At 40.7% G+C, this 57,671-nt stretch carries 57 protein-coding genes and 1 tRNA gene; 26 read left to right on the forward strand and 32 right to left on the reverse strand.

Annotation, left to right across the window (positions count from 1 at the left end; translation table 11 throughout):
* Positions 1 to 230: 230 nt before the first annotated feature.
* Positions 231 to 1,973 (reverse strand): arginine--tRNA ligase, encoded by a 1,743-nt coding sequence (gene argS, locus QMA00_RS03535; RefSeq protein WP_076920687.1) that lies wholly within the window; start codon positions 1,971 to 1,973, stop codon positions 231 to 233.
* 62 nt (positions 1,974 to 2,035) lie between these two features.
* A complete protein-coding gene (prfC, locus tag QMA00_RS03540) occupies positions 2,036 to 3,625 on the reverse strand; it encodes a peptide chain release factor 3 (RefSeq protein ID WP_076920688.1) in 1,590 nt (529 codons plus the stop codon).
* Between the two features lie 347 nt (positions 3,626 to 3,972).
* Between prfC and QMA00_RS03545 the strand changes: the two genes are divergently transcribed.
* A complete protein-coding gene (locus QMA00_RS03545) occupies positions 3,973 to 6,630 on the forward strand; it encodes an ATP-binding protein (RefSeq protein ID WP_076920689.1) in 2,658 nt (885 codons plus the stop codon).
* 3 nt (positions 6,631 to 6,633) lie between these two features.
* Here the strand turns inward: QMA00_RS03545 and rimI are convergent, their stop codons facing one another.
* The 5 genes from rimI to guaB form a co-directional block, all read right to left on the reverse strand.
* A complete protein-coding gene (gene rimI, locus QMA00_RS03550; RefSeq protein ID WP_033102889.1) occupies positions 6,634 to 7,098 on the reverse strand; it encodes a ribosomal protein S18-alanine N-acetyltransferase in 465 nt (154 codons plus the stop codon).
* Complete coding sequence (locus QMA00_RS03555; protein WP_076920690.1) at positions 7,085 to 7,369, reverse strand: hypothetical protein; 285 nt, start codon at positions 7,367 to 7,369, stop codon at positions 7,085 to 7,087. Before QMA00_RS03555 ends, rimI begins: the two co-directional genes overlap by 14 nt.
* Positions 7,370 to 7,433: 64 nt before the next feature.
* Positions 7,434 to 7,510: transfer RNA gene (locus QMA00_RS03560), tRNA-Trp, on the reverse strand.
* 145 nt (positions 7,511 to 7,655) lie between these two features.
* Positions 7,656 to 9,233, reverse strand: coding sequence for a glutamine-hydrolyzing GMP synthase (guaA, locus tag QMA00_RS03565; protein ID WP_076920691.1), 1,578 nt, complete (start codon positions 9,231 to 9,233; stop codon positions 7,656 to 7,658).
* A 104-nt stretch (positions 9,234 to 9,337) separates the two neighbouring features.
* Positions 9,338 to 10,807 (reverse strand): IMP dehydrogenase, encoded by a 1,470-nt coding sequence (gene guaB / locus QMA00_RS03570; RefSeq protein ID WP_008110278.1) that lies wholly within the window; start codon positions 10,805 to 10,807, stop codon positions 9,338 to 9,340.
* Positions 10,808 to 10,941: 134 nt separating this feature from the next.
* Here guaB and xseA point away from each other — a divergent pair, with 134 nt between their 5' ends.
* A complete protein-coding gene (gene xseA / locus QMA00_RS03575; RefSeq protein WP_076920692.1) occupies positions 10,942 to 12,276 on the forward strand; it encodes an exodeoxyribonuclease VII large subunit in 1,335 nt (444 codons plus the stop codon).
* A 15-nt stretch (positions 12,277 to 12,291) separates the two neighbouring features.
* Here xseA and QMA00_RS03580 read toward each other — a convergent pair whose 3' ends face one another.
* Positions 12,292 to 12,936 carry a hypothetical protein gene (locus QMA00_RS03580; protein ID WP_076920693.1) on the reverse strand — a complete coding sequence of 215 codons (645 nt, stop codon included), beginning with the start codon at positions 12,934 to 12,936 and terminating at the stop codon, positions 12,292 to 12,294.
* A gap of 17 nt (positions 12,937 to 12,953) precedes the next feature.
* Positions 12,954 to 13,772 (reverse strand): serine O-acetyltransferase, encoded by an 819-nt coding sequence (gene cysE / locus QMA00_RS03585; RefSeq protein ID WP_010387694.1) that lies wholly within the window; start codon positions 13,770 to 13,772, stop codon positions 12,954 to 12,956.
* A gap of 316 nt (positions 13,773 to 14,088) precedes the next feature.
* On the opposite strand from cysE, the gene QMA00_RS03590 reads away from it, so the two are divergent.
* Complete coding sequence (locus QMA00_RS03590) at positions 14,089 to 14,496, forward strand: hypothetical protein (RefSeq protein WP_013465705.1); 408 nt, start codon at positions 14,089 to 14,091, stop codon at positions 14,494 to 14,496.
* A gap of 1 nt (position 14,497) precedes the next feature.
* Positions 14,498 to 14,812 (forward strand): helix-turn-helix transcriptional regulator, encoded by a 315-nt coding sequence (locus QMA00_RS03595; RefSeq protein WP_024602110.1) that lies wholly within the window; start codon positions 14,498 to 14,500, stop codon positions 14,810 to 14,812.
* A gap of 64 nt (positions 14,813 to 14,876) precedes the next feature.
* Here QMA00_RS03595 and QMA00_RS03600 read toward each other — a convergent pair whose 3' ends face one another.
* Positions 14,877 to 17,759, reverse strand: coding sequence for a M16 family metallopeptidase (locus tag QMA00_RS03600; protein ID WP_290156058.1), 2,883 nt, complete (start codon positions 17,757 to 17,759; stop codon positions 14,877 to 14,879).
* Positions 17,760 to 18,008: 249 nt separating this feature from the next.
* On the opposite strand from QMA00_RS03600, the gene QMA00_RS03605 reads away from it, so the two are divergent.
* Entirely contained in the window at positions 18,009 to 18,965 is a 957-nt protein-coding gene (locus tag QMA00_RS03605) for a hypothetical protein (RefSeq protein WP_008110265.1), read from the forward strand.
* Between the two features lie 486 nt (positions 18,966 to 19,451).
* Here QMA00_RS03605 and QMA00_RS03610 read toward each other — a convergent pair whose 3' ends face one another.
* The 5 genes from QMA00_RS03610 to QMA00_RS03630 form a co-directional block, all read right to left on the reverse strand.
* Positions 19,452 to 19,721 (reverse strand): Txe/YoeB family addiction module toxin, encoded by a 270-nt coding sequence (locus QMA00_RS03610; protein WP_005464459.1) that lies wholly within the window; start codon positions 19,719 to 19,721, stop codon positions 19,452 to 19,454.
* Positions 19,714 to 19,968, reverse strand: coding sequence for a type II toxin-antitoxin system prevent-host-death family antitoxin (locus tag QMA00_RS03615; protein ID WP_005526636.1), 255 nt, complete (start codon positions 19,966 to 19,968; stop codon positions 19,714 to 19,716). Before QMA00_RS03615 ends, QMA00_RS03610 begins: the two co-directional genes overlap by 8 nt.
* 195 nt (positions 19,969 to 20,163) lie before the next feature.
* Complete coding sequence (locus tag QMA00_RS03620; RefSeq protein WP_076920696.1) at positions 20,164 to 20,733, reverse strand: hypothetical protein; 570 nt, start codon at positions 20,731 to 20,733, stop codon at positions 20,164 to 20,166.
* Positions 20,734 to 20,870: 137 nt separating this feature from the next.
* On the reverse strand, positions 20,871 to 22,118 hold the full coding sequence (locus tag QMA00_RS03625) for a DEAD/DEAH box helicase (RefSeq protein WP_076920699.1): 1,248 nt from the start codon (positions 22,116 to 22,118) through the stop codon (positions 20,871 to 20,873).
* A gap of 91 nt (positions 22,119 to 22,209) precedes the next feature.
* On the reverse strand, positions 22,210 to 22,914 hold the full coding sequence (locus tag QMA00_RS03630) for a DUF3581 domain-containing protein (protein ID WP_016900441.1): 705 nt from the start codon (positions 22,912 to 22,914) through the stop codon (positions 22,210 to 22,212).
* A 156-nt stretch (positions 22,915 to 23,070) separates the two neighbouring features.
* On the opposite strand from QMA00_RS03630, the gene QMA00_RS03635 reads away from it, so the two are divergent.
* Both QMA00_RS03635 and QMA00_RS03640 read left to right on the forward strand, forming a co-directional pair.
* Positions 23,071 to 23,466 (forward strand): hypothetical protein, encoded by a 396-nt coding sequence (locus QMA00_RS03635; RefSeq protein ID WP_010387677.1) that lies wholly within the window; start codon positions 23,071 to 23,073, stop codon positions 23,464 to 23,466.
* A gap of 87 nt (positions 23,467 to 23,553) precedes the next feature.
* On the forward strand, positions 23,554 to 24,405 hold the full coding sequence (locus tag QMA00_RS03640; RefSeq protein ID WP_076920701.1) for a CPBP family intramembrane glutamic endopeptidase: 852 nt from the start codon (positions 23,554 to 23,556) through the stop codon (positions 24,403 to 24,405).
* 57 nt (positions 24,406 to 24,462) lie between these two features.
* On the opposite strand, the gene gltX is transcribed toward QMA00_RS03640, so the two are convergent.
* The 3 genes from gltX to proB form a co-directional block, all read right to left on the reverse strand.
* Entirely contained in the window at positions 24,463 to 25,947 is a 1,485-nt protein-coding gene (gltX, locus tag QMA00_RS03645; protein ID WP_008111109.1) for a glutamate--tRNA ligase, read from the reverse strand.
* A gap of 50 nt (positions 25,948 to 25,997) precedes the next feature.
* Positions 25,998 to 26,357 carry a glutaredoxin gene (locus tag QMA00_RS03650; protein ID WP_076920702.1) on the reverse strand — a complete coding sequence of 120 codons (360 nt, stop codon included), beginning with the start codon at positions 26,355 to 26,357 and terminating at the stop codon, positions 25,998 to 26,000.
* Positions 26,358 to 26,463: 106 nt separating this feature from the next.
* Entirely contained in the window at positions 26,464 to 27,567 is a 1,104-nt protein-coding gene (gene proB / locus QMA00_RS03655; RefSeq protein ID WP_076920703.1) for a glutamate 5-kinase, read from the reverse strand.
* 131 nt (positions 27,568 to 27,698) lie between these two features.
* On the opposite strand from proB, the gene QMA00_RS03660 reads away from it, so the two are divergent.
* Entirely contained in the window at positions 27,699 to 28,658 is a 960-nt protein-coding gene (locus tag QMA00_RS03660) for a DMT family transporter (protein ID WP_033102849.1), read from the forward strand.
* On the opposite strand, the gene QMA00_RS03665 is transcribed toward QMA00_RS03660, so the two are convergent.
* From QMA00_RS03665 to pdsO, 3 genes are read right to left on the reverse strand one after another with little or no spacing between them, the layout of a single operon-like run.
* Entirely contained in the window at positions 28,553 to 29,158 is a 606-nt protein-coding gene (locus QMA00_RS03665) for a class GN sortase (RefSeq protein WP_033102850.1), read from the reverse strand. The genes QMA00_RS03660 and QMA00_RS03665 overlap by 106 nt on opposite strands.
* Positions 29,155 to 31,155 (reverse strand): marine proteobacterial sortase target protein, encoded by a 2,001-nt coding sequence (locus QMA00_RS03670; RefSeq protein WP_076920704.1) that lies wholly within the window; start codon positions 31,153 to 31,155, stop codon positions 29,155 to 29,157. Before QMA00_RS03670 ends, QMA00_RS03665 begins: the two co-directional genes overlap by 4 nt.
* A 25-nt stretch (positions 31,156 to 31,180) precedes the next feature.
* Entirely contained in the window at positions 31,181 to 31,906 is a 726-nt protein-coding gene (gene pdsO / locus QMA00_RS03675; RefSeq protein ID WP_076918360.1) for a sortase-associated OmpA-like protein PdsO, read from the reverse strand.
* Between the two features lie 226 nt (positions 31,907 to 32,132).
* On the opposite strand from pdsO, the gene pdsR reads away from it, so the two are divergent.
* From pdsR to QMA00_RS03690, 3 genes are all read left to right on the forward strand, one after another.
* On the forward strand, positions 32,133 to 32,828 hold the full coding sequence (pdsR, locus tag QMA00_RS03680; RefSeq protein ID WP_008111124.1) for a proteobacterial dedicated sortase system response regulator: 696 nt from the start codon (positions 32,133 to 32,135) through the stop codon (positions 32,826 to 32,828).
* Positions 32,822 to 34,957 (forward strand): proteobacterial dedicated sortase system histidine kinase, encoded by a 2,136-nt coding sequence (gene pdsS, locus QMA00_RS03685; RefSeq protein WP_076920706.1) that lies wholly within the window; start codon positions 32,822 to 32,824, stop codon positions 34,955 to 34,957. Before pdsR ends, pdsS begins: the two co-directional genes overlap by 7 nt.
* A 132-nt stretch (positions 34,958 to 35,089) precedes the next feature.
* Positions 35,090 to 35,245: a hypothetical protein gene (locus QMA00_RS03690; protein ID WP_175610026.1), complete on the forward strand. Its 156-nt coding sequence runs from the start codon at positions 35,090 to 35,092 to the stop codon at positions 35,243 to 35,245.
* A gap of 18 nt (positions 35,246 to 35,263) precedes the next feature.
* On the opposite strand, the gene QMA00_RS03695 is transcribed toward QMA00_RS03690, so the two are convergent.
* Complete coding sequence (locus tag QMA00_RS03695; protein WP_076920707.1) at positions 35,264 to 36,505, reverse strand: multifunctional CCA addition/repair protein; 1,242 nt, start codon at positions 36,503 to 36,505, stop codon at positions 35,264 to 35,266.
* A 135-nt stretch (positions 36,506 to 36,640) separates the two neighbouring features.
* On the opposite strand from QMA00_RS03695, the gene QMA00_RS03700 reads away from it, so the two are divergent.
* Positions 36,641 to 36,859 carry a hypothetical protein gene (locus QMA00_RS03700; RefSeq protein WP_036981490.1) on the forward strand — a complete coding sequence of 73 codons (219 nt, stop codon included), beginning with the start codon at positions 36,641 to 36,643 and terminating at the stop codon, positions 36,857 to 36,859.
* A 5-nt stretch (positions 36,860 to 36,864) separates the two neighbouring features.
* Here the strand turns inward: QMA00_RS03700 and QMA00_RS03705 are convergent, their stop codons facing one another.
* The 5 genes from QMA00_RS03705 to QMA00_RS03725 are packed head-to-tail and all read right to left on the reverse strand — an operon-like array spanning position 36,865 to position 41,914.
* Positions 36,865 to 38,016, reverse strand: a complete 1,152-nt coding sequence (locus QMA00_RS03705) for a murein transglycosylase domain-containing protein (RefSeq protein ID WP_076920708.1) — start codon at positions 38,014 to 38,016, stop codon at positions 36,865 to 36,867.
* A 35-nt stretch (positions 38,017 to 38,051) separates the two neighbouring features.
* Positions 38,052 to 38,552 (reverse strand): DUF1543 domain-containing protein, encoded by a 501-nt coding sequence (locus QMA00_RS03710; protein WP_076920710.1) that lies wholly within the window; start codon positions 38,550 to 38,552, stop codon positions 38,052 to 38,054.
* A gap of 20 nt (positions 38,553 to 38,572) precedes the next feature.
* Complete coding sequence (locus QMA00_RS03715; RefSeq protein WP_076920711.1) at positions 38,573 to 39,922, reverse strand: sigma 54-interacting transcriptional regulator; 1,350 nt, start codon at positions 39,920 to 39,922, stop codon at positions 38,573 to 38,575.
* Between the two features lie 2 nt (positions 39,923 to 39,924).
* Positions 39,925 to 40,458: a hypothetical protein gene (locus QMA00_RS03720; RefSeq protein WP_054201834.1), complete on the reverse strand. Its 534-nt coding sequence runs from the start codon at positions 40,456 to 40,458 to the stop codon at positions 39,925 to 39,927.
* A gap of 1 nt (position 40,459) precedes the next feature.
* On the reverse strand, positions 40,460 to 41,914 hold the full coding sequence (locus QMA00_RS03725) for a HAMP domain-containing sensor histidine kinase (RefSeq protein WP_076920712.1): 1,455 nt from the start codon (positions 41,912 to 41,914) through the stop codon (positions 40,460 to 40,462).
* 304 nt (positions 41,915 to 42,218) lie between these two features.
* Here QMA00_RS03725 and QMA00_RS03730 point away from each other — a divergent pair, with 304 nt between their 5' ends.
* The 5 genes from QMA00_RS03730 (at position 42,219) to QMA00_RS03750 (ending at position 45,226) form a co-directional block, all read left to right on the forward strand.
* The gene (locus QMA00_RS03730) at positions 42,219 to 42,452 is read left to right on the forward strand and encodes an EF-hand domain-containing protein (protein ID WP_076920714.1); all 234 of its coding nucleotides are present in this window, start codon (positions 42,219 to 42,221) and stop codon (positions 42,450 to 42,452) included.
* Positions 42,453 to 42,464: 12 nt separating this feature from the next.
* The gene (locus QMA00_RS03735; protein ID WP_008111149.1) at positions 42,465 to 42,692 is read left to right on the forward strand and encodes a hypothetical protein; all 228 of its coding nucleotides are present in this window, start codon (positions 42,465 to 42,467) and stop codon (positions 42,690 to 42,692) included.
* 155 nt (positions 42,693 to 42,847) lie between these two features.
* Positions 42,848 to 43,084 carry an EF-hand domain-containing protein gene (locus QMA00_RS03740; protein ID WP_076920757.1) on the forward strand — a complete coding sequence of 79 codons (237 nt, stop codon included), beginning with the start codon at positions 42,848 to 42,850 and terminating at the stop codon, positions 43,082 to 43,084.
* An 8-nt stretch (positions 43,085 to 43,092) separates the two neighbouring features.
* A complete protein-coding gene (locus tag QMA00_RS03745; RefSeq protein WP_076920715.1) occupies positions 43,093 to 43,329 on the forward strand; it encodes a calcium-binding protein in 237 nt (78 codons plus the stop codon).
* 208 nt (positions 43,330 to 43,537) lie between these two features.
* Complete coding sequence (locus tag QMA00_RS03750) at positions 43,538 to 45,226, forward strand: amidohydrolase (protein ID WP_076920717.1); 1,689 nt, start codon at positions 43,538 to 43,540, stop codon at positions 45,224 to 45,226.
* 25 nt (positions 45,227 to 45,251) lie between these two features.
* Here the strand turns inward: QMA00_RS03750 and QMA00_RS03755 are convergent, their stop codons facing one another.
* On the reverse strand, positions 45,252 to 45,488 hold the full coding sequence (locus tag QMA00_RS03755) for a YgjV family protein (RefSeq protein ID WP_010387650.1): 237 nt from the start codon (positions 45,486 to 45,488) through the stop codon (positions 45,252 to 45,254).
* Positions 45,489 to 45,766: 278 nt separating this feature from the next.
* On the opposite strand from QMA00_RS03755, the gene QMA00_RS03760 reads away from it, so the two are divergent.
* Positions 45,767 to 46,423 (forward strand): cyclic nucleotide-binding domain-containing protein, encoded by a 657-nt coding sequence (locus tag QMA00_RS03760; protein WP_076920719.1) that lies wholly within the window; start codon positions 45,767 to 45,769, stop codon positions 46,421 to 46,423.
* Positions 46,424 to 46,472: 49 nt separating this feature from the next.
* On the opposite strand, the gene QMA00_RS03765 is transcribed toward QMA00_RS03760, so the two are convergent.
* On the reverse strand, positions 46,473 to 47,039 hold the full coding sequence (locus QMA00_RS03765; protein ID WP_010387648.1) for a phosphoribosyltransferase family protein: 567 nt from the start codon (positions 47,037 to 47,039) through the stop codon (positions 46,473 to 46,475).
* Between the two features lie 175 nt (positions 47,040 to 47,214).
* Positions 47,215 to 48,513, reverse strand: coding sequence for an aminopeptidase PepB (gene pepB / locus QMA00_RS03770; RefSeq protein ID WP_076920720.1), 1,299 nt, complete (start codon positions 48,511 to 48,513; stop codon positions 47,215 to 47,217).
* A gap of 269 nt (positions 48,514 to 48,782) precedes the next feature.
* Between pepB and sfsA the strand changes: the two genes are divergently transcribed.
* From sfsA to QMA00_RS03810, 8 genes are all read left to right on the forward strand, one after another.
* Entirely contained in the window at positions 48,783 to 49,502 is a 720-nt protein-coding gene (sfsA, locus tag QMA00_RS03775) for a DNA/RNA nuclease SfsA (RefSeq protein WP_076920722.1), read from the forward strand.
* Between the two features lie 282 nt (positions 49,503 to 49,784).
* Complete coding sequence (gene dksA / locus QMA00_RS03780) at positions 49,785 to 50,228, forward strand: RNA polymerase-binding protein DksA (RefSeq protein ID WP_013465738.1); 444 nt, start codon at positions 49,785 to 49,787, stop codon at positions 50,226 to 50,228.
* 13 nt (positions 50,229 to 50,241) lie between these two features.
* Entirely contained in the window at positions 50,242 to 51,138 is an 897-nt protein-coding gene (gene gluQRS / locus QMA00_RS03785; RefSeq protein ID WP_013465739.1) for a tRNA glutamyl-Q(34) synthetase GluQRS, read from the forward strand.
* Between the two features lie 305 nt (positions 51,139 to 51,443).
* Entirely contained in the window at positions 51,444 to 52,742 is a 1,299-nt protein-coding gene (gene pcnB / locus QMA00_RS03790) for a polynucleotide adenylyltransferase PcnB (RefSeq protein ID WP_175610030.1), read from the forward strand.
* A 3-nt stretch (positions 52,743 to 52,745) separates the two neighbouring features.
* Positions 52,746 to 53,231: a 2-amino-4-hydroxy-6-hydroxymethyldihydropteridine diphosphokinase gene (gene folK, locus QMA00_RS03795; RefSeq protein ID WP_076920726.1), complete on the forward strand. Its 486-nt coding sequence runs from the start codon at positions 52,746 to 52,748 to the stop codon at positions 53,229 to 53,231.
* A gap of 30 nt (positions 53,232 to 53,261) precedes the next feature.
* Positions 53,262 to 54,056, forward strand: a complete 795-nt coding sequence (panB, locus tag QMA00_RS03800) for a 3-methyl-2-oxobutanoate hydroxymethyltransferase (RefSeq protein ID WP_076920727.1) — start codon at positions 53,262 to 53,264, stop codon at positions 54,054 to 54,056.
* Positions 54,056 to 54,904, forward strand: coding sequence for a pantoate--beta-alanine ligase (panC, locus tag QMA00_RS03805; RefSeq protein ID WP_016900475.1), 849 nt, complete (start codon positions 54,056 to 54,058; stop codon positions 54,902 to 54,904). The genes panB and panC overlap by 1 nt, the downstream gene beginning before the upstream one ends.
* A gap of 30 nt (positions 54,905 to 54,934) precedes the next feature.
* Positions 54,935 to 55,174, forward strand: coding sequence for a hypothetical protein (locus tag QMA00_RS03810; protein ID WP_036981457.1), 240 nt, complete (start codon positions 54,935 to 54,937; stop codon positions 55,172 to 55,174).
* Positions 55,175 to 55,241: 67 nt separating this feature from the next.
* Here QMA00_RS03810 and QMA00_RS03815 read toward each other — a convergent pair whose 3' ends face one another.
* Entirely contained in the window at positions 55,242 to 56,210 is a 969-nt protein-coding gene (locus QMA00_RS03815) for a phosphate ABC transporter substrate-binding protein PstS family protein (RefSeq protein ID WP_013465745.1), read from the reverse strand.
* A gap of 79 nt (positions 56,211 to 56,289) precedes the next feature.
* Positions 56,290 to 57,636: a phosphate regulon sensor histidine kinase PhoR gene (gene phoR / locus QMA00_RS03820; protein WP_076920728.1), complete on the reverse strand. Its 1,347-nt coding sequence runs from the start codon at positions 57,634 to 57,636 to the stop codon at positions 56,290 to 56,292.
* Positions 57,637 to 57,671: the final 35 nt, after the last annotated feature.

Consider the following 57,671-nt stretch of genomic DNA (forward strand, 5'->3'; position numbering starts at 1 on the left):
CAGCTATCAGCTATCAGCTATCAGCTATCAGCTATCAGCTATCAGCTACAAAATTGGTGAACATACCGAACAGTGTCAATATAAATCTAACACCTAAACCTAAAATTATCTGCAAGTCTAGGAGTGCTAGCAAGGCGGTAAAACTATTTATGCATAGGAGCATACGGTTTGTATGTGACTTAGGCTAAATAGTTTTACCAACGCAGTCAAAGCGAACTACACGTAGCAGATTACATTTGCTCCATGACTTCGATACCTAGTAAATCCAATCCTGTGCGCAGCGTATCTGCCACTAAATTACACAACACTAAACGGCTATCACGAACACTTGGCTCTACGCCCTCTTTAAGTACTGGGCAAGCTTCATAGAATGTCATGTATAAACTGGCTAGTTCGTATAAGTAACTACATAATACGTGCGGTGTGGCTTCATTGATCATCAGATCAAGGACTTCTTCTAACTGTAATAATTTAAGCGCGAGGGTTTTCTCTTGCGGCTCAATAATACTTACATTGGCTTTTAAGCTTGCAGCATCAACGCCAGACTTACGGAAAATACTGCGAACACGCGTATAAGCATATTGTAAGTAAGGGGCTGTTGCGCCTTCAAAGCTTAGCATGCTGTCCCAGTTGAAGATGTAATCGCTGGTACGATGCTTAGAAAGGTCAGCATATTTAACTGCGCCAATACCCACTTTACGTGCAATTTCACTACGATCTTCGTCAGATAAATCTGATTCACGCTCAGCGAGTTTAGCTGCTGCACGAGTAATTGACTCTTCAAGCAAATCAGCTAATTTAACCGTGCCGCCTGTACGGGTTTTAAATGGTTTACCATCAGCGCCCATCATGGTGCCAAATGGACAAAACTCGTAACTAGTTTCATCACGTAATAAACCGGCTTTACGTGCAGTTAACTCTACTTGATTAAAGTGAAGACTCTGGCGCGCATCAACAAAAATTAAAATACGCTCAGCGCCTAGTTTGTTTGAACGATAATCACACGCTGCTAAATCTGTGGTTGCATATAAAAAGCCGCCACCTGATTTTTGCACGATAAACGCTGAAGGCTCACCGTCTTTATTTGCCAGCTCATCTAAAAATACCACTTGTGCGCCTTGCGACTCTACTGCAATATTTTTATCTTTTAATAAGCTAATAATATCGTTAAGTTCACTGTTATAAGCACTTTCAGCCATAATGTCGGCAGGTGTCAGTGTTACATTTAAACGCTTGTATACTTCTTCAGAATGCTTCACTGAAGTGGCAATAAATAGTTTCCACAGTTTTTCACAGTGTGCGTCGCCACCTTGTAGTTTAACTACGTAGTTACGCGCTTTATCGGCAAAGCCTTCTTCGTCGTCAAAACGCTTTTTCGCATCGCGGTAAAAGGTTTCTAAATCAGCAAGCGCAACAGTATCTAAATCAACACCTTGGTTAATTTGATCTTCTAAATGCGCAATTAGCATACCAAACTGTGTGCCCCAATCACCCATGTGATTTTGACGAACAACGGTATCGCCTCTAAATTCAAGCGCACGTACTACGGCATCACCAATAATAGTTGAGCGTAAGTGACCTACGTGCATTTCTTTTGCAAGGTTAGGCGATGAGTAATCAACCACTACTTTTTGTGGTTTGGCGTGCTCATTTACGGCAAGTTTTGCGTGGTTATTAGCAGCTTGTACGCTTTGAGCTAAAAACTCCGGCTTTAAGTGAATATTAATAAAACCAGGGCCAGCAATTTCCGTTTTTTCGGCAATGTCGCTTACATCTAACTGATCAATAATTTTTTGCGCCAATTCACGCGGGTTACTTTTCATTTTTTTAGCTGCGCCCATCGCGCCATTAATTTGGTAATCACCAAACTGTGGGCGAGTGCTTTGGGTAACCGCTGGGTTAGTATCTTCTGGTAGGCCTGCGGCGGTCATAGCGGCAATGGCTTTTTCTACTAAAATAGTACGAATATTCATAATATTATTTACCTTTATAAGCCCGCCAAAGCAGACTTTGTGTTAATTCTAGTGGGTCAGTTCTAGTTTTCACGCGTGTGATTAAATGTCACTTCAGGGTAACGCTCTGTCGACAAGTTAAGATTTACACGACTCGGCGCGATGTAAGTTAAATTATCGCCACCATCAAGTGCTAAGTTGCTTTCGCACTTACGTTTAAACTCTTCAAACTTTTTAACATCATCACAGCTAACCCAACGGGCTGTATTTACATTCACGCTTTCGTAAATTGCATCAACGTTATATTCAGCTTTTAAACGCGCTACCACCACGTCAAACTGCAACACACCTACCGCACCTACAATTAAGTCATTATTAATTAATGGTCTGAATACTTGTACTGCGCCCTCTTCTGAAAGCTGTACCAGTCCTTTTAATAGCTGTTTTTGTTTTAATGGATCGCGCAGACGAATACGGCGGAATAATTCAGGAGCGAAGTTTGGAATACCGCTGAACTTAATTTTTTCGCCTTGGGTAAAGGTATCACCAATTTGAATCGTACCGTGGTTATGTAAGCCAATAATATCACCAGCGTAAGCATCAGCTGCACGCTCACGATCGCCTGCCATAAAGGTTACCGCATCAGAAATACTCACTTGTTTACCTATACGCACATGATTCATTTTCATGCCTTGGCTGTATTTACCCGATACAATACGCATAAAGGCAATACGGTCACGGTGTTTTGGATCCATGTTGGCCTGAATTTTAAATACAAACCCAGTGAAGTTATCTTCTGTGGCTACAACTTGGCGGTCTTCTGTCTCACGTGGTAATGGGGTTGGCGCCCACTGAGTTAACCCATCTAAAACATGATCTACACCAAAGTTACCAAGTGCGGTACCAAAATACACAGGCGATAACTCACCCGCTAAGAATAGATCTAAATCAAATTCGTGTGATGCACCAATAACTAGCTCTAGTTCATCGCGTAACTGCGCTGCAAGTTCATCACCAATGGCTTGGTCAAGCTCAGGGTTATCGAGCCCTTTAATGCTGCGTACTTCTTGAATAGTGTGACCTTGACCTGTTTTATATAAAATGGTCTCTTCGTTATGGATATGGTAAACACCTTTAAACTCTTTACCACAGCCAATTGGCCAAGTAACAGGTGCACAGGCAATATTTAGCTCTGTTTCTACTTCGTCAAGTAGTTCCATTGGGTCGCGAATATCACGGTCACATTTATTCATAAAGGTAACAATAGGCGTGGTACGCAGGCGTGTTACTTCCATTAGCTTACGGGTACGTTCTTCTACACCTTTAGCAGCATCAATTACCATTAAACACGAATCTACCGCGGTTAAAGTTCGGTATGTATCTTCAGAGAAGTCTTCGTGTCCTGGGGTATCAAGTAAATTAACTAACGCATTGTTATAAGGAAATTGCATTACAGAGGTAGTCACAGAAATACCACGCTCTTTTTCCATTTCCATCCAATCAGACTTAGCATGCTGATTAGAGCCACGGCCTTTTACTGTTCCAGCTTTTTGAATTGCTTGTCCGAACAACAATACTTTTTCAGTGATAGTGGTTTTACCCGCATCCGGATGCGAGATGATCGCAAAGGTACGGCGTTTATTAATTTCGCTAAGGAGATTTTGGTCTGCCATTAAAAAGGTTCTTTTAGTTGATATACGGATGTATTTGTATTTTAGTATGCTGAGCTTTCAAGGCTAAAAACAAGCTAACCTCTAAAGCTCAACATACCCCAACAAGAACCCAAATTAGCTCTTGTGACGCTATCCGTTAAGTTAATCGTAATTAAAGACTATTTTCGCTGATCTTGGCTTTATAAACAATCAATGGTTGGTTATTAACGGATCTTTTTTAAGTTTGGTGTTTTCAGCGATTATTAACAATAACGCTATAAATTGCCCACTAACTTAACACCAAGCTTGAGTAATAGGGCTGTAAATCATATTATTGGTCGATTACATGGAGGATTTGATGTTGGATAATGAAAACCAGTAAGCTAAGTATTCGATTATTATGGTATATAACTCCACTGGTTATACTGCCATTGTTATTTTTAGGGGGCTTTACGCTCACTAATGTGACCAACTCTACGCAAAAGCAGGCCGACTTGATTATGAGTCGCTTTGTAGAACAACAACAGCAAAAAGTATTCAACTATATCGATTCTTTTCATGCAACGGCTAAGTTACTCTCTGCTTCACCGGTACTAAGTGACTTTTTAGCTAAAGATTTATTTGAAGACGCCAGCTATACCTATCGCCTTGGCGCGTTAATGGACGTATTTGCCAGTTACAGTGAAGCCTACCCTGACATTATTAGTATTAACTTAGTCTCAAAAACCGGTAAAAGTGACGCCTATTACTCCAGTAATTTAACCGTAGCGCCCAAATCCTACCCATTTTTTGATCAAGTAAAACAAAGTAATTTAAGCCAGCAGCAGTTTATGGTGCAAAAAGAAGATGGCACCACCAACTTATACTTTGTACAGCGCATATATAGCGTCGACTATTATTTAAAACGCCCACAACAGCTAGGCTTTATTATTCTTAAAGTCGACCCTTCTATTTTAAACACCAGCATTTTAGAAGCGCCTTATAACAACACCTTAAATTTGTTACTGGCCAACGATGGTAAAATTTTATTTAGCTCCGATTATAAAATGCGTGGCCACTATGTCAGCGAGTATGAACTAAATAAAATTAACGATTTAGCGGATATAGGTAGCTTATCAACCATTGAACTTTCAAGTGTGGATAAAATAGAGCGACTGATTTTTGCAGCCCAAATGAGTGGCGGCTACTATTATGTGTCGACCATTCCAAAAGCAGTATTGTATCAGTCAGGCAAAGCAATTAGTGTGATCACTGGGCTAATTGTAATTATTTCTGTGATCACCCTACCAATCTTAATTTTTATTGTGGTGCGTAATTTACTGCTTAACCCAATAGAATTATTAGGTGAAGCAAGTCATCGCGTTGGTGATGGCGACCTCTCTGTTACACTTCCTGCATATACTACGGATGAAGTAGGAATACTGTTTAACGACTTTAATCACATGATTAACCAAATTAAGCATTATCAACAGCAACTAGAAGAATATAAGCATCACTTAGAAGACAAAGTAGAAAGTCGGACTAAGGCGCTTGAGTCGATGAACAGTAAGCTTGAAACCGCCATCGCCCAAGCAGAACAAGCAAACCAGCTTAAAAGCCGCTTTTTAGCCAATATGAGTCATGAAATTCGCACTCCGCTTACAGCCATTATGGGATTTACAGAGCAACTACTGCATAGCGAAAAACCAACCAATGACAAACATCATTTAGGCACTATTCTACGTAACTCAAAACATTTGTTAGAGCTTATTAATAACATTCTCGATCTTTCAAAAATTGAAGCCGAAAAACTCGCGGTTGAGCAAACGCCGTTAAATGTTGTACAACTTATTCATGATGTTGAATCAATCATTAAACCTCTAGCACAAGAGAAGCAGCTGTCATTTACAATTAATTATGCACTTCCGCTACCGCATACTATTAATAGTGATATTACTCGCTTAAAACAAATACTGATTAATATTGCCAGTAATGCGGTTAAATTCACTGAGCAAGGTCAGGTTACAATAACCGCTAAATACCAAGCACCAAAAACGCTTACCTTTGTTATTGAAGATACCGGCATTGGTATGTCGTCAAACCAAATAAAACGATTATTTACGCCATTTGAGCAAGCCGATGCTACAACGACACGTCGGTTTGGTGGTACGGGATTAGGGCTATGTATTTCAAAAAACTTAGCTCAGTTACTAGGTGGTGATGTAAGTGTAACCAGTGAGGTGGGTGTGGGTAGTTGCTTTACCATCGATATAGATTGCCATTTGCATAATAGCCTTGGCGGCAATTTATTATTAACCGAGCATTCTCAACTAACACCAGAAAAGGATCCGCAGCTATCTTTTGCAAGCAACAGCTTTGATGCGCATATTTTGGTAGCAGAAGATAACCCCGATAATCAGTTACTGATTAAATTGCTATTACAAACATGGGGATTAGAGCCCGATATAGCCAACAATGGTGCACAAGCTGTAGAAATGGCGTTGGTAAACGACTACCAGCTTATAATCATGGATATGCAAATGCCGGTTATGGGTGGGTTAGAAGCAACTAAAATGCTCAGAGATGCGGCCTATGATGGCCCAATTATCGCTCTGACCGCGAATGTGATGAATCATGATATTGATACTTACCTTGAAGCAGGCTGTGATAAAGCGCTGGGTAAACCCATTGACAAAGACGCACTAGAAAATGTATTAGTCAGCTATTTACACCTTGAACGTGATAATCAAAACAAGTGGGATAGCTTATTGAAGAGTGAAAAGTTTCAGCAAATAAATGCTAATTATTTAGCAAGTTTACCTGATTATTTACAACAGATAAAAGCACTATATAACAGCCGTGACTGTGAGACATTACGCGCCCTTGCCCATAGTATTAAAGGCAGCGCTGGTTGTTTTAACTTTGATGATATTTACCATAGCGCATCAGCGCTTGAGCAAAGTTTAAAAGGCAATGATATGACTCAAAGAGAAAAACGCGTTTTAGAACTCAATACAGCAATAGAACAAGCCATCGCTAATAAGTAATCATTAAAAATTTAAACCCAGTGCCATGCCCATTAAAATCGCATCTTCAAAGCCGTTTTTATTTGGCGCATCGCTGGGGTAATAATTTTTACGTACTGACATTTCAATAAAGCCCGCACGCTCATACAAAGCAATCGCCCGCGTATTAGACTCTCTCACTTCTAAAAATAAGTTTTCGGCACTGTGTTGCTCGCCGTACGCTATAAACTGCGTTAATAACTGCTTAGCAAATCCTTGTCCCTGAAAGCTCGGGGCGACACAAATATCCATTAAGGTAAAATCGGGCCCTGCTTTTTCACCAATGTAAAAGCCTATCATTTGCTCATCATCGAACGCAGCTAAATTGAAATAGCGCCCCTGCAAACACGACTGCATTGTTTTTAACGTCCAAGGGTGTGTATGACAGGCATTTTCAATAGCCATCAGCTCATTGATATTCTCATCGGTAACCGACTTAAAGTGTATCAAGGTGTTCTCTCATTAAAGCCCATAACGCACGTTTTTGCGCACAGGTTAGGTTAGAATCAGGCAGGCCTAATTGTTGCTCACTAAACTCAATGGTTGATGATTTAACAATTGAGTTTATTGTTACAGGCGCAAAGGCACGCTCAATATCATCTTTTAATGTATCACAGAGAATTAACGGTGAAGTCGCTGACAACTCAGCTTGAGCTGGGCGAAAGTGTTGATTAAGTTCAAGCTTTTCTATACCAAAAACAGATGCGTAACGTGAATGCATAACAACTCGATGGATTAGTAAGATGAATAATATAGGAAGTAATCAAAACGATGTAAAGAAGAAATGGCAGGGGCGGAGAGATTCGAACTCCCAACCGTCGGTTTTGGAGACCGCTGTTCTACCAATTGGAACTACGCCCCTGCAATGACGATGAATTATAAAGACCTTTTGACAAAGGTAAAGTAAAAATTCAACTTTTCGGTTTGTTTGCTTTTTAAATAAACAAAACGGCGAATTAGCATGCTAATTCGCCGTTAGTTATTACGAAATTACAGTAAAGGGAGGATTATTCCCACTCGATAGTGGCAGGTGGTTTTCCTGAAATATCGTAAACAACACGTGAGATACCGTCGATTTCATTAATGATTCGGTTTGAAACCACACCTAAGAATTCATACGGCAAATGTGACCAACGCGCTGTCATAAAGTCGATGGTTTCTACACAACGAAGTGAAACAACCCAATCGTACTTACGTGCATCACCCATAACCCCTACCGACTTAACCGGTAGGAAAACAGTAAACGCTTGGCTTACTTTATGGTAAAGCTCTGCTTTGTGAAGCTCTTCAATGAAAATAGCATCAGCGCGGCGAAGTAAATCACAGTACTCTTTTTTAATTTCGCCAAGTACACGCACACCTAAACCAGGTCCAGGGAATGGGTGACGGTAAAGCATGTCGTACGGTAAGCCTAACTCTAAACCAATTTTACGTACTTCGTCTTTAAACAATTCACGTAGTGGCTCAACTAAGCCCATCGCCATATCATCTGGTAAGCCACCCACATTATGGTGCGATTTAATTACGTGCGCTTTACCAGTCGCTGAAGCTGCTGATTCGATTACATCAGGGTAAATTGTACCTTGGCCTAACCATTTCGCGTTTTTAAGCTTTTTAGCTTGCTCATCAAATACATTAATAAACGTGTGGCCAATAGCTTTACGTTTTTCTTCTGGATCTGATTTGCCTGCAAGGTCAGCTAAAAATTGCTCCTCAGCGTCTACTTTAACAATGTTTAAGCCAAACTTATTGCCAAACATATCCATAACTTGCTGGCCTTCGTTTAAACGAAGTAGCCCGTTATCAACAAATACACAGGTTAGTCGTTCACCAATAGCACGGTGAATAAGCATAGCTACAACCGATGAATCTACACCGCCTGATAACCCTAAAATAACTTCGTCGTCGCCTACTGTTTCTTTGATACGCTCAATGGCGTCATCAATTATTTTTGCTGGCGTCCATAATTTTTCACAACCACAAATATCAATAGCAAAACGCTCTAGTAAACGTTGACCTTGATGTGTGTGCGTTACTTCTGGGTGAAATTGTACACCGTAAAAACGCTTTTCTTCGTTAGACATTGCCGCATGCGGGCAGGTAGATGTTTTAGCTGTGGTTTTAAACGTATCTGGAATTTCCATTACTTTATCACCGTGGCTCATCCACACATCTAGTACGCCATTGCCGCCATCAGTAATATGATCTTCAATGGCATCAAATAATGCACAGTTACCCACTTTTTCAACTTGTGCGTAACCAAATTCTTTTTTATCGGAGCTATGTACACGGCCGCCAAGCTGCGTTGCCATAGTTTGCATACCGTAACAAATACCAAGTACTGGAACGCCTGCATTAAATACATACTCAGGAGCACGCGGGCTATTTTCAAGCGTGGTTGATTCTGGGCCACCAGAAAGGATAATACCTTGTGGGTTAAACTCGCGAATTTGCTCTTCGGTTACATCCCAAGCCCAAAGCTCACAATAAACACCAATTTCGCGCACGCGACGGGCGATTAACTGCGTGTATTGTGAACCAAAATCTAAAATGAGGATTCGTGAATCGTGAATGTCTTTGCTCATGAAGTATCTCGTAAAGTCAGGTGCTAAACGCCACCAGCTTAAGCTGTGTGACTATATTAGGGCTAACAAAGGTTAGCCCACTTATTTCAAGTTGTTAAGGCTGATTAGCCTAAACGGTAGTTCGGTGCTTCTTTAGTGATTTGCACATCATGAACATGCGACTCACCCATACCAGCAGAAGTTACACGTACAAACTGTGGTTTAGTGTTTAACTCTTCGATTGTGGCACAACCGGTTAAGCCCATTGCACTGCGAAGACCACCCACTTGTTGGTGAATAATTGTCGCAATTGGCCCTTTATAAGCAACACGACCTTCAATGCCTTCAGGTACTAACTTGTCAGCTTGGTTTGATTTTTGGAAGTAGCGATCTGATGACCCTTCTTTTTGATCCATCGCACCTAGGCTACCCATACCACGGTAAGACTTGTAATAGCGACCTTGATAAAGCTCCACTTCACCTGGTGCTTCTTCAGTACCCGCGAGCATAGAGCCAACCATTACACACGATGCACCGGCAACCAATGCTTTTACAATATCACCAGAAAAACGAATACCACCATCGGCAATTACTGGAATATCGCGACCTTTAAGGCCTTCAACCGCATCAGAAATGGCTGTTATTTGTGGTACACCACAACCAGTAACAATACGTGTAGTACAAATAGAACCTGGGCCGATACCTACTTTAACAGCATCAACACCGGCATCTGCAAGAGCAATAGCACCTTCGGCAGTTGCCACGTTACCCGCAACAATTTGTAAATCAGGGTAAGCTTGACGAGTCGCTGCAACACGGTCAATAACACCTTGAGAGTGACCATGAGAAGTATCGATTAGTAGTACATCAACACCGGCTTCAACTAATGCAGCAATACGCTCATCAGTACCTGCGCCAACACCTACCGCAGCACCTACACGTAAACGACCTTGCTCGTCTTTACATGCATCTGGTTTGTCTTGTGCTTTTTGGTAATCTTTTACGGTGATCATGCCTTTAAGTTTAAACGCATCATCAACCACAAGAATCTTCTCAATGCGGTGTTCGTGCATTAAGCTTAAGATATCTTCGCGAGCCGTTCCCTCTTTAACCGTTACTAGGTTTTCTTTTTTCGTCATCACTGTTGAAACCGGCTGTTCAAGCTTAGTTTCAAAGCGCATATCACGACTAGTTACGATACCTACAAGGTTATTTTCGCTATCGGTGACCGGAAAACCTGAGAATCCCTTTTCCTGAGACAGCTCAACGGCATCTGCAATAGTCAGATCGGCGGTTACTGTAACAGGGTATGAAACAATACCTGCTTCATAGGTTTTAACTTTACGAACATTTTTCGCTTGTTCTGCAATGGTCATGTTTTTATGAATAAAACCAAGACCACCTTCCTGCGCGAGTGCAATAGCTAAACGAGCTTCTGTAACAGTATCCATAGATGCTGAAATGAGCGGCAAGTTAAGTTTGATACCACGCGTTAAGCGAGTTGAAATATTTGCCGTGTGTGGCAAAACAGTAGAATGACCAGGTACTAAAAGTACGTCATCAAAGGTAAGAGCTTCTTTAGCGATTCTAAGCATTTTGGCAACTTCTCACATGTGGATCTAAGATAAGGAATTGCGGCCAAATTTTAACAGCGTTGTAGGCACTAGTAAATAATATTTTGTATTTATTTATGATAAGCTAGATTTATAAATGTTTTTTGGTAGTTTTTATGTTTTCTAAGCCCTCGCAAACGGTTTATACCGTATCTCGCCTTAATCGTGAAATACGTGCCCTACTTGAACAAGGTTTTGCGTCTTTAGTACTCACTGGTGAAATTTCTAACTTTATTGCGCCTGCTTCTGGGCATTGGTATTTTTCGTTAAAAGACGATAAAGCGCAAATTAAAGCCGCCATGTGGCGAGGCAATAATCGCAACCAAAGTTACCGACCAATTAACGGCGCACAAGTAACCGTTAAAGCACGTGTATCTTTGTACGAACCCCGTGGTGACTACCAGCTTATTGTTGAACATATGGAGCCTGCCGGCGAAGGGCAACTTAAGCAAGAGTTTGACGCGCTAAAAATGCGTTTGGCTGCAGAGGGCTTATTTAGCTCCGCTTATAAAAAGCCCCTGCCCCAAAACATAAATCGCATAGGGGTGATCACCTCACCTACAGGCGCCGCAATTAAAGATATTTTAACCGTACTAAAACGTCGTGCTCCGCAATTAGAAATCGTTATTTACCCTGCGATGGTGCAAGGCAAAGAAGCGCATGGCCATTTAATAAAGCAAATAGAGCTGGCAAATTTACGTAATGAAGTCGACGTTATCATTCTCGGACGCGGTGGTGGTTCATTAGAAGATTTATGGTGCTTTAACCATGAACAACTTGCTCGTGCTATTTATCAAAGCTCGCTGCCTATTGTGAGCGCTGTTGGCCATGAAATAGATACCACAATTAGCGATTATGTCGCTGATGTTCGCGCCGCAACCCCTTCTGCAGCCGCAGAGCTCGTAAGCCCCAATACACAAGAGCTACATAATAGGGTTAATCAGTTAATTAATCGTTTAGCGAATGCATTTAAACACGACATTGCCGATAAACGCGCACTAGCCATACAATTGCAGCATCGCCTTAATTTATGCCACCCGCGCAATCAGCTAAACCAAAAATCACAACGCTTAGATGAATTGAGTATTGCACTACAACAAGCAATGCGTCAGCGTTTATATCAGCAAGAACGCGTGTTAGCTAATTTAACACCCAGACTAATGCGCCAATCACCAGATAAAAAGCTCGCACAAGCAAGCCATCTGTTAGCCCAGCTACATGCAAGGTTACACCAAGCTATGCAGCAGCAACTACAACACGCAAATAATAATCTTGCCTTACAAGCAAGTCGGCTTGATTCGGTCAGCCCACTTAATGTATTGGCGCGCGGTTACAGCATAACGAAAACGGCGCAAAATAAAGTGGTTAAATCAGTGGAAGATGTAAAAGTGGGTGATGTGTTGATCACTGAGTTAGTAGATGGCCAGGTTACTTCAAAGGTAGAAGCTTAGCCATATTGCTAAGCGCTAGCCTTGCGTACTTACGGTAAACTCAATACGGGCATCGTTAGATTGAGATGCACTGAGTTTAAATTGCTGCCACCAAGGTTCAAGATGAAGCTTATCGTTTAGCTCGCGCCATAATTTAGCTCCATAATTAACGGCATGTTGGTTAATGGTAAGCTCAAACTTACAAATTGTTTGCTTACACTTTAGCGCTGTAAGCTCAGCGCTATCTGCAAACTCATTAATAATTAAAAAGTCAGTTAACGCGACTTCAAGCTCGTAACTCCATTCGAGATTATCAGCCTCTTGTTCAAACTGTATTGCGAGCTCATCATCAAGCTCTACACTTTCTGATTGATTTAACTTTAACTGTTGTTGAGACTGCTTAAGCTGGATTGATTTTTTTTCAAGCCGCTGATTAAGCTCAACCACATGTTGTGCTAGCTGAGTTTGTTGATCAGCCTCTTGGGCTTTATTAACCTGCACTAGGCCTTGCAAAGTAGTTGGCTGATTATTGACTTGAGTGTTAGCCGAAGAGATTACAGCTTGTTTGGGCGCTGAGGAAACACGAGTGGAATCTTTAAAAAACAAAAAGTAACCACTTGCTAACGCCACGCCTGAAGAAAAACAGAGCAACATAGCCACAAAGTTACTTTTATATATCATTTCTAGGTACTCAAAAATTAAAGCATTGCACTGGTGTGCGATTCGTTTTCTGGCTCGGGATATTCTAAAAAGTTTTGGTTCATACTTTCTGCCGGGCACTCACAATCAGGGCGACCAATAATTTTTGCAGGTACGCCAACAGCAGTTGTGTGAGGCGGCACAGGGCTTAGTACCACAGAGCCTGCACCAATACGTGCGCCCTCGCCCACTTCAATATTACCCAACACTTTAGCGCCTGCACCAATAAGTACGCCCGCTCTGATTTTAGGGTGGCGATCGCCTTGTTCGTTACCCGTACCACCTAATGTAACCGATTGTAATATAGATACATTATCTTCAATTACGGCGGTTTCGCCAATTACAATACCGGTGGCATGGTCAAACATGATGCCTTGGCCGACTTTACATGCAGGGTGAATATCAACCCCAAACACCTCTGAGGTACGGCTTTGAATAAAGCGTGCAAGCTCTTTACGGTTTTGTTGCCATAAGCAGTTTGCTAAACGGTGTGCTTGTATCGCGTGAAACCCTTTTAAATTTAAAATCACAGTAAGGTAGGTTTCGGCGGCAGGGTCACGATCTTTTACTGCTTTAATATCATGAGCAACATGTGTCAGCATGCGGTCACACTTTACAAAAGCTTGGTCAAACAACTCACGGATTGTAAAAGCAGAAACCACAGCATCAGCTAGCTTGTTAGCAACAATAAAACTCAATGCCGACCCTAAGCACTCATGATTTAAAATACACGAATACACATGGCTCGCTAAAAGGGGTTCACGAGTTACTACTTCATTTGCTTCACTACGAAGCTGTTGCCAAATTTCATGACGCATAATACTGCCTTAAGTTATTACAAAGAGCCTACCGCCAATTCTAACGGATTTAGGCGCCTAGGTGTTAATCCCTTCGTTATTTGTTCTAGTTATTAGATATAACTAGGGTTTAGATTACTTTTTCAAAGCCATACTATATGACAGCTAGGCAGGTTTAACCATTTGTACAAAAATAAAATAAGTTAATAAAAATCAATAAATAACAATATATGACAGCACGTGTGTCATGTGCCAAAATAGCCACTGGCGTACTGCTGACGGCGTAAAAAATAATAATAAACGCTAAATTAGCATCATCAACTCAACAAGGATAACGATGATGAAAAACGACATATTAAATACAAAAAAATTAGGCTATAAATTTTACTTTCAAGATGGCGATAACCAAATAGCCTGTTTTGGAAGCTACTTTACAGGTAAAGAAGAAGTCTATATTAACGATGACTTAGTTAGCAGCAGGCGCAGTGTTAATATAAAAAGCTCACACACATTTGATTTTGAAAATTCGCAGTACCAAGTGAAATTTGACATGCTCAATATACTCACAGGACGACTTGAGTGCACTCTATATAAAGATCAAGAAGTGCTTGCCAAGCAAGTTCAAAGTAGTCTTCCTAGCGATCCTAAAAAAGCGGCTTTTTTTATTCTAGGCTGTGCATTAGGTGGTGCAGTATTTGGCTATACCACTGCAACAGTCGTAGAGCTAATTGTAGGAAAACTTTAACATGCAATTAAACCCTACAACGGTAAAGTCGCTTAGGCACACATTCGATTGGACACAACAACAGCTTGCCGATGCCTGCGATGTAAGCTTGCGAACCATTCAACGAGTAGAAAAAGAAGGTGCAGCCTCAAAAGAAACCACCATGGCCTTATGTGCGGTATTTGAAGTACGCCAAGGTGAGCTTATTAAGCTTGATGAAAACAACCAAAATGATGCCAATAACAGCCCATCTAAAAGTTTTATTGCAGGTTTGATTATTAGCTCTGTTATTAGTTTTGCTCTTGGTGCAGCCTCAGTACTATTAATTAGTAACTAATAAAATATAAAAATGCCCCAATGCTTACAGCACAGGGGCTTTTTTTAATACTTAAAAACTTAAGTTATTGAAATACTTTATCCACCTTTACTACTTCAATATTTTTCGCTGGTATTGCCAGTTTATAATCAGCAATTACCTTATCTTCAGCCACTAACTCGGCAGGCTTATCGGTGTTATACACCATAGGCGAGGTTTGCATAGTTGCTAAACGTTTTTGCATATCTTCACCATCACCGGTAACAAACACATAGTGAATATTCTCAGTTTGTAGGTTATCTTTAATCACTCGATTTACATCGTCAACAGTCAATGTTTTCAGTTTGCTTGTGACGTAGTTTACAAAACTATCGGTGTTATAAAACTTGCTATCTAGCGCATAACCTAACTGGCGATTTTGACTAGCAACCATTTGTGGCACAAAGTTAATTAAAAAGTTACGTGTGGCTTCAAAATCAGCCTCAGTCATGCCATTTTTAATTAGCTTATCTAGTTCAAATAATGCGGTACGGGTAGCAAAATGCGCATCGTTGTTTGAGCGCAGTGGACGTAGCCACACCTGGAATATTTGCTCCGAGCGCCCTAAGTTTGCATCCGGTTTAGTTTGAAACATACCTCGAGGGAAGTATTCAATGTAGGCGTAATCACCGTAATTCATACCACGCGTTTGACGAATACGTTCGTACAAGTAACTGTTAGAACTGCGATGCTCACCAAAGTACGAGCGCACTAACCACAATGCGGTCCAGTCTTCGCTGCTACGAATGGTATCAATAGGGAACCCGAACGACACAGCCGTTGATTGCGCTGACTTTTCAACAATCGTTGCATGATGACCTTTAAGCTCTGGCGCATCAGGGATTGTTAAGCGGCTTTGTTCGCCTTTTGGAAGTGTCGCCAAGTCAGCTAACATTTGTGCTTTGAGTTTTTCAGGCACTGCACCAATTAAACCCACAGTAAGTTTAGCTTGTGTAAGTTCAGCATTATAAAACGCTTTAACATCATCAAGAGTGAGCGCTTCTAAATCTGATAAGTCACCGTAGTTATAGCTTTCATAAGGGTGACCTTTATAAAGTACGCTGTAGAGCACTTCTTTACCCAACTCTTCATCATTAGAGGCTTTTAAACCCGACTTAATGCCATCGATCATTTCTTTTTTCAGACGTTTAAAGTCATCTTCTCTAAAGCCTGGGCTTAACAGCTGCTCACTCACTAAGGCATACCACTGAGCAGCATTATCTTTATGAATACGCCCTTGGAACGACAGCATTTCTTTATCTATTTGATAACCAAAGCTACCCGCCAGCGGATACATTGCCTTTTTAATATCTTTGTAACTCATTGAGGTTGAGCCACCTTGCGCTAGCATTGCGGCAGTGAGTGCCGCTACGCCTTTTTTACCCTGCGGATCGGCAGCGGCACCGGTATTAAATAATAAGTTAATATCGATTAACGGCGAGCTATTGGTTTTATCAAGCACCTTAAAGATTGGCTTAGTCGGTGCTTGCTGATATTTTGCTACCAAGGCATTTAAATCGCTTTCTTGTTCAAAACCAGGGGCTTTATCAAGTGCCGACATAGTAATTGTGGTGCGGGCATTATCAACAAAATACTTATTGGCAACGGCTCTAATATCTTCGCTAGTGATATTGTCTGCCGATTTATACAGCTGATTAATTACCTCAGGATCGCGCTCAAAATGCATATAGCTGGCAAGTGTAGAGGCAATTGCTTGCGATGAATCTAAACCATTTATAAAGCTGTATTTAAGATTAGACTTTAAATCGCTGAGTTTTTGGCTATCAACCAACTCGGTACGCGCTTTGGCATACGTACGGTTTATAGCATCACGCACTGTGGCTAAATCATCGGCATTTTCAACTTTTACAAATACATGCAGTAACCCTGGATCTTTTGTCTCTGGGTTATAGGTAAACATTTGACTCGCGATTTGCTTTTCTACTACCAGCTCTTGGTAAATATCTGAATTGCTAGAAAAATAAAGCTGCGACAGTAAATCTAATGCGGCTCTGTCTTTTTTCTGAGGCTCCCATGCAGCCCCTTTATACGACACAAGTAACCAATGACCTGGTAACCCTTCGTTTTGTTTATGCACATATTTTGGCGCTTGCTGAGTTGGCTCTTTTGGAATATCAGCAACATAGTCGCCTTTTTGCCAGTTACCCCAGTGTTTTTTAACCATCGCCATGGTCTCTTTTGGAGCAACATCACCAACAATCACAAGCGATACATATTCAGGCTTATAAAACTTATCAAAAAATTCTTTACCGTAGGCCATTTGATCTGGCATGGCTTCAATATCTTCAAAAAAGCCCATAGTAGTGTGTTTATAGGTATGTTTATCGAACGCTTCTTGGCGTACCGCACTTAATAATTTACGAATTGGACTGGCATTATTTTTTAAGTATTCGCCTTTAACGGTAAGCGCTTCGGTTCTAAATTGTTCTTCGGTGTAGCTTAAGTTTTGAAAAATATCAGCTTCAATCTCAAGTACTTTATCAAGATGCTGTTTTGAAAAATTTAAGTGGTAGTTAGTGTAATCGTTAGTTGTGTAGGCGCGGTTATCAACTCCTGAATTTTTTAGAATATCTGAATACACATCTTGCGGAAACTTTTCAGACCCTTTAAACATCATGTGTTCAAAAAAGTGAGCAAAACCAGTTTTACCTGCTTCCACTTCATTACGCGAGCCAACAGATACAGGTATTTGTAGCGATACTACATCTGGGTAATCGGTTTTAACTACCATAACGCGCAAGCCGTTATCTAGCTCTTCTATTAGGTAATCTTGTGAAAAAACACGCTCATCTGCTTTATTAACTTGTTCTTGTTGAGCTGCTGTTTGCGTGTTTTGACTTTGCTGCATAGCACAACCTGTTAAGGCCAGCGATACCGCTAGGCTAGTTGCCAATAATTTAAACTTCATTGTTATCCCTTTTTAAATTGAGCAATTTTTAAAACATTTACCAAACTAAGTATGCCGTAAAGTAATTAAATATAAGAGCCCTAAGCCTATTAATTATGTAAACAACTGTGTCAGTTATTGCTGGTAACTTGGTTTAACTATGAAAATAATTCACGTTAGTTGAGAAACTTTCAATAAATAAATCTATCTAGACGTCTAAATGGCTGCTATATTAAATCCATCATCACAAATTAAGCTGGAATGAGGATTATGGCTTTATCACTTCAAGAAAAAATACAGGACACCAACCAAGGTGTTTACCTAATTGGCACAACACCGCCAAAAATTGGGACTGATAAAGCGCAATTAAAAGTCATTGCCGAAAAGTTATTAGGCCGTTTACACGAAATTGAATATGACGGCGTAATTATTTATGACATTCAAGATGAAAGCAGCCGTACAGAGCAAGCGCGTCCATTTGCATTTAAGCAAACAGTTGATCCGCGCGAGTACAGCCAACTCTTACGAGGCTTATCTGATCTTGATGTAATTACTTATAAAAGTGTAGCTCAGCGCGGTGTGAGTGAGTTTAAAGCGTGGTTAGATGAAACTAAAAATGACTACGATTTAAAAAACGTGGTGCTAGTGGGTAGCCCTTCATCAGCGGGTGATATAAAGCTGAGCTTACCGAATGCCTACAAAACACTGGCAGAGCAGTCTGAAGACTTCTTTTTAGGTGGCGTAACCATTGCTGAGCGCCATGCCAATAAGCGCAACGAGCACCAACGATTAATAGAAAAAACAGCACAAGGGTGCCAGTTTTTTATCTCTCAAGCCGTTTACAATGCACAAGCAACCATAGATTTAATAACCAGTTATGCGCGCACATGCAAAGCACAAGGCCTAACACCTAATCGGATTATATTGACCTTTACGCCTTGTGGTGGTGAAAAAACCTTAGAGTTTATGCAATGGCTAGGTATCTCAGTGCCAGAGGCAACTAAATGGCGCATGCTTGATTCGGAAAATACACTAAGCGAATCGGTACGTATTTGTCGTGAAAATCTCGACTCAATTTTAAAAAGCTGTGCCCACTTAGGTGTACCACTGGGTTTAAATATTGAAAGCTTAACCAATCGTAAAGAAGAAATAGACGCATCAATTAACTTATACCGTTTATTAAAAGCAACGATGGAACTCAACCTTGCGGAGAAGCTAATAGCTTAATTGCGGGGTTCGGGGTTCGGGGTTCGGGCAACAATAATAAGCGACATAGAATAAGCCAATTCAAGTGGTTAGCTTCGTTTATTTTAATAAGTCTGTCAGGTTTAAACTGTAGGACTTTATCAAAGCTGACAGTCGCATTTGTGCCATGAGCGGATAAAAAGTGAATTTGAAAGCCTGTTGGGTGGCGCCTTCGGCTTAACCAACCTACATTTTGACGTAGGTCGGATAAGTGGCGGAGCCTCGCCATCCGACAAAATAATGAATTTACCAGAAACAATCTAATTTACCACGTTAGCGATATATAACTGCTTTATACTATAAGTTAAACCACTCTATACCGACTATCGGCTGAGTGCCATGGGCGGTCATTGGTAACGCCGCATTAAGGTGTGAGCGACGCTTGGCTATACTTGAGCGAAGCGAAAACGCCAAGCGTTGCGAATCACTCTTAAATGCTTTGTTAGATGCCAGATCGCTGAACCTAATTTAGTAGTGGTAACGACACGAGATTATCGTTATTGCTTGATCATCGACTGCGTAAACAAGCCTATTAGTATCATCAATACGACGAGACCAAAAACCAGATAGATTCTCTTTTAGTGGCTCTGGTTTACCGATTCCCTCAAATGGCGAGCGCTTTACATCATTGATAAGTTTATTGATGCGCTTGAGTGTCTTCTTGTCTTGAGTTTGCCAATACAGGTAGTCATCCCAAGCGTCATCTGTCCACGACAATAAACGTTGACTACTACTCATCAATTAACTCTCGTGCTGTTGTTTTACCAGCACGGTATTGTGCTATCGAACGGTTTAAGTGTTCAGCATTTTGAGGAGAGCGTAGTAAGTGAACTGTTTCCATAAGGCTGTTGTAGTAGTCTAAAGACATAACCACAGCATCTTCAGAATCACGGCGTGTAATTACTGTTGTATCAGCATCATTAACTACACCGTCCAAAACAGCTTTCAGACCATTTCTAGCTTCAGTAAAAGATACGATTCTCATAAGAACCTCAACATGTACATTTAATGGAACAAGTATAGTCTTCACTCACATAGTTGTACAGCAAATTGAACATGCGATGTTAATAAGGCAACTAACGCCTTGCTAAGCGGAAAATAATGGTTCGCTATAATGCGCGAGGGACGAGCCGCAGCCAACTGTTATTTTTCCGTTTGAGCAACTTATTATGCTACTATTTTATATACACTTTTTATTTACAATATTTAAGAAATCATTATCCCAAACCAATTCTTGGACAGTTTTTCGTGTTGGCTTTGCCCAAAACTTATCAACTTTTTGCATTTCAAAAATACCAGCATCATAGACACCCCTGATCCTTTTAACATACTCAGCAGAGTCTTGTATTTTTAAAATGTAAGTAAGATCAACCGTCGTATCTCCATTAATGCTATCCCAACCGACAGCATGTATTTGCCCTGTCAATGTGCATTTTTCACTATTTTTACCAGCTGAAATCTCTTTGAAAGCAATTTTCACTTCAGATTGTATAATATTTTTAACCGGTTGCTGATATACAAATGCCTGATGACTTCCATCAGCATTGCACAGTAGGCAGCCAAAGCCAGATGTCATATATTGGCTTATATTTCGATGAGGTTCATATGTAAAATCACTAACAGATATGGTTGGAATATTCTTTTGAACCGTAATTGGTTTTCCTGAGTAGTTCCCAGTTAAATCATATTGAATTGGTTTAACAGAACAACCACTTAGTAATATTACTGCAACAACTAAAGCTTTTTTCATAACAGTTTTGTAAATCCTTTTTATATTGAATACACACCTAGATGTGATTTTTTAGCTAATTAATTAACGACGATATTCAGCCAATCTCAATGACCGATGTTCACTCTTAGCTGCCTATTAAATGAAGTCCTAAGCTTTTATTTGCGTCTTCTATTCGGCGCTCTTTGCCCTGTAATACGTTTTTTATCGCGATCTTTACGCGCTTTGTTAGTGTTTTTGCGGTTATCTTTAGGCGGCTTATTTAAGTCGGGCTCATAGCCTTCAAGCCATTGTGGGGCTAAACGCGTATCAAGCAGTACTTCAATTTCTTCAAGTAGCCATTGCTCATCAAGACTCACTAATGACATAGCAAGGCCTTGTTCGCCAGCTCGTCCTGTACGGCCAATACGATGTACATAATCTTCAGCTATGTATGGCAATTCAAAGTTAATTACGTATTTAAGTGCCGGTATGTCTAAACCGCGCGCAGCTACATCGGTGGCTACTAAAACACGTGTACTGCCTTCTTTGAAGTTATGAAGAGCGCGGTCGCGAGCACCTTGTGATTTATCACCATGAATAGATTCGGTTTTTAAACCATCTTTACACATTTCTTTAGCAAGCTTATCGGCCATTTGTTTTGTGCGGGTGAATATAAGTACTTGGCGCCAGTTTTTCATGCCAATCATGTGCGATACCAGTTCGCGCTTTCTGTCTTCATCTACTGCGTAAATAACTTGTTCAACCTCTACAGCAGCAGAGTTACGCTTATCAACTTCAATAAGCTCAGGGTCTTTGAGCAATTTTTTACTCAGCTCAAATACACTGTCATCAAAGGTGGCGGAAAACAGTAAGGTTTGACGATCGCCTGGGATATGACGCAGTATTCGTCTAATTTCGTCAATAAAACCCATATCAAGCATACGGTCTGCTTCATCAAATACTAAAGAGTCCACGCTTGAAAGCACCACACTGCCCTTCACTATGTGATCAAGTAAGCGCCCTGGCGTTGCCACTATTACTTGCGCTGTTTTAAGTGCTTTGATTTGTGGGCCAATGCTTGCGCCACCATAGGCAAGTGCACCTTTTATATCTGCACCTTGTGCGTATTTTTCAAAGCTTGCAAATACTTGCTGAGCAAGCTCCCTAGTGGGCGTTAAAATAACCACACGGGCAATGCCTGGTTCGTCTTTTTTAGCGGAATTTAAAAGCTTATGTAATAGCGGCAAAACAAACGCGGCAGTTTTACCAGTACCAGTTTGAGCGCTGCCCATAACGTCTTTGCCCGCTAAAATTGGCGGTATCGTTTTGTGCTGAATGGCGGTAGGCGTAGTGTAATTATTTTGCTCTATTGCCGTTAATAGTAACGGGTCTAGGGCTAGTGATGAGAACGATGTGGCAGACATAAGCTTGGCTTTAAAATAACAAAGAACGCTATTATACCTGAGCTTTAGTAATAAAAAAGGCGCTAAATAGCGCCTATATAAAATGAAGTATTTAAGCTGGTTTTAATGTGGCTTTACGTTCATTATAAAATGCAATTAAATCATCTACGGTGCTTTGACAGTATTCACGAATACCCGATACCACCATGTGTTTTTCACCAAAACCCACCTTTTCGCCGTTTTCGAGTAAATTAAAGCGCAAGGTTATTTTGCCGCGTTTACCAGCGTATTCAAAGCTTGGCTCTGCGAACTCAAGGGTCGGTGATTTAATATCAATATTATTAAGATTAATTATCATTGATTCATAAATAATCATAGGGCGCGCAGGATTTATCATTACCTCTTGCTTGCCCATTAAAGGAATAATTACATGCGGGAACGCAGCACCTGAGAACTCAACATAATTTTTTATTAAACTGTTTGTAAGTGTTGGGCATTTACTGGTTTTACCGTCGCGTTTAACCTTTAAAATTACTTTTTCGCCATGGTTTACATCAAACTCTTCTCCTGGTTGTTCTGGAAAATTTAGCTTGGTATTTTCATCAACCATACCGGCAAAGGTAAACTCCATTCGCTCACTAATGCCATAGCGGTCTAACACTAGAGAAAAAAGTAAGTCTCCTGGTGCGCAAAACTTTTTAGCGTCTTTATCATGAAGCGGGTTGTAGTCGTCGGCTACACATTTAGCAAAGCGACAACCTTGCTCACGAGAAATTGAAACATAATCAGCATGCTGCTGATAGTAAGGACTTAACATAGTGTGTTCACTGCTTAAACTGCTTATAACCTAGCTATACTACCAGAAAAAAAATCTTGAGAGGTCGAATCTGTTTAATAAAGGCGAAAAATGATAATTTGCAACTCGCTAATTTACTAAGTAAATTAGGCAAATACGAGTTTAAGGGATTAACTAATGAAGTATTTTTCTTTATTAATATGCGCGGTTTCATTTTTAACTGGCTGTAATAACGTTACTTACACAACCAATATCGACGACGAGGTTTTATCAGAACACGTTTCAAGCCACATCAAAAAACGTGGCCTAGAGCAGTTTTACAGTGTTCAGGACGCTCTCGATAGAGGTGCAAGCCCCCTTGGTGGAATAAAAGGCGAAAGCTGCGATGTATCAGATGATACGCGAACATCCTCAATTAGCTATAACCGTTTGAAATCACAAGCTATAGAATCCCTTAAAAACGATGTGCTTTATTTAGGTGGCAATGCATTTACACTAGAGCAGTGCCAATCAGTATCCCGCTACAATTGTGATTTAGCCGTTATTTGTAGCGGACAAGCCTATAATTATTAATAGCTCAAAATTATCTAATTGAGACTATAACGCTATGTAATTCGTTTTCACTCATTCCCTCTATCAAACAACAAGCTGTATTTGCCAATGACTTTTTACTTTTTAGCTGCCGCTATTTTATGTGTTTTCCCACAGTGTAAACTCACTGTATTTCGCCAACCATTATGGCAATACTTATTGCTGCTAAGTGTTATTACTGCCTATTATCAAGAATATATAAATTTAAACGCGGTTGCTGTTATAGCTGTTTATGTGGGATTGTTTCACTTTACGCTATTAGCAACCTCAGCATTAAAACGTAATGTTCTAACGTCTTTATTTATAACAGCCTCACTCGGGTTAGCCTTACATTGGTTTGCGGGTTTTAATAACCTGCCAATTGTTGTTAATGAACAAGTCACCAGTAACGCAATTGCATTTACCCTGTATGCTAATTTTGATAAAGCATTAGCGGGTTTAATGCTGGCCGCTTATTTTTTTGCAAAAAATAAAACGGCAAAGCCAGTGACTATCGGCTACCCTGCTTTAATCATAATTATCACTATTTTAGCGGCGCTTATAACTGCTTTAACGTTAAACCTTGTTGAATTTGCACCAAAAGTGCCTGAATTTTGGTTGCTATTTATAGCCATCAACCTACTTTTTACCTGCGTTGCAGAAGAGGCATTATTTAGAGGAGTGATACAAACTAAGCTTTCAAAACTAATAACCCCGAGCAGGTTTGCATTACTGGCACCGGTGATCAGTACTTGTGTATTTTCGCTAGCACACTTTTCAGCGGGTACTCATTATATGCTTGTGGCGGCCGTAGCAGGTTTTGGTTATGGCTATATTTACTATAAAACTAGCCGATTAGAATGGGCCATTTTATGTCATTGGCTCGTTAACGTGTTTCATTTTTTCTTATTTACTTACCCTATGCTGGCAACTCCATCTTAGAATTACAGGCACAAAAAAGCCGCTTAAATTAAGCGGCTTTTGAATCTGTATACGCGATTACGCACTTGGGTAATCGCGGTATGCGCGTTCTATTTTTTTAGCCTGCTTTTTAGAAATACCTAAATGGGCAAGCGCAACACGTAAACGTGCACGCGATAGGTCAGACCCTAAAATCTCCATTGCATCTAATACCGAAGTTGATGATGTTTTGCCGGTAATAGCCACAAATATAGGCTCTAAGAAGTCTTTAATTTTAAGCTCGTGGAAGGTGGCTACTTCTTTTGCAATTGCAAAAATAGCTGGCTTTTCAAAGCTACGTAAGCCTTCTAACTGCCATACAAAAAATTGTAATGCTTGGCGAATAACATCTTCGTCAGCTTTACCGGCTGTTAATAGCGCTGGGTCGTAAGTCGGGATACCGCCTACAAAGTGCCCAGCTAAATCAACCATGTCAGAGAGCGTATTTATACGCGTTTTAGCTTCTGGTAATACTTTAGCCAGCATGTCGCCATTAAATTTCCAGTCAACAAAACGCTGCATTAGCTCTGCATCAGTTAAGTTTTCGCGGATCCACATACCGTTTAACCAGCTTAACTTGTCTACGTCGAATACTGGGCCACCAAGCGATACACGCTTCATGTCAAAATGTTCAATCATTTCATTAAGGGTGAACTTTTCACGCTCATCAGGCATTGACCAACCCATACGGCCTAAGTAGTTTAGTACCGCTTCTGGTAAGTAACCCATTTCTTTGTAGTAATTAATAGACGTTGGATTTTTACGCTTAGACAGTTTTGATTTATCTGGATTACGCAATAATGGTAAGTGACCTAGTACGGGTGCTTCCCAACCAAAATCTTCATACAGTTTTAATAGCTTAGGCGCTGAGTTTATCCACTCTTCACCACGGAAAATGTGGCTAATTTGCATATGGTGATCATCCACCACGTTAGCTAAAAAGTACGTTGGAAAGCCATCCGCTTTTAATAGCACTTGCATGTCTACGTTTTCCCACGGGATCTCAATTTCGTCGCGTAGGTAATCGTTAAACTTAAAGGTACCTTCGCTTGGGATTTTCATACGAATAACGTACGGCTTACCAGCAGCTAGGTTTGCTTTAATTTCGTCTTCTGTATGGTTTAAACCACGACCATCGTATTTAGGACGCAGACCTTCGGCCATTTGCTCTTCACGCATTTGGTCCAGTTCTTCGCTGGTTGCGAAACAGTAGAATGCTTTGCCGTCTTCAACTAACTGATGAGCGTATTTTTTATATAAATCACTGCGCTCAGATTGGCGGTATGGACCAAACTCACCACCTACATCAGGACCATGATCCCACTCAAGGCCTAACCAGCGTAAGCTATCCATGATGGCTTGTTCAGATTCAGGTGTGCTGCGAACTTGATCAGTATCTTCAATACGAAGTACAAATTCACCGCCTTGCTGTTTAGCAAAACAGTAGTTAAATAAGGCAATGTAAGCGGTGCCAAGATGCGGGTCACCAGTTGGCGACGGAGCAACACGGGTACGAATTGTCATGGTAATGTCTCTTTTAATAAGTGAGATGGTATGAAATACCAATAAATATTTTAAGCGGCTACTTTGTTTAAGTAAGCAATAATATCGTTTGATTCATAAAGCCATTTAACTTGGCCATCTTGCTCAATACGTAAACAAGGTACTTTAACTTTTCCGCCTTGCTCTAATAGCTCTTGGCGGTATTGCTCATCATTTTTTGCATCGCGTGTTTCAATTTTTAAGCCTTCACGCTTAATTGAACGGCGCACTTTTACACAAAAAGGGCATGCTTTGAATTGATAGAGCTTAAATTGTGCGGTTTGCTGATCAAGCTTAGTTTGCTCTTGCGGATCACGTTTTTTGCTACGCGGCGTAAAAACAAAATTTAAAAATAAGATGATACAACCTAAAACCCAGCGAACTAATTTCATCTTCAATACTCTTTACAACAAATTTAAGGTGCAAGATTTTAACACAAAAAAGCGCAACACTATAAGCGGATTATACGTTGCGCTATATCGTTAAAAAAGTGCTTAATTACAACACCACCATATCATCTCTGTGTAGTACTTCCACGCCGCTGTCGTAATCAAGTAATTGGCTGATTTGATTAGAGTGTGCGCCTTTTATTTTATTGATTTCAAGATGGCTAAAGCGCGTTAACCCGCGTGCAATAATTTGCTGGTTTACATCAATTAAGTTAATTAAATCTCCACGTTCAAATTCACCTATTGCACGCGTAATGCCTTTAGCAAGTAAACTGGCGCCCTTAGATTGCAATGCATGCACCGCACCGGCATCAATTAAAATTTGGCCGCTACTTTTAGGCCCTGCTAATAACCATTTTTTTCGGCCATCTTTAGGGGCGGTAAGTTTTAAAAAACGGGTGCCTGGCAGTTGCTCGCTCATGCATTTTAAAATCACATTTTCATCAGCGCCTTTGGCAATAATCACCTCAACTCCAGCTCTTCTTGCAATATCGGCTGCCTGTAGTTTGGTTGCCATACCCCCTGTGCCTAGGTTTGTACCACTGCCACCCGCAAGTTGGCGTAACTCATCATTAATATGAGTAACTTCGTCAATCAAGGTGGCGTTAATGTCAGTGCGCGGATCGCTGGTAAATAACCCTTGTTGGTCGGTCAGTAGCAGTAATTTATCGGCATTGGCCAAAATAGCAACTAATGCCGATAAGTTATCGTTGTCACCTACTTTTATTTCACTGGTAGCAACCGCGTCGTTTTCATTGATGATCGGCACAACATCATAATTTAATAAGGCATTGAGAGTATCGCGGGCATTTAAATAACGCTCTCTGTCGTCAACATCGGCGCGCGTTAGTAGCATTTGCCCCACGTTAACACCATACAACGCAAATAAGCTTTGCCAAATATGAATGAGCTGCCCCTGTCCAATGGCGGCCAACATTTGTTTGTCTATTAATGTGCGCCCACAGGGTTTTAATAACTGTTCGCGACCTGCGGCAACCGCACCACTAGAAACTAAAATAACCTGGTGACCTTGCTTTTTTAGCTCACAGCATTGGCGAACCAGTTCCACCATGTGTGCTTTGTCTAACTTATCGGTACCGCCAGTGAGTACGCTTGTACCTAGCTTTACAACTACGACCTGATCCCTTTGCATGTTTTTTACTTAGCGCAATAAATGATGAATTTATTTATACCAGTTCGGTATTTTTGAACAAGTAAAAAATATTCAAGCACCCCCTCTGCGTGCTAGGATCGCACTATATTAAACCGATTAAATTACACCTTATGCCTGCCAGTTTATGTTTAATTATTGCCACCTTTTTGTGGGGTAGCTCCTTTATTGCACTTAAATACGCGATTGCGATTTATGATCCGGCCTTGGTGATATTTTTACGTATGCTCACCACTTTACTGATTTCGTTATGTTTATGGCGTTACGTCATTCGTTTTGAATATTTAAAAGGCGATTGGAAGTATTTATTAGGTATGTCGCTGGCAGAACCTTGTTTGTACTTTTTATTTGAAGGCCACGCAATGGAGTACACCTCAGCATCTCAAGCGGGAGTGATTGTTTCTTGTTTACCCATTATTGTGGCATTTTTAGCGTTTTTCATGCTCAAAGAGCATATTAGTAAAGCTATTGTGGTGGGTTTTACGCTGTGTATTGGCGGCAGTATTTTACTGACCTTGCTCTCACCGAGTTCAAGCCAAGCCCCAAACCCATTACTGGGGAATTTTTTAGAATTAATGGCCATGGTGTGCGCGGCATTTTATACCGTGTGTATAAAACATTTAGCTAACCGTTATTCCCCACTCACATTGATTGCTCTGCAAGGTGTGAGTGGTAGTTTGTTTTTTGCTCCGTTTTTATTATTTATTGACCTACCCAGTGAAAACCAACACGATTTAACCGCACTAATGAGCATATTGTACTTAGGCTCTTGTGTTACTTTGGGTGGGTACGGCATGTACAACTATGCGATTAGTAAAGTGTCGGTATTAACCGCCGCGGCTTACTCTAATTTAATCCCTATTTTCACTTTAATTTTGTCAGCCATTATCCTCAACGAAGTACTAACTCTTGGCCAGTGGATCAGCATATTTGTGGTGTTTATAGGCGTAATGATTAGTCAACGCCATCAAGAACTAGTGGTTGATATTCCTAACTCAACTTCGGGTGAGGATATTTCTGCCGACACTAACCACCTTAAATCGGTACCCGAGGCCAGTGAATCAAAAGGGTAACAGGTTAATAAATACAACCCTGATTGCTGCAAAAAATCGGTGTTGTGCTGATGAATTACCTCAACATGAGTCACTGAATAATGCTGCACTTGGCCATTTTTAAGTTGTAGAGAAAATTGCTCCCCCACTTTAGCGTTTTTTAAAAACGCAAAGTGGGTATCGTTGTGGCCAGCAATAAGTGCTCCTTGCGAATTACCAAAATCAGCCCCACCTAACTCCCCTGCTGGTAAAAAGTGGCTCGGCGCAAACGCTAAGTTTCTACCACTTGCACCATCAAGCACGGTTAGTCGTTTATTATGCTTTGGCCATATTATTTGTGCCACCGGGTAGCTATCAGCATAAAACCACGGCTTAATTTTTTTATTGGGCGATTTAAGGGTCGTTTGCCAAGCTTGCTCTATTAACACTTGTGCAAGCCACGCCTTTGCCTGCATGTATACACCATGGCCAAACAAGCTCAGCCCCAAGGCAAGTAAACCTATGCTTAGCCACTTTTTCATTTACAGCGCCTTACTAACAAAAGACCACCTAGAAGTAGTAATGCTCCAAACACAATATGTATTTTGCTTTGCCCATCAGTTTGCGGCAAGCGCATGGTCATTCCTTGTGGCATTAAATTAGCCACTTGTGTAGTTTGTTTAGCAACTTCTTTAATAGTGGTCTCTTCTATGGCAATAAACGCAGTAAATGGGCTAAGTAATTGATGCTCAAGCGCGAGCTGCTGCACTTGCTGTTTTACTTCACTTTGTTGGTTGTATAGCAATAATGACTTTATTTTTTGACGTGCCCAGAGCTTATCAATTCCTGTGGCTTTTGAGCTTGCTTGCGAATTAAGCTTAACCTTAAACTCCCCATGTGTTGTTTGCCCAGTAAAAGTAATTGCATCGGTAGTGTCTAATTTAATAGCTACCATAATAGGCTCAGCAAAATACAGATCCGGTAATGGGGAGGGCCAAAAATCTAAGCTATCTCCATTTGTATTTGTTAACGCTAAATTAGTCATCGCCGGGTGAGCGAGTTTATCAAACAACTGCTGCATTTTTGGCTGCACATCAAAGGTGCTACCAATAAAGGTATAAGACCCCTTACCTATATCAGCAGCGCGGCGCATAAAAAAGCGATTAGGTGCGCTACCAATACCGACGGTAAATAAGCGGCTATCACCTAAGGTATGCGCAATATGTTTAAATAACTGATCTTCGTTACTTACGCTACCATCGGTTAAAAATACCACTTGGCGTACAAACCCTTCAAACTGCGTACCATCAAGTACCGCATCAAGTGCGCCTTTTATTTCAGTTCCGCCATCGGCTTGTAAGTTATAAATAAAACGCTCTGCGCGACGTAAATTGAAGTCACTGGCAATTAATGGGGTCTCACTCATGGCTGCAACCTCATTATTAAAACTGACAATATTGAAGCTATCATCACTATCTAATAATGATAATGCGTAAAACAGCGCTTTTTTAGCTTGTTCAATAGACTGCCCATGCATAGATCCCGAGGTATCAACTACAAACACCATTTCACGCGGTAAACGCTGAGATTGAGTAAAACTATCGCTTGGCGGCATTAACATTGCTAACGCATACTGCTCACCATTTTGTGCTTGCTGAGTAAAAAGTGCAGCTTGCGCTTGCGCTATTTGTAGTGGCTTAAACTCAAGTACAAAGTCTCTATTTATGGCTTGCTGTGGTTTTAGCACAATGCTGTATTGCCCAAATGCAGGGTTTTCAATATTAACTTGATGGTACTTAGCGTTTATATCAACCAATTCTAAGCCTATATCCATGTTAATTGTTAAGCTTAAATCGCTGGCATTTGCCGCCTCATTGGTTTGTTTTGTGTAAACAGGGCTTAACCAACCCTGTGGAGTGAACGAAGGTGCATTAGCGTTTTTTATCGCATGCTTATCTTGATCATCGTTAACATCCCCTGTTATTGCATGATAGCGTGGCGTAATTGTAGTTGGAAAATGAATCGCAAAGATTCCGTGTTGGTAATCAATAATCTCTTGATACTCAAGCGTTATAGCTATTTCTTCTCCGGGCCCTACATTTGCCACATTTGTAATAAACATATTTGCACGTTGCTGTCGCAACAATGAAGCTTGTTTGCCTGCTTTTTTGGCAGCTTGGTACTGTTTTTCAGCTTGGCGTTTTTTTGTTATTTTACCTTTAATAACTCGCTCGCCAATGCGCATGGTCATTGCTTGCACGGCGCTTTCATCGGGTAAAGGAAATACATAACGTGCATTTACGGCAAAAGGGTTTTCATTTATGTAGTGCTGCGTAACTACAACACGATTAATTAGCCCTGTTAGGGTCATTTTTGCATCGCTTTTTAAAATAACCCCAGGGTTAACCGCCACTCCTTGGCTATCAAACAAGGATAGTTTTGGCGACTGTGCATGGCTTTTAAAGCTGGCTAAAAGCACGATGATAATAAAAATAAAAAGGCTTACCTTGGTAAGCACTTTGATGGGTTTACTCAACATAAATCACTCCCTCGAACACACGCTGTTAATTGCTTGCTGTTTGGTCAGTCGTTTGATTTAGCGCACGGGTAGTGAGAGTAACGCGTCTGTCAAAAAAGTTATCTTCAAGGGTGTTACTGTTTGCTATGCTTTGCTGCTCGCCAAACGCTTGTGCGCTTAAACGTGTATGGCTAACCCCCTGTTTAATTAAGTAACTTTGTACGGCGTTTACTCTGGCTTTTGAGAGTAATAAATTTGCTTGCTCTGCACCGCGCTGATCGGCAAAGCCACTTAAATCGAGTGCGAGTTGCGGTTGGCTTTTTAATAACGCTACCAATTGATCAAGCTGCTTGGCAAAATGAGGAGCAATATCGCTAGAGCCTGTTTTAAATTGCACTGTCATCGCCAATAAATTATTAAGTTGTGATTGGGTTAGTTGCTCATTTTGTTGCGCCAGTAGTTCAAGTTGCGCCTCTAGGTGACTGTTATGATTAATTACATGCTGGTAGTCGTTGGTTTTCTCTGCCATTACAGTTAAAGCTTGCTGCTGCTCAGCAATGGTTTGCTCAGCCACCTTGGCATCGCCAATCAAACCACCAGCAAATGCGCCTACAAACGCGCCGATTGGCCCACCAACAACACCACCAATAATGGCACCGGTGCTCAGGCCAACAATTGTTTCTTTTTTTGCTTCTTTTGATGGGGTATCCGCAGCAAATACTGGTGTACAAAAAGTGCTAACAAGTGTGAGTGCGATTAATGTTTTCTTCATGGTCTATTCCTTACTATTAATAATGGTTGGCAAGCTATTGGTTGGCACTTGCTTTGTATTGGTAATTTCAATAGCTGTATTAAAACACCATGAAGTGGCAATAAAGGGGAGTAAAAATGGCAAACTGCTGAGCAATTGTGGCAAAAAAATGGCAATTGTGTTTTTAACCTTACTTAGCGCAAAAACTTCGCTATAGTGCGCCTAAGTCAATATGAGTAATTAAAAAATGAAAAAAATAGCTATCGTTGAAGATGAAACTGCCATTCGCGAAAACTACATAGAAATGCTGAGCGCTCAAGGCTATCAGGTAAGTGGTTATGAAAACCGCCCTCAAGCAGAAGTAGCTTTTAAAGAAGCACTCCCCGATTTAGCCATTGTTGATATTGGCTTAGGCCATGAAATAGATGGCGGCTTTTTACTGTGCCAAACACTGCGTTCACTTTCTAAAACCTTACCAATTATTTTTTTAACCGCTCGCGACAGCGAAATAGACACCGTATGCGGCCTGCGCATGGGAGCCGATGACTACTTAACCAAAGATATTAGCTTAGCGCATTTAGCCGCGCGTATTGGTGCGCTATTTCGCCGCATGGAAGCATTAGAGCAACCCGCCGATGCCAACGCATTAATAATTCGCGGTCAACTAACACTCGACACGCAACGCATGCAGGTGCTTTGGCAGCAACAGTTGGTTGATTTAACCGTAACTGAGTTTTGGATGCTGCATTCACTCGCCCAACGACCTGGCCACGTTAAAAGCCGTAATGAGTTAATGAGCGATGCTAAAATTTATGTAGACGACAGCACCATTACCTCTCATGTAAAACGCATTCGCAAAAAGTTTATAGCACTCGATAGCCAGTTTGACTGCATTGATACCGTGTATGGCATGGGTTACAGGTGGGAGCAACCCACATGCTAAGATTTGGCCTACGCAGTAAATTTATTCTACTTTCATGCTTTTTGTTTTTGTTGCCATGGTTAGGCTACGAATACGTATGGGAAATGGAAAAGTTTTTACGCCAAGGTCAAGAAAAAACGCTCGTAGGTACTACACGCGCACTGGCAACGGCCCTGCACGAACGCCCCGCTTTATTTGACGAACAAACCAACTTTTTAGAGCAAGTTGTAAAAGGCCGCGATCTCTATGCTTATAATTTAAATAGTCCAATTCAACTCGATGGCAAACTCAGCGACTGGGACGCTTACCAATCGCTATTTTGGCTTTATGACAAACGCTACTTACAAACAGCCAATGATAACCATCCACTGAGCAACTTATCATTTAGCCACATGGTAGGTAAGTTTGATAATTACTTATATGCTGTATTTAAAGTCACAGATGACACTGTAATTTACCGTGCTAAAAACAGCCTCAGCATTACCAATAACGATTACATAAAAATTGGCCTAAAAAACCCTGATGGACAATTTAATACTTATATTATTGCTCCGCGCCAAGATGGCTGGGTCAACGCATTTGATGCCAACAGTAAAATGCCTTTTACTAAAATTCAGGGTTTCTTTAAAAAAACTGACACTGGTTACAACCTTGAGCTGCGCTTTCCTTTGAGTATGCTTGGCAATAAACTGGGATTTGCCATTGCCGATGTTGATAGTAAACAACCAAACCAAACCCCTAGTATAATGTCTACATCGAACTTAAATAACCCGAATGATTTAGGTTCGGTACTGGTGCCCTCCCCTGAAATAAACCGTATATTAAAAGGCATGGGACACAGCGGCAGTCGCATATGGGTGGTCGATAATCATCACCGTGTATTAGCGCAATCGGGCAGTATTCAAAATGCCGATGGCGTATGGGCCGATGGGCTAAAAAATCAAGCGCCAAAAACCGCATGGCAGCGCTTTGAACAAGCCTATTTACATCCTTTGTATTATAAAATTTTAACGCGTCCTGAAGATGAATTTATAGATACCTTACACGATGTAGCTTCAATGCAAGGCGCTCATTTAGCCAAAGCACTGAAAGGTCAACCGGCCTCGTCGTGGCGACTCACCCCCGACAATAAAGCGGTGATTTTATCGGCCGCGTATCCTATTTGGATTGAGGATAAGGTTATTGGGGCTGTTATAGCCGAAGAAACCACCAATGGCGTGCGCACACTGCGTAATAAATCGCTGGAAAAACTGTTTAATGTGATTTTGGCGGTTATGCTGATTGGTACTGTGACTTTATTCTTTTTTGCCTCACGTATATCAAGCCGTATTAGGCGACTGCGAGACACAGCAGAGCAAGCCATTGATGCGCAAGGACGAGTAACAGGTCATATAAATTACAGCGATGCCAATGACGAAATTGGCGACCTGTCGCGTAGCTTTTCAAATATAGTGAGCCGACTTGGTGGCTATACCGATTATTTAGAAAATATGTCGTCGCGCTTATCTCACGAGCTGCGCACACCGGTTGCGGTTGTCCGTTCATCTCTTGAAAACTTACAAAGCTTGCAGCAAAGTGAACTGAGTCAAAAATACCTTGAACGTGCCAGCGAAGGGGTTGAGCGTTTAGGGAAAATAATTACCACTATGAGTGAAGCCACCCGCCTTGAGCAAAGCATTCAAAGTAATGAGTCTGAGCCGTTTGATTTACAAAAAGTGATTAGTGGTTGTATGCAGGGCTACCAACTTACTTACCCTAACCAGTTATTTACACTCAACATTTGCCAAAGCACACTGCCAATGCAAGGTGCCCCTGAATTTATCGCGCAACTGCTCGATAAGCTAATTAATAATGCCTTGGAATTTAGTGAAGCCAACACCGCGATTGAAGTCAGTCTGAAGCAAAGCGAAAACAAAGCAACATTAACAGTAAGTAATACAGGTACTTTATTGCCTGAGGGGCTTACTGAACATATTTTTGATTCTATGGTTTCGGTGCGCAGCCAGCAAATGCAGCAACAACCGCATTTAGGTTTAGGACTTTATATTGTCAGGTTGGTGTGTGATTACCATAACGGTACAGTAACAGCACACAATAATGAGCAAGACAATGGTGTGGTGTTTACCGTGAACCTGCCTTTAAATAATTAAACAAAAAGCGGTTTAATTATAAACCGCTTTATTTTAAAGCTTTGCAGTTACAATTTAATTCACACTCAAGTGTAACGATTCACTTTTAATTCATTCGCTCAGTCTTAGTCTACTCACCTAGGAGGAGTCAAAATGAAAGAGTTACTAGAACCCGAAGAAATAGAGTTTATTCTCGATTTATATCGTCCTAATGCAGCCAATAACCATGCTCAACAGGGCGCGACTAAAAAGCACAAGGTAAGTAATAAACAAGCCATGCAAGCTGAGGTTTTAGCTCGTAGTGCTTAACTACACAAACCTTACAAGTTAGCCATTAAGCTGTAAAAACGCTTTAATACAGTCTATTTCTGCCTGCTTGACCGTTTCGCCTATTTCAGGGCCCTTTTTGCCGCTTTTAAGCGCGTCTTGCACTATCTGTTTTTTATCCATTTTTTGTAGTTCGTTGTGAATAGCACGTAATTTAGCGGCTTGTGGATAGGGCTTATCCACTAGCGTTTCGCCTCGTCCTTGTGCATCACACTGGCACGCTTGAGTAAAGGCAATAAAACGCTCTGGGTGCACTAGTGCATTTAAATTAGTGACGATTAATTTATGAATGGTTTGCGGCCTTAATTGTTCAAGCGTGTGACAAAGGGTATGGTTATCGCTGGTGAGCACGCCGATATCGCGAAAGCGATTAGGCACTTTTAGCCGCTCACAAAAGGCCTCAACCACAGCAACCCCTTCACGTTCATGGCCGCGTAAATTCCCCTGTTTTTTGTAACTGAGCGCTTTACCAAAATCATGAGTTAAAGCAGCAAACCGGGTTTCTAGGTTAAAGTTTAAATCGGCTGCTCGTCTAAGGACTAACATAGTATGGACAAAAACATCGCCCTCGGGATGATGATTTGCTGGCTGCGGAGTGTTTTTCATCTGTTCAATTTCAGGAAAAATACCTAAGCCATCTAATGCTTGAAAATAAAGCTCTGGATGCTTTTCACCAAGCGCTTTTTCTGTTTCAAGCCAAACTCGCTCTGGCACTAAATGTTCCAGCTCGCCTTTATTTTTAAGCTCCTGCATTAATGCAGTAGTACTTGGATGAATAGACCATTCACTACCATAACGGGCTAAAAAACGGGCAATACGTAATACCCGAACAGGGTCTTCTACAAATGCCTGGGTGGTATGGCGCAGTATTTTATTTTTTAAATCAGCTTGACCATTAAAAGGGTCAATAATAGTGCCGTTTTCATCTAGTGCCATAGAGTTAATGGTTAAATCTCGGCGTGCTAAATCTTCTTCAAGAGTTACGTTTGGGCTGGCATCCACCACAAAGCCGGTATAACCTTTACCACTTTTACGCTCAGTGCGCCCTAGTGCATATTCTTCTTTGGTTTTTGGGTGCAAGTAAACGGGAAAATCACTGCCAATAGGTAAAAACCCAAGCGCTTCCATAACCTCTGGCGTTTCACCAATAACAACGTAATCGTTATCTTTTGATTGTATGTTTAGCAGTTTATCTCGTACTGCTCCGCCAACTAGGTAAACTTGCTTTAAGCTTTGTTGCACTTTATCCCCAACCACTACTTTTAAGGTTTTCTTTGATGTTAATCATACCTAATCGCAATTTAAAAATCAGCGTTGTTTGCCAAGCTTTAGTAAGCTCATTACAATAGTGCATTATTTTTTAATACCTAACAGCGAATGAAAAACCACTCAGCAAAAAAAGAACTTATGTTACTGCCCATCCTTTTGGTGGTTATTATTATGTGTGTTGCAGGGCATTTCTTGCTGCAGGCTAATTTTCAAGACAGCCATTTGGTTGAGTATTTGTTAGCTGCAATCCCATTTGCTATGTTTGGCTTAGTAATAGTAGCCTTTAAAATGGCAGCCAAAAGTGAACAACAAGAAAATGATGAGTAAATAAGTTACTGATAGTTTTTTTCTGCTTTAATGACTTTGTATAAATAGCGTCTTGATTCTGCACGTGAGTGCTTAGTGGTGAGAATATTATAAAACTGGCTTGCAGTAAGCTGATTTATTTGTGAAAACGCCACACTTCTATTTTTATTAAATATGCGCAGTACATTACCCGCCCCGCCGTTATAAGACGAGATCATGGCAAAGTGCTTACTTTTGTCGGTACTAATTTTGTTTAAGTAGTTATTTTTTAAAATACTTAAATAGGCGCTGCCAATATCAATATTATATTTTGGATTAAACAATACAGCTTTGGTTGGTTGCCCAGGTACTTTTTTTATTTTTTGGTATACATCGCGCCCTGCGGTAGCCGGGATCACTTGCATTAATCCATAGGCATTGGATGAACTCACCGCATGTGGATTAAAGCTACTTTCGGTTTCAATAATGGCATAAATAAGTGCTGCTGATATTTGATATTTTTTTGCAGCCGCCAGCACATAGTCACTGTATTTTTGTTTTCTTAAATGGGCATTTTGCTCGACTAAATCAAAACTAACCGACGAAATAACGTGCCCATATTGACGTTGCTTTTTTAAGTTATTATTTACTAAATAACGCGCAAATCGATTAGCACGCCAGCTATATTTTATGGGTAACTTATCTTGATCGAGCACTTGTTGGTATAAAAACGGCTCGCCTTCTAAAATTGGCGCTTCGCTGGTAAAAATATCTGTTTTATCGGGATCGCTAGAGGTCAGTAAGGTCATAACAATGGCCTGCTGTAACAAGCTTATTGTATTTTTTAACGCGATGGTTTCTACTTTTACAGTGCCTTGCTCAAAATCAATAATGGCACGAGCTTGGTAATCATTACTGTATTTTACGTATTTTTTGGCACTAGGTTGCTGAGTGTTTTGTTTACCCCACTTGCGCCCAACAACGCTTTCTAATGCGGCTAAAAGCTGTTTTACGCTACCAACCTGTGCCTTAATAGAACGGTGTGTTTTTTGTGCTTGCTTGTGAATTGCAACCACGTCAGTAGGATCGTTTTTTACTTGCTTTACCAGTTTATTTAAATCAACAACGGGCGGTAAACCCGACAGTGATTTACAGCCACTTAAGCCAACTAGCAAAAGTATAAACGCATACTTTTTCACACAACGTCCTAATAAACTTAAAAAATCCTCATTTATTATAATACATGATAACCAAACCAGTCAGGTTTAATTGTTTGTGCTTGACCACTTGGGGTTAGTTTAATATTAAGCTGGCTATCGAGTAAATCTATAGCAAAGCAATCATCAACATCATGTAAATCATCTTTATGTAGATGGCTAAGCCCTGCGAGTAAATCATTTTTAGCGCGCTGTTTTGCTTCTTCACTACTGCTGGCAACATACAAAGCAAAGTCGTGTTGCTCTGCTAGTGAGTCGCTTCTGTAAGCACCTAAGTTAACAAAATAAAGCTGCTTATTTTGCTCTACATAACTATCAACTACCTCGACTTTATAACCATCAATGTGATTAACCGCCATGTAGCTATCCATGTGTACGCTATGTTTGTCGCCTACCCACTGACTTTTAAGCTTGCTATAAGTTTGCTCAATGTTTTGACCAACCACAAAACGTACGTCGTGCATTTCTATGTGGCAACCTTGAATACGCCCACCTAAATACACCATAAATAACTGCATGCTCACTTCCTTTTTTAAAATTACATTAAGCTATCTACGTCAATTTCATGCTTTTTAATCAGCTTATAAAAATCAGAACGATTACGCTTGGCAAGCTTGGCACCTTCGGCCACATTACCCCCTGCCATTTTCAGGGTATTGATAACGTAATCTCGCTCAAACTCTTTTTTAGCGTCGTTAAGCGAAAGTGGCTCAACGTTATTTTCATTGCTATTTAACGCGCTAAGCACTAAATGTTCAGATATAACGTCACTTGGTGTTAAGGCAACCACCTGCTCCACTACATTTTGTAATTGACGAATATTACCTGGCCAATCATACCTTACCAATGCATGCATGGCATCGTTTGCAAAACGTTTTTCTTTTTGCTCCATACGTTTTGCAATATTAGCGCTAAAAAAGTTAGCTAATAAGCTAATATCTTCACGGCGTTCTCGCAGCGGAGGTAGTTTGAGATTTACTACGTTTAAACGATAATATAAATCTTCTCTAAACTCTTGATTGTTAATAGCTTCAGGCAAGTTTTTATGGGTCGCTGAAACAATTCGCACATTAATGGGGATTTCTTCTTGAAAACCGACTGGGCGAATGGTTTTTTCTTGCAGCACGCGTAATAACTTAACTTGTAAATTTAGCGGCATATCACCAATTTCATCTAGAAATAAGGTTCCCCCTTGCGCTTGCTGAAACAGACCTTGGTGATCTTTTACCGCCCCTGTAAATGCGCCTTTTTTGTGACCAAATAGCTCTGATTCTAATAGCTCACTAGGCACGGCCCCACAGTTAATAGCCACAAATGGGCCATCACTAACATGGCTGTGCTGATGAATTGCCTGTGCAAGCAGCTCCTTACCCGTACCACTAGCACCAGAGATAAGTACATTTACCTGAGTAGGGCCTAGTAATTTAACTTGCTCTAGCAAATGCAGCATTGCGCCACTGCGAGTAACAATATTGCTTTGCGGAGTAATATCATCATTATTCACCCCATGTATTTCTATGGCTTTAGCTAAGCTATCGAATAGCTCATCTTTATCAACTGGCTTAGTAATAAAGGCAAAAATACCTTGCTTAGTCGCCTCTACCGCATCAGGAATTGAACCATGAGCCGTCATCATAATTACAGGTAGTGCTGGGTAGCGGCTTTGCAATTGTCGGTGCAGTGCCATTCCATCCATTTCATCCATTCTTAAATCGGTGATCACCGCATCAAATACTTGGCTTTTAAGTATTTGTAATGCATTCATGCCACTATCACAGGTTGTTACTTCATAACCTTTTGATTGAATTCGAATTGCCAGTAACTGCAGTAAGCTGGCATCGTCATCAACGAGTAACACTTTAGCGCTTGATGGAAGTGTGACTGACATAGCTACTGCTCCTTCGTTTCTTCACGTAATAAAAGTTGCTGTTCAATTGCAGCTAATGACGATAAGGTTTTTTGCATTTCAGCGTTTAATGCTTGTTGTTGTTTTTTTGCATTTATTTGCATTAATACCTGCTGCTTTTGCAGCCATAAATAGTGTTTTATATCGTCTGGCCAATAGTAAGCTTGATCTAGCTTAAGCAATTGACTCATAACAGTATCAGGGTCGCGACTAAGGTTGACGCATGCGGTATTAAAAAATGCCTTAAGTGCTTGCTCCCCTAAGTAAGTTTTATTGTCAGGCGTTAATTTAAAGCCACCACACTGATGGGCATGCCATGCAATAACTTGCGCTGCGGGCGGATACATAAGATCTAGTTTTGGCCGCGGCTTTGGATTGGGCTGGTTGCTTTTATTATCGGGCTGAGTTTGAGCTATTAGCTCAGGTTTAGCTGGTGTTTGAGTGTTTGTTAATTCACACCCAGATAAAAAAACGAGACTGCTGGTTAGCCATAAAATAGCCATTAAACGCGCAGACATATTATTTAACTCCTTTATTTTTATAGGGGATGACAATGTTAAATCGACAGCCTTGCGGCTCATTATGCTCAATAGTTAACTTACCCTGTAACTGTTCAACCGACTCTTTTACTATGGTAAGGCCTAAACCACTGCCTTGAAGACTAATCTCTTTACTGTGTTTACCTTGATAAAAAGCGCCAAAAACATATTCTTTTTCATGCTCTTTAATACCACAGCCCTCATCAGCGACCTGTATAATTAGGCCGTTATTTTCTAGACTCAAGCTAATAGTAACGACTTGGTTTGGCTGAGAAAACTTTAAGCCATTGGAAATTAACTGAATTAAAATCATTTCAATTAATTCTCTCGGTAAATTAAGTGCAACTGTCGGTAAGCTATTGTGCCAAATAAGCGACTGCTCTCGTGCATTTAACCTATGTTCAAAATGATTACTTACCTTTTTTATTAGCTGGTTAAATTCCACTTCACTAACATTATCTTTACTAGTTCGAATCGCGTTATAACTTAACAAGCTGTCTATCATAGTGCGTAATCTCACCATAGATTGACTGATTAACCCAAGCACTGCTTTTTGCTCATTATTGATGGGGCCAACGATTTCATCGGCTAGTAATTCAGTGCCCTCAACCATAGAGGCCAAAGGGGTTTTTAATTCGTGAGTAACGTGGCGTAAAAATGTATCTTTTTGTTGTTCTAACATATGCAGCTGCGCTTGCACCCACTGCAACTTGTTACCTAACTCTATGAGTTCAGCTGATCCCTGCACTGATATTTTTTGCTGCCAATCTCCTTGGCCTAATTTATCAATAACGGAGGTTAAACCTTTTAAACGGCCACTTATCCGCCATAAAAACCCACCGCCAACAAGTAAGGTTAAAGGCGTAAGTGCCACTAACCAGTTTATAAAGGAGGCTTGTAAATTTGTCAGTTTAATTTGGTTTTGAGTGATTTTGGCTTCATTGGTTTCGCGCAACCACATTGTTAGATCTGCCAGTATTTCACTAATTGGCACAAACAACTCTGCTTGCTCACGAGCTTCAACCACCAGTTTGGTATGCGCTGCTTTTAGCGTATCTGTTAACCGTTGCCATTGTTGAGTACTTTGTTGGCTGCTAGAAAGCTGTTTAAGCTCATTTATATTGTCCAGCGATGACTGCCATTTATCCACGATAAGTTTATCGAGTGAATCGCTTTTTAAAACCCAGTTTTGCCTTGTTGCCCTTTCTAAACTATTGAGCTCTTGTTTAAGTGCATTAAACGACTTGGTTACTTGGTAGTTATTACTGACAATTTGCTGTGTGACCGCTAATTGTTTATTCAATACATTTAAAAATACAATAACCACAATAGACAAAGGCAAGAGTGACAACAGCATGCTCATTACAAACTGGCCAATCAAATTAGGACGCCAGTTTACCAATGCTTTATATTTTTCAGCCATGATTGCAGGCATACACTAATCCTTTACTACTTTTAAGCGCTCTATTATTAAGCGCTCAACTTATACACTCGCTGAACCAAATACATTTTTGAGAGCAAAATCGTTGCAATGTCGCACAATTGCGACAAGTTAAACACTTGATTTAAAAATAGTAAAAAATTCTAACTAAGAAAATGTTGCATAAAACACACAACCGTCGGTAAATATTACTCATTAAAAAACACTCGAAAATTTAAACCATTGATTTTTAATAAAAATTAAAACTGGCACCATAATTGTAACACGCTTATAAATATTAATTTTTAAAGGCCAAGGAATGACTAAAGGTTATTTAAAATCTACTGCCTTAATAGCGTTATGTTTAACGAGTAGCCATTTATTTGCGCTTGATGTTAACACAGCATTTTACAGCCTAGATAAAGACAGCAACGGTACATTAAGCGAAGCAGAGGCCGGCGAAGATGCATTACTGCATGAGAATTTTGCACAAATAGACAAGAATGAAGACGGACAACTATCGTTCGATGAATTTAAACAGTTTGTAAAATAAAGGAGTATATTTATGAAACAATTAATTGGTGCTTTTTCGCTACTATTTTTAGCTATTAGCGCGACGGCATTGGCATCGTCGTTAAATGTACGTTTTATGCATTTAGATAAAAATATGGACGGCCAAATATCGCTCACTGAGGCCAAACAAGATAAGCAGCTACTTAAGCAATTTACTGATTTAGACAAAGACAATAACGAGATGATTTCTAAAAAAGAGTTCGAAAACTTTAAACCTTAAGTTTAGATTCAAGTTAAGTTTTATATTATAGAGTTAAAAGCATTTGCCATAATCCCAGAGGGAGTGTGTAAACGGATTTAATGTTGGGAGTTAAATTATGGCAAGTGCTTTCTTTCAATACTGCAGCAATTAAAATACACCTTGGAACGCCAACTATGAGAATACTGCTTCCCTTTATTGGTGCTTTACTTTTTATCAGCCAAAGTGCATTCGCACTTGATGTAAAGCAACGCTTTGACCACTTGGACAAAAATAATGATGGATATTTAACCCACAGCGAGCTTGCTGCTCAGCCTCAGCTATTAAACTCATTTTCAGATTGGGATGAAAATCAAGACAACAGAATTTCTTTAACTGAGTTTAAAAACTATCTAACCACCAATTTGTACTGAGTATTTAGATGAAACCTATCCGCCATATTATTTTACTAACGCTTACTGTTGTTAGCTGCATGAGCTTTGCGACAAATAGCTATATTGCCTCAGAATTTGAAAAACTTGACCGTAATCAAGATGGCTTTTTAACTCGTTCTGAAGCTGCCAGTGATCCAGCTTTATGGTCACGTTTTGGCAGTTACGACCGTGATAAAGACGCACAATTGTCATTAAGTGAATATAGTTTGTACGCCAGTAAATAAATAGCTCCCTCAAATAAAGCCTAGTTAATTAGGCTTTATTTGAGAAGATTAAACAAATTCTTTCCTGTTAACACGCAACCTATCCTACCCTGAATTTGCTTGCTCTAGCTAAAAGCTGGGCTTATTCGACTATTAATAAATTATGCTATTGGTATTCTAAATTTGAGTTTGCTACTGTGATAGTACAAATAATAACAACATACCTCTTATGCGACTCAATAAATTAATTAAACCGGTATTACTAGCAAGCCTCTGCGCCTTATCTAGTATGGCAATTGCACAAACGAAAGTAATATATAATGCCAATGGCTACTCACCTTTATACAAAGGAAAAATGCGTCATGGCGAAGTAAATACGTTTACGGCCTTGGTCATAAAAGATGGCAAAGTAGTTAAGACAGGTCCAGACAACTTAAAAAATAGCTTTCCTGGTGCAACCCTAATTGACGCGAAAGGCAAAACTCTACTTCCAGGACTCATTGATGCGCATGGACATATCATCGGGCTAGGTAATAATTTGTCGCAACTTGATGTGCGCGGTGCAAAGTCGGTAGATGAAGTAACCGCTAAACTCAAGGAATTTGCCAAAGATAAAAAAGGTTGGATCATTGGTCGAGGCTGGAACCAAGAGCTATGGTCAAATAGTCGCTTTCCTACGGCCGCTGACTTAGACAAAGTCGTTAACGATCGCCCTGTTATTTTATCGCGAGTAGATGGTCACGCCATTTGGGTTAACTCAAAAGCATTAGAACTTGCCAATATTAACGCTGATACATCAGCCCCAGCTGGCGGAGAAATTATAAAAGATGAGTTTGGTAAGCCCACCGGCATTTTTATTGATAAAGCAGAAACCTTGGTTACTCAACATATGCCTGCAACGTCTGCACAATCGGTCAGTAATGCATTAGATGCCGCAGGTAAACACTTACTAAGCCTAGGCATTACCTCAACTCACGATGCAGGTATTGATAAAACCACATGGCAAGTTTACAAACAACGCGCCGAGTTAGGCACATTACCGCTTAGAATTGTAGCAATGTTAAGTGCAGCAAGCCCAGATTTAAACATGATGCTTAAAGCCGGTCGTTATCAAGATTCACAAGACTTTTTATCTATCCGCAGTGTAAAAATTTATGCTGATGGTGCCTTAGGGTCACGCGGTGCTGCGCTTATTGAAGAATACGCTGATAGAGCCAACCATTTTGGCCTTATGCTTGAAACCCAACAAAAGCTAGAGCAATTATTTACCCTGACTTTTAAAAATGGTTTTAGCGCTAACACACATGCAATTGGCGATAGAGCAAATAAAATTGTGCTAGATGCCTATCAAAATGTATTTAAACAAACCGGTGGCATACTACTGCGCAATCGTATGGAGCATGCACAAATAGTCTCGCCAGAGGATATCCCGCGCTTTAAAACCCTGAAAATAATTCCATCAATGCAACCTGTGCATGCCACATCAGACATGCATATGGCTGAGCAGCGTTTAACCAACAAACAACTACAAGGCGCTTATGCTTGGCAAACATTTTTAAACCAAGGTTCAACGATTGCGGCGGGATCTGATTACCCTGTCGAACTAGCGAACCCATTTGATGGTTTATATTCTGCGATAACGCGCATGGATCATAATCAACTGCCTGAAAACGGTTGGCGCGCCAGTGAGGTATTGAGCAGAGAAGATGCATTACGTGCGTTTACCCTTGGCGGCGCGTATGCAGCGCATCAAGAGTTTAAAGTAGGTAGTTTAGAGCAAGGTAAATGGGCTGACTTTATACTGGTTGATCAAGACTACTTTAAAGTGCCTATTGAGCAGCTTTATAAAACTCAGGTATTGCAAACGTGGATAGCAGGTAAATTACGTTACCAAAAAGATTCAGCAAAGCCTGAGTAAAAACAAAAAAGGGTTAACTTAAAAGTTAACCCTTTTTTGTATCAGCCCTAGACTGACGATATAACTTAATAATGTGATATATATTGACCAGAGCTAACAAGCCATTAGTAAATGCCACCGGTACAGAACCGATTGCTGTACCGTAAAAAGTAAACGCAATACAGCCCAATAAATTAAACCAACGCAGTTTGGTTACATCGGTCATGGTCAAAGAAATAACTAGTAAAACGGATGCTAAATAACCTAAATATTCCCAACTCAATTGTTCTCTCCTAGGCTTTAGGTTAATATTACTAGCTAAATTTTAGTACATTATTAAAAACTGCTGCTTAGCAGTTTAAATAAAAAAGCTAACTTACCAATAAAACCTTAAAATATACTGGTTTTACCCACAATTTTTTAATCATTACACGGTAGAATGAAGGTCATTTAACGCCATTAAATAAATAACGGCGTGGGTAAGTTAGCGTAAATTCTTAATCTTAATGCTATCGTCATTAAGGTGTAATAAATAGGACATTTGTCCGAAGAGCATGATTGATGTTTCAATACCATTTTTCCAGTTACCTTGTTGAACAGCTGCTGACATTTGCCGGCAGTAGTTTTCAGCAATCAAAAAAAGAAATATTAATACAGCAAGACCAACCACTCACTAAGTTGGTACTGGTGCGAAGTGGTACTGTATCGTTTAGTTACGATGTAGGTAATGGCAGGCGTCTGCTACTTGGCCAGCTCGACTGTAATAACACCTTGATTGGCGAAATTGAAGCACTGAATAATAACCCGTGTATTTACACAGTAACTTGCTTCAGTGATGTCACGTATAATCTTATTGAGCTAAAACATTGGCGTTCATTATTGCTCGATAAACCCGAGCTAAGCTTATATACGGCGCAAACGATTGCGGCTAAGTTTCAAGAAAATCAAAAAATTAATTTAGATAAGCTGTTACTTCCCTTAAGCTACAACATTGCTAAAGACTGTTTATTGCGTGCGGAGAATAACAACCCCACTTTATTGCGTGCTTATCCTACGGTAAATGCCGAAGCAGAGCGCTTTGCAACTACTGAGCGTGCATACAGGCGTGTAGTGAGTGAGTTAGTAGAGAAAAACTTAGTGCAAAGAAGCACACAAGGACTACAAGCTGTCGATATTCCTAAATTAAGTGACTATGTAGATAGCTTTGCACAGCTTTAAAGACAATAAAAAAGGCCATTAAGGCCTTTTTTATTGAGCAAAATCACGTTTATTTTTCAAGTAAAATATCGTGGATTTTCGCTAGATCAGATTTGCCTTCAATAATTTCATCCGGCGTTAATCCTGATAATTCATGCGGGAATACTAACCATTCTTCAGACTCATGAATGTAGTAATCAGGCACTGTATCTACTTTTGAGTTTTTTGGCTTGTAGTATGGACAAGCAATACGAATATCACTCGGTAAGTTTAAGCGCATTAGTTCAGAAAGCTTCTCTTTTAGCGCCACAATACTCCGACCTGAGTCAAACACATCATCCACAATCAATAATGAATCACCCGCATTCGCGTTTTCAACAATGTAGTGTAAACCATGTACTTTGATTTCTTTTGATTGCTTACCAATACCGTAATAAGACGAGGTACGAACCGCAATGTGATCCGTTTCTATGCCTTTGTAATCATAATATTCCTGAACCGCAATCCCAATTGGAGCACCACCGCGCCATATACCAATAATAAAATCTGGACGAAAGCCATCTTTATACACTTGTGCCGCTACGCGGAATGAATCTTCAAGTAATTGTTGAGCCGTGATATAGCACTTTTCTGACATAGTAAGGATCCCAGTGGTATGTATAATATTTGAGCGAGGTTTAAATAAAAATAGATGCCCAAACACGTAATGGCGAAGGATTTTACCGTAAATAAAACAAAATTGCTTGTTTGGCGGATAAAAAAATAGGCACCCTAAGGTACCTATTTTTTAACTAATGCGTAATCTCAGTAGATTATGCCTTTTCAAGTAGGGTACGTGCTACGGTGCGCATACCTTGTGTAGTTGCACCTGAAGCCCACTGACTAGTGCCACCACCCATATTGAATGCAGCCGCTAAATCGATGTGTACCCAGCCTTTGCCATCGTTTGGCACAAAGCGAGATAAGAAACCAGCGGCGTTAGATGCACCACCGAAACCACCGCCTTTTTGGGCGCGGCTATTTGCTGTATCCGCATACGGCGATGGGCAGTTTTGTTGATGCCATTTTTCAAGTGGTAATGGCCATGCGGCTTCCATTTCTTGTGACGCAAAGTCTTCCACTTCACGCACTAGCTCTTTATCAAGGGCAAACAATGCGTTGTACTCTTGACCAACAGCAACAAGGGCGGCACCCGTCAATGTTGCCGCATCAATAATAAGTGGAGCGCCTGTCTCGCCTGCGGCCATTAAGCCATCAGCCAATACTAAACGCCCTTCAGCATCGGTATTTACAATTTCAACGGTTGTGCCATTTTTGTAAGTAAGAATGTCACCTAGTTTGTATGCATTACCCGAAATTAAGTTCTCTGCACAACATAAAAACAACTTAATACGCTTTTCTACGCCACGGCTAATTGCCAGTGCCAAACCTGCCGTTACCGTTGCTGCACCACCCATGTCGCACTTCATACCCAACATACCTTCGCTTGGTTTAATTGAGTAACCACCTGAGTCAAACGTAATACCTTTACCTACAAGTGCTGCGCTTACCGGTGCGTTCTCATCGCCAGTTGGGTTGTAATCAAGCTCAAGTAATACTGGCGGACGCTCACTACCACGACCTACAGCATGAATACCAATCCATTGCTGCTCTAATAGCGCATCACCTTTTATGATTTGATAGCTAACATGCTCTGGTGCAAGTGATTGAATAAATTCAGCGGCTTTTTCTGCTAGGCTCTCTGGGTAAATGTCATCGGCGGTGCCATTGATCATTTCGCGCGCCCACGTTGCCGATGCTTTTAAATCAGCGAGTTCTTTAAGATCAGATTGTGCGTTATCAACAAACTCAACACCGTTTAGTACTTTTGGTGATACAAAGCCTTGGTAAAAAGCCCATTGGCTCTCTGTGCACCATACATCACCTTCAAGAACAACATTTTTAATGCCTTGATTTGCAATTGTACGACCCGCTTTTTGCACATTTTTTAATGTTTCTTGCTCAGATAAATGAACCGTTGCGCCGTGTTCGTTAAAAGATAATGACGCACTTTCGCCCCAATGCCCTGGTGCCAACTGCTCGCTTAATTGAACAACAAATTTTTCACTCATGTTAGAATATCCTTGCACTTAAATGTGCGGTTGAGTTTACTATAGAGCGCTTAAGTTCCCAACTGCTTGAGGTGAATAACCTCAACCGGCCTGTAAACCTCAATTTCACTTACCCTAAACTCAGGTTATTAAGTTTGCTAAAATATTGAGCTATAAAAATATTTAAGTTTATTATCTCTAGAAAAAATGAACTCAAAGCAGTTAGCGCTAAAACAACTACTTGAAATAAACTTATTATCCAGCGCTCAGGTTACATAAGGAAGTCATAAATGAAGTACACCCCGCCATTACAATCTGCCACTTTATTAAAGCGTTACAAACGCTTTTTAGCTGATTTAGAGCTCAGTGATGGCACTACTTTTACCGCTCATTGTGCTAATACGGGTAAGATGACGGGCTGTGCCGATGCCGGTTTTACTGCCTTTTATTCCACCAGCAGTAATACCAAGCGAAAGTACCCGCAGTCATTAGAGCTGACGCAAAATAATGTATCACAGCTTATTTGTGTAAATACCGCTATCGCCAATAAAGTGGTCGAAGAAGCACTTAATAATGGGGTTATTGATGAGCTTACAGGCTATCAACACATACAAAGTGAAGTGAAGTATGGCAGTAAAAACAGCCGCATCGACTTTTTACTTACCCACAGCAGCAAAGCCAATTGCTATGTTGAAGTTAAATCAGTCACGCTGCTGAGCGAAGATCGTCCACAAAGTGGTCAAGGCTACTTCCCTGACGCCCAAACTGTTCGTGGACAAAAGCATATTCGTGAATTAATCGACATGGTAAAACAAGGGCATCGAGCGGTATTACTATTTGCAGTGCTGCACCAAGGCATCACACAAGTCAGTGCTGCGGTGCATATTGACCCAACCTATACACAATTGCTTAGCGAGGCCATTGAGCAAGGCGTAGAAGTATTAGCTTATAAAGCACACATTTCAGCGAGTGAAGTTACTTTAATTGAGAAAGTAGCATTTGTTGAGTAAAAAGAGCGCATTTAAGCGTTGGTATTTCGCCACGCCCAAAAAATACTTATCCGAAAAGTAAAAGATAAGTTGTTTTTATTATTTTTGCCCACATAACAACGCCAGTTTATAAACCGATACTGTAATAAAAAATATAAACACTGCTTTTGCTACTTTTATATGGGTAAACAGGGTTGAAGCTAATTCGATTATTTAAAAATAAATTTGCCTAGGGTATGAGTTTCTGCTATTTATACCGCCGGCTAATGCTGAGGCATTAAATTAAGGATTTAGGAGAGAGTTATGCCAGACCAAAAAAGACATGGTTTATTGGCTCAAGCCGGTTTAGAACCATACCAAGAAAAACCGGGTGAAGAGTACATGAATGAAGCACAACGTGCTCATTTTAAAACAATTTTAGAAACTTGGCGTAATGATTTACGAAACGAAGTTGATCGTACTAAGTCACATATGCAAGACGAAGCAGCTAACTTTCCTGATCCCGTTGACCGCGCAGCACAAGAAGAAGAGTTCTCATTAGAGCTTCGTACTCGTGACCGCGAACGCAAATTAATTAAGAAAATTGAAAAAACAATCAACTTAATTAAAGAAGACGAGTTTGGTTTTTGTGAGTCTTGTGGTATTGAAATTGGTATTCGTCGTTTAGAAGCACGTCCTACTGCTGATTTATGCGTAGACTGTAAAACACTTGCCGAAATTAAAGAAAAACAAGCTGGACGCGGCTAATTAAGTTATAGCCATGTCTTCTACAGCCGTTACCGCGCAAGTATCTGACTATCGCGGCCGATTTGCACCGTCTCCTTCGGGGCCGTTACATTTTGGCTCACTTGTGGCGGCTGTAGGTAGCTACCTAGATGCAAAAGTTAACCAAGGGAAATGGTTAGTACGCATTGAGGATATAGACACCACTCGCGTTGTAAAAGGCGCCGCCACCGATATCCTAAATACCTTAGACGCCTACTGCCTTAATTGGGATGAAAACGTTGTGTATCAAACACAGCGTCTTACTATTTATCAAGATGCAGTAAACTCACTGTCAAAACAACACCTTATTTATGCCTGCCAATGCTCTCGTAAGCAAATAAAAGCCCTCGGCGGTATTTATCAAGGGCAATGTAAACACAGCCAACTCAGTGAACAGGGTCATGCCCTTCGCTTAACTCAATGCCATGCAACCGTGACTTATAACGACCTTATTCAGGGGCGTATTGACGTTGACCCTGCTCTGGCCCATGAAGATTACATTATAAAACGTAGCGACGGTTTATTTGCCTATCAACTGGTGGTGGTTATTGATGACATTGAGCAAGGGATCAATCGAATTGTACGAGGCGCTGATCTACTTGAACCTACCGCCCGTCAAATAAGTCTGTTTAAGCAACTTAATAACCCTATTCCAGAATTTGCTCATTTACCTTTAGCGGTAGCAAAACCCGGATTTAAACTCTCTAAACAAAATTACGCCCCCGCTATTTGCAAACAAAATCCCAAACCGACTTTGATAGCGGTATTTAACTTTTTAGGTTTGCCAACCCACGACCAACTTATGGATTTAACCACAGAGCAATTACTTGCTTGGGGCGTGGCACATTTTAACTTAAGCCGCGTTCCCACTACGCGTGAAATACAGATTTAACGCTCTTTCGCGGATTGGGTATAACAAATTCAAATAAAATCGTTAAAAATGGCTTAATTTCAGCACTGCAACTTAATTTTTCCACCTTGCTGGTATATGATAGCCGCCTAAATATATGCTAATTACATAAAACAGTAAGTACAGCTCTATGAGAAGGTACTTGTTGTCATTTTGATTGCAATGGCGAGTCAATCAACCGCTTCTCTAGGAGACAGACTATTATTTCCAAGCTTTTTCAATTTTGTCGACAAATTATCGGCCCGAATGCCAGTGCCGAAGATGTCGCAATCAGCAGTGAACCGTTGGTGATCCCTCGAGGTGAGCATGGTATTTCTCGCAAACAATTTAGCCCAAATGCAATCAAAGTACTCTATCGCCTAAAAGATGGTGGCTATGATGCCTACTTAGTTGGTGGTTGCATTCGCGATGTATTGTTAGGTCAACAACCCAAAGATTTTGATGTTGTAACCAATGCAACCCCTGAGCAAGTTAAAAAACTGTTTCGTAACTGCCGTTTAATTGGTCGCCGCTTTCGTTTAGCGCACATTGTTTTTGGTCGTGAGATTATTGAAGTGGCCACCATGCGCGGCCATCACGAAGCACAAGAAGACAAAAATCAAATTAGCCAATCAAGCGAACATGGGCAACTACTTCGCGACAACGTATTTGGCAGCATTGAAGAAGATGCCGAGCGTCGTGATTTTTCAATCAATGCCTTATATTACTCAATCAATGATTTTTGTATTTATGATTACGCCAATGGTTTAGCGGCCATAAAGGCAAAACAAATAGAATTAATTGGCGATCCTGAAACACGCTACCGTGAAGACCCCGTGCGTATGCTTCGCGCAGTGCGCTTTGCCACCAAGTTAGATATGCAAATAGCGCCAGCAAGCGAAAAGCCGATTACCGAATTAGCGAGCTTGCTTGATAATATTCCGCCAGCGCGTTTATTTGAAGAAATACTCAAGCTATTTTTAAACGGCAAAGCACAGCAAAACTTTGTAATGCTGCGTCAGTACGGTTTATTTAAATCGTTGTTCCCAGAACTTGACCGGATTTTAGATAAAAACCCAGACGGGCTTGAAGAAACCTTCATCAAGCAAATGTTTGCAAACACTGACATCCGTATTAATTCAGATAAAAAAGTCACTCCTGCATTCGTATTTGCAGCATTACTGTGGTTCCCGCTGATTGAACGTACTGAAAAAATTAGACGCCAAGAGCAACTCTCAGAATACGATGCATTTGCTCAAGCAATTAATAAAGTACTGAGTGAGAATGCCCAACATATTGCCGTACCAAAACGCTTTACGTTAGGTGCTCGTGATATTTGGCATATTCAACAACGCTTAGATAAACGTGCAGGCCAACGTGCCTATCGTTTAACACAGCAGCCGCGCTTTAAAGCCGCTTATGATTTTTTACTATTGCGTGTTGATGCTGGTGAAACTGAGCATACAGAGCTGGCACAGTGGTGGACACAGTACTTAGGTCAAGATATTAATGGCCAAAAAGAAATGGTGCGAGAGCTTGGTCATCAAGGTGGCCCAAAGCCACGCAAGCGACCTCGTCGTCGTACTACTAAAAAGCCAGCTGAGTAAATAATGCAACGTGTCTATTTGGGTTTAGGTGCAAACCTTAACAGCCCTAAAAAACAACTTGATAACGCTGTTATTGCACTTAAAAGCTTGCCAAACAGCGAACTTATAGCCTGCTCGCATTATTATGCGAGCAAGCCTATGGGACCACAAGATCAACCTGATTATGTGAATGCAGTCGCCTGTATCAACACTTCACTTGAGCCAGAGCAACTACTCGATTTAACCCAAGCGATAGAGCTGGAACATGGTCGAGTCAGAAAAGCTGAGCGCTGGGGCGCACGCACACTGGATATTGATATTTTATTATTTGGTGAACAGGTTATAAATACTAAACGTTTAACGGTGCCTCATTACGGGTTAAACGAGAGAGAATTTGTTGTTTACCCGCTGCAAGAAATTGCACCCGAACTTATTTTACCAAGCGGCGTATCTATCAAACAGATAGCAAATAACCTACCGCTTAACGACTTACAACAATTACCGCTGTAATTAATTAAGGCCACTGTCTGCGAGAATATTATGTCTAAAATAACCGTTTCAACTTTGAATAAAATGAAGGCTGAAAGTAATAAAATCACTGCGTTAACAGCTTATGATGCCAGTTTTGCTAAGTTATTTCATGAGAATGGCGTTGAAGTTGTTTTAGTCGGTGACTCTTTGGGAATGGTATTACAAGGTGGCGATGACACACTCGCTGTAACAAACCAAGAAATTGCGTACCATACTCGCTGTGTTCGTGCTGGAAGCCGTGACCTATTTGTTATTGCCGACTTACCGTTTATGACCTATGCAAATCCAAATGATGCCTGTAAAAATGCCGCAGAGTTGATGCGCGCAGGTGCTAACATGATCAAGCTTGAAGGCGGTGAATGGCTACATGACAGCATTAAATCACTCACTCAACAAGGTATTCCGGTGTGTGGGCATTTAGGGCTTACGCCACAATCTGTGCACGTATTTGGTGGTTTTAAAATTCAAGGCCGTGAAGAAGTACAAGCACAAAAAATTATTGCCGATGCAAAAGCATTAGAGGCCGCGGGTGCTCAACTACTCGTGCTTGAGTGTATTCCAAGTGCCTTAGCAAAACGTATTACTGACTCATTAAGCATTCCGACTATAGGGATTGGTGCGGGCAATGTAACCGATGGTCAAATTTTGGTTATGCACGATTTAGTCGGCATTTCTGCAGGCTACATTCCTAAATTTTCAAAAAACTTTTTACTCGAAACAGGCAACATGCCTGCCGCTGTTAAAAAGTATTGTAACGATGTTAAAAGCGGCGTTTTTCCAAGCCCTGAACACGAGTTTAAATAATGCAGTCAATCACTGAAATTAAATCATTACGCAGTCAAATAAGAGCTTGGCGCCAAGCGGGTTTAAGTGTTGCACTAGTACCTACTATGGGTAACCTGCACCGCGGCCACTTTTCGTTGGTAGAAAAAGCAAAAACACTGGCCGACAAAGTCGTTGTTAGTATTTTTGTTAACCCGATGCAATTTGGTGCTAACGAAGATCTAGACAATTATCCGCGTACCTTAGATGCCGATAAACAAGGTTTAGCCGATCTTGAAACGGATATTTTGTTTATCCCCAGTGTAGAGGCTATTTACCCAAATGGCTTAGGGGTGCAAAGTTTTGTTGATGTACCAGGTATTTCGATGGGCTATTGCGGCGGCTCACGTCCTGGTCATTTTAAAGGTGTAGCAACAGTTGTCACTAAACTATTTAACTTAGTCCAACCTGATTACGCCTGCTTTGGTGAAAAAGACTTTCAACAGCTGCAAGTTGTTAAAACAATGGCCCGTGATTTGTCGATACCAGTAGAAATTATTGGTGTGCCAACGATGCGTGAAGTTAGCGGCCTTGCCATGAGCTCACGCAATGGGTATTTATCAAGTGATGAAAAGCAAACCGCTACGATTTTATTCAATACTTTAAATCACTGTGCGCAGCAACTAAAAAGCGGAAATAAAGCGTTTGCTACTCTTGAAGCTGATGCTAAAGCGACTTTAGAAAGCGCAGGGCTAAAACCAGATTATTTTTCGATAGCTCAACGAGATACATTAAAAGCTGCTACACTCGAAGATACACGGTTTGTTATTTTAGCTGCCGCCTTTTTAGGAAGTGTTAGATTAATCGACAATATACAGGTTGAAGTTTAATACTGGTGTAGCCTCACTTTAAGGATAAGTATGAAAACTTTTATTAAAACTAGCCTCGTGGCTTTTTCGTTTGCAGTTCTTGCTGGCTGCCAGAGCCAGGCGGGTAATCCAGCACTTAATCAATGTGCTCAGCAAAGTTATCAATGCGAAACCAGCTGTGAACAACAAACAACCACCGACAGCCTTAAGTCACAGGTTTGCTCATCTAAGTGCATCGAAGCGTATAATCAATGCAAAGTACAAGCTGAAAACTTAAGTAAAGCTGACTAATATCAATCGGCATAAATTGTAAACCAAAAAAAACCGCTCATTTGAGCGGTTTTTAATTATTAGCGGTTTATTTTAAGCCTAACTTTTTCAACTCAACTTCAACTAGCTTTGCAGAAAGTGGCACATAACCATCTTTTTCTACAATTTTTTGACCTTCTTGCGAAAGTACCATCTTTAAAAACTCAGCTTCAACTGGGCCAAGTGGCTTATTTGGGTGTTTATTTACATAAACATATAAGAAACGTGAAAGTGGGTATTTACCTTGAGCTACGTTTTCAAGCGTGGCATCTACAAAGTTAGTACCTTTTTTAGATAACGGAACAGTGCGCACACCCGATGTTTTATAACCAATGCCAGAATAACCAATGGCATTTAGTGATGCTGAAATTGACTGTACAACAGAAGCTGAACCCGGTTGCTCGTTCACGTTATTACGAAAATCGCCTTTACATAAGGCTTTCTTTTTAAAGTAACCGTAAGTCCCTGATACTGAGTTACGTCCATATAATTGCACGTCTTTTGCAGCCCAATCACCTTCTAGACCAACATCACTCCAGCGGTTTACTTGCTCTGGTGCGCCACATTTACGTGTTGATGAGAAAATAGCATCGATTTGGTCAATACGTAGCCCTTCAATTGGGTTATCTTTATGAACAAATACCGCTAATGCATCAATTGCTACACGTACTTGTGTTGGCTTATAACCATAGCGCTTTTCAAATGCTTCAATTTCTTTCGACTTCATAGCACGGCTCATTGGACCTAAATTTGCCGTACCTTCTGTTAGTGCTGGTGGCGCAGTAGACGAACCTGCCGCTTGAATTTGAATATTTACATTTGGGTAAATACGCTTATATTCTTCAGCCCAAAAGGTCATCATGTTGGCTAACGTATCAGACCCTACCGATGAAAAGTTACCTGATACACCGCTAATTTTTTGATACTCAGGCATACCGTCTTCTAATGCTACTGCTTGCGCAGATACAAATGTTGTAACAGCCACACCCATTGCGGCAACTAAGTTTTTAAATTTCATTTTGGGGTTCTCCAGTTTGTTCGTCCCATTTCCTAACTGCGGTTCACTCTAAAGTGAGTACATGACAATGGTGTGACTCTTAAATGACACTTTTATGACTAGCAGTATTACTCGTCACTAATGGCGGAATAGAGATCAGCCTATCGCTTGAAAACGCAAAAGAAAAACAAGAACCTTTACCCAGCTCGCTGTGAATTTTTAATTGACTACCATGGCGAGTAAGCACATGCTTGGTAATAGCTAAACCTAAGCCTGAGCCACCTGTGGTGCGGCTTCTGGCTTTATCTACTCGATAAAAACGCTCAGTTAACCGGTTAATATGCTCAGGTGCAATACCATCACCATTATCGGTAACACTAAAGCATGCTTGTTCATTATTGCGCTGCCAAAGTACCTCAATTTTACCGCCTGGTTTAGTATAATGAATGGCATTAAATACTAAATTTGAAAAGGCACTTCTAAGTTCATCCTCAGCTCCGGTAATATCAAGCGATGCATCAATCTTAAAAATAAGTTGATGGCCTTTGTCTTGATTAATAGATTGCGCTTCTGTTTCAATTAAGTTTAATAATCGTGGCACATTCACCGCTTTGTCATTACTGTGTCGCTTTCCCCCTTCGATGCGCGATAACGACAACAGCTGATTAACCAAGCTATCCATACGCTTACATTGCTCTAGCATAGTAGTTTGTGCTTTATTCCACATTGCAGGCGGGGGAAGTGAATCACTATCGAGCATTTCAAGGTAGCCGGTAACAACAGTTAAAGGGGTTCTAAGCTCATGAGAGACGTTTGCTACAAAGTCTTTACGCATCTGCTCAAGTTGCTTTAAGCGAGTAACATCGCGTACCACTACCAACAACTGTGTATTGGCATAAGGCATCACCCTAAACTCAAGAACTTGCTCAACACTGTGGCCACTTTCAAGCTCCAGAGCATCGCTAAACTCTTTACGACGCATATATTTAGCAAATTTAGGATCGCGAATGAGGTTATCTAAACGCTGACCATGATCAACCGGCCATTGTAACCCTAACACTTTGAGTGCAAGTTGATTACACCACACAATTGATAAATCGTTTTGCAATACAACAACAGCATCAGGCACCGCCTCAGCACCGTCACGAAAACGGCGTATCAGCTCTGCCAGTTCGTTACGCTTTTTACGATTACGATGTTGCAGCTGATAGATGCCTTCAAATACTTGCTCCCACAACCCTTCACCTTCTGGTGGGTTAAAACTGCGCTGGTTATGCAGCCAATCACTTAATCGATAAAGTTGATGGTAATGCCACATAAGTAGCGAAAAAGCGCCCAAAAACAACATCAAAAATGGGGCACCAATAAGCACCCCAATTAAAAGTAAAGGTATAAAATAGACAAACAGCCGCTTTGTTAGCGCCTGCTTGTTAATAACTCGATACATACACGCTCTTTACCTTATAAACGCTAGCAGACAAG

The sequence above is a fragment of the Pseudoalteromonas sp. APC 3694 genome, assembly GCF_030407565.1.
In the GTDB taxonomy this organism is placed as follows: Bacteria; Pseudomonadota; Gammaproteobacteria; order Enterobacterales; family Alteromonadaceae; genus Pseudoalteromonas; species Pseudoalteromonas tetraodonis.

Bases quoted from the DNA above. Each gene is read 5' to 3' on its own strand.
- argS (WP_076920687.1), bottom strand. From the start codon at position 1,973: ATGAATATTCGTACTATTTTAGTAGAAAAAGCCATTGCCGCTATGACC.
- prfC (WP_076920688.1), bottom strand. From the start codon at position 3,625: ATGGCAGACCAAAATCTCCTTAGCGAAATTAATAAACGCCGTACCTTT.
- QMA00_RS03545 (WP_076920689.1), top strand. From the start codon at position 3,973: ATGAAAACCAGTAAGCTAAGTATTCGATTATTATGGTATATAACTCCA.
- QMA00_RS03555 (WP_076920690.1), bottom strand. From the start codon at position 7,369: ATGCATTCACGTTACGCATCTGTTTTTGGTATAGAAAAGCTTGAACTT.
- guaA (WP_076920691.1), bottom strand. From the start codon at position 9,233: ATGAGCAAAGACATTCACGATTCACGAATCCTCATTTTAGATTTTGGT.
- guaB (WP_008110278.1), bottom strand. From the start codon at position 10,807: ATGCTTAGAATCGCTAAAGAAGCTCTTACCTTTGATGACGTACTTTTA.
- xseA (WP_076920692.1), top strand. From the start codon at position 10,942: ATGTTTTCTAAGCCCTCGCAAACGGTTTATACCGTATCTCGCCTTAAT.
- QMA00_RS03580 (WP_076920693.1), bottom strand. From the start codon at position 12,936: ATGATATATAAAAGTAACTTTGTGGCTATGTTGCTCTGTTTTTCTTCA.
- cysE (WP_010387694.1), bottom strand. From the start codon at position 13,772: ATGCGTCATGAAATTTGGCAACAGCTTCGTAGTGAAGCAAATGAAGTA.
- QMA00_RS03590 (WP_013465705.1), top strand. From the start codon at position 14,089: ATGATGAAAAACGACATATTAAATACAAAAAAATTAGGCTATAAATTT.
- QMA00_RS03595 (WP_024602110.1), top strand. From the start codon at position 14,498: ATGCAATTAAACCCTACAACGGTAAAGTCGCTTAGGCACACATTCGAT.
- QMA00_RS03600 (WP_290156058.1), bottom strand. From the start codon at position 17,759: ATGAAGTTTAAATTATTGGCAACTAGCCTAGCGGTATCGCTGGCCTTA.
- QMA00_RS03605 (WP_008110265.1), top strand. From the start codon at position 18,009: ATGGCTTTATCACTTCAAGAAAAAATACAGGACACCAACCAAGGTGTT.
- QMA00_RS03610 (WP_005464459.1), bottom strand. From the start codon at position 19,721: ATGAGTAGTAGTCAACGTTTATTGTCGTGGACAGATGACGCTTGGGAT.
- QMA00_RS03615 (WP_005526636.1), bottom strand. From the start codon at position 19,968: ATGAGAATCGTATCTTTTACTGAAGCTAGAAATGGTCTGAAAGCTGTT.
- QMA00_RS03620 (WP_076920696.1), bottom strand. From the start codon at position 20,733: ATGAAAAAAGCTTTAGTTGTTGCAGTAATATTACTAAGTGGTTGTTCT.
- QMA00_RS03625 (WP_076920699.1), bottom strand. From the start codon at position 22,118: ATGTCTGCCACATCGTTCTCATCACTAGCCCTAGACCCGTTACTATTA.
- QMA00_RS03630 (WP_016900441.1), bottom strand. From the start codon at position 22,914: ATGTTAAGTCCTTACTATCAGCAGCATGCTGATTATGTTTCAATTTCT.
- QMA00_RS03635 (WP_010387677.1), top strand. From the start codon at position 23,071: ATGAAGTATTTTTCTTTATTAATATGCGCGGTTTCATTTTTAACTGGC.
- QMA00_RS03640 (WP_076920701.1), top strand. From the start codon at position 23,554: ATGACTTTTTACTTTTTAGCTGCCGCTATTTTATGTGTTTTCCCACAG.
- gltX (WP_008111109.1), bottom strand. From the start codon at position 25,947: ATGACAATTCGTACCCGTGTTGCTCCGTCGCCAACTGGTGACCCGCAT.
- QMA00_RS03650 (WP_076920702.1), bottom strand. From the start codon at position 26,357: ATGAAATTAGTTCGCTGGGTTTTAGGTTGTATCATCTTATTTTTAAAT.
- proB (WP_076920703.1), bottom strand. From the start codon at position 27,567: ATGCAAAGGGATCAGGTCGTAGTTGTAAAGCTAGGTACAAGCGTACTC.
- QMA00_RS03660 (WP_033102849.1), top strand. From the start codon at position 27,699: ATGCCTGCCAGTTTATGTTTAATTATTGCCACCTTTTTGTGGGGTAGC.
- QMA00_RS03665 (WP_033102850.1), bottom strand. From the start codon at position 29,158: ATGAAAAAGTGGCTAAGCATAGGTTTACTTGCCTTGGGGCTGAGCTTG.
- QMA00_RS03670 (WP_076920704.1), bottom strand. From the start codon at position 31,155: ATGTTGAGTAAACCCATCAAAGTGCTTACCAAGGTAAGCCTTTTTATT.
- pdsO (WP_076918360.1), bottom strand. From the start codon at position 31,906: ATGAAGAAAACATTAATCGCACTCACACTTGTTAGCACTTTTTGTACA.
- pdsR (WP_008111124.1), top strand. From the start codon at position 32,133: ATGAAAAAAATAGCTATCGTTGAAGATGAAACTGCCATTCGCGAAAAC.
- pdsS (WP_076920706.1), top strand. From the start codon at position 32,822: ATGCTAAGATTTGGCCTACGCAGTAAATTTATTCTACTTTCATGCTTT.
- QMA00_RS03690 (WP_175610026.1), top strand. From the start codon at position 35,090: ATGAAAGAGTTACTAGAACCCGAAGAAATAGAGTTTATTCTCGATTTA.
- QMA00_RS03700 (WP_036981490.1), top strand. From the start codon at position 36,641: ATGAAAAACCACTCAGCAAAAAAAGAACTTATGTTACTGCCCATCCTT.
- QMA00_RS03710 (WP_076920710.1), bottom strand. From the start codon at position 38,552: ATGCAGTTATTTATGGTGTATTTAGGTGGGCGTATTCAAGGTTGCCAC.
- QMA00_RS03715 (WP_076920711.1), bottom strand. From the start codon at position 39,922: ATGTCAGTCACACTTCCATCAAGCGCTAAAGTGTTACTCGTTGATGAC.
- QMA00_RS03720 (WP_054201834.1), bottom strand. From the start codon at position 40,458: ATGTCTGCGCGTTTAATGGCTATTTTATGGCTAACCAGCAGTCTCGTT.
- QMA00_RS03725 (WP_076920712.1), bottom strand. From the start codon at position 41,914: ATGCCTGCAATCATGGCTGAAAAATATAAAGCATTGGTAAACTGGCGT.
- QMA00_RS03730 (WP_076920714.1), top strand. From the start codon at position 42,219: ATGACTAAAGGTTATTTAAAATCTACTGCCTTAATAGCGTTATGTTTA.
- QMA00_RS03735 (WP_008111149.1), top strand. From the start codon at position 42,465: ATGAAACAATTAATTGGTGCTTTTTCGCTACTATTTTTAGCTATTAGC.
- QMA00_RS03740 (WP_076920757.1), top strand. From the start codon at position 42,848: ATGAGAATACTGCTTCCCTTTATTGGTGCTTTACTTTTTATCAGCCAA.
- QMA00_RS03745 (WP_076920715.1), top strand. From the start codon at position 43,093: ATGAAACCTATCCGCCATATTATTTTACTAACGCTTACTGTTGTTAGC.
- QMA00_RS03750 (WP_076920717.1), top strand. From the start codon at position 43,538: ATGCGACTCAATAAATTAATTAAACCGGTATTACTAGCAAGCCTCTGC.
- QMA00_RS03760 (WP_076920719.1), top strand. From the start codon at position 45,767: ATGTTTCAATACCATTTTTCCAGTTACCTTGTTGAACAGCTGCTGACA.
- QMA00_RS03765 (WP_010387648.1), bottom strand. From the start codon at position 47,039: ATGTCAGAAAAGTGCTATATCACGGCTCAACAATTACTTGAAGATTCA.
- pepB (WP_076920720.1), bottom strand. From the start codon at position 48,513: ATGAGTGAAAAATTTGTTGTTCAATTAAGCGAGCAGTTGGCACCAGGG.
- sfsA (WP_076920722.1), top strand. From the start codon at position 48,783: ATGAAGTACACCCCGCCATTACAATCTGCCACTTTATTAAAGCGTTAC.
- dksA (WP_013465738.1), top strand. From the start codon at position 49,785: ATGCCAGACCAAAAAAGACATGGTTTATTGGCTCAAGCCGGTTTAGAA.
- gluQRS (WP_013465739.1), top strand. From the start codon at position 50,242: ATGTCTTCTACAGCCGTTACCGCGCAAGTATCTGACTATCGCGGCCGA.
- folK (WP_076920726.1), top strand. From the start codon at position 52,746: ATGCAACGTGTCTATTTGGGTTTAGGTGCAAACCTTAACAGCCCTAAA.
- panB (WP_076920727.1), top strand. From the start codon at position 53,262: ATGTCTAAAATAACCGTTTCAACTTTGAATAAAATGAAGGCTGAAAGT.
- panC (WP_016900475.1), top strand. From the start codon at position 54,056: ATGCAGTCAATCACTGAAATTAAATCATTACGCAGTCAAATAAGAGCT.
- QMA00_RS03810 (WP_036981457.1), top strand. From the start codon at position 54,935: ATGAAAACTTTTATTAAAACTAGCCTCGTGGCTTTTTCGTTTGCAGTT.
- QMA00_RS03815 (WP_013465745.1), bottom strand. From the start codon at position 56,210: ATGAAATTTAAAAACTTAGTTGCCGCAATGGGTGTGGCTGTTACAACA.
- phoR (WP_076920728.1), bottom strand. From the start codon at position 57,636: ATGTATCGAGTTATTAACAAGCAGGCGCTAACAAAGCGGCTGTTTGTC.